Genomic DNA, 57,671 nt, shown 5'->3' on the forward strand with positions numbered 1-57,671 from the left:
TCTCATTGATCGCTTTCAGACTCAGTTCCCTTGAAACAAACCGTTTCTTCCTCTAACACTAAGTTGACGGCTATGGTGTATACACGAACCATGGAGGCTTCGGAATAAGGGGAAGAAATAGTGTTGCCGCCCCTTTTGACTGGTTCGTGAGGACACGAACCAAGCGTATCTGGCGGTAATAGTGAGTCTGTCAAATGTCACAGCAAACCCCATAAACAACCATGGTTCGTGTATACACGAACCATGGAAGGCATTCAAAAATACTTATTACCTAAAACTTAATACTTACTACTTACTCAGGTACATGCTTCTGTCTTTATAAAGCTGTCTGAAGTAAGGATCGCGCAGGTCTTTGATAAAGCGGATGGCTTCGCCGGTGCTTTTCATTTCAGGACCGAGCTCTTTGTTTACACCGGGGAATTTATTAAAGCTGAACACCGGCTCTTTGATCGCAAAACCTTTCAGTTTCTTTTCAAATTTAAAATCCTTCAGCGTGTGCGTGCCCATCATGATCTTGGTGGCCACATTCAGGTACGGGATCTGGTATGCTTTCGCAATAAACGGTGTAGTACGTGATGCACGCGGATTGGCTTCGATCACAAATACTTTTCCGTCTTTGATCGCAAACTGGATATTGATGAGTCCTTTGATATTGAGTTCGCGTGCGATCTTCTCTGCGTATTCTTCCATCGTATGCACGATCAGTGGCGTGAGGTTGAAGGCGGGCAATACCGCATTACTGTCACCACTGTGGATACCGGCGGGCTCGATGTGTTCCATCACACCCATCACGTGGAAGTTTTCGCCGTCGAACAACGCATCGATCTCGGCCTCCTGGCAACGGTCGAGGAAGTGGTCGATAAGAATTTTGTTGCCGGGGATATGTTTGAGCAGGCTTACTACTGCTTTTTCCACTTCTTCGTCGTTGATCACGATACGCATGCGCTGACCACCGAGTACATAGGAAGGACGCACCAGTACGGGATAGCCTACTTTGTTGGCTACGGAAATGGCCTCGTCTACATCGTACGCCGTTCCGTAATCGGGATAAGGGATCTCGAGGTTCTTCAGCAGATCGCTGAAGCGGCCGCGGTCTTCCGCAATATCCATGCTATCGTAAGAAGTACCGATAATGCGGATGCCTTTTTCATGCAGTTTCTCTGCCAGCTTCAAAGCGGTCTGACCACCGAGCTGCACAATCACACCTTCGGGTTTTTCGTGCTCGATGATTTCCCACAGATGTTCCCAATACACCGGCTCGAAGTAGAGTTTATCGGCCATGTCGAAATCGGTACTTACTGTTTCGGGGTTACAGTTCACCATGATGGCTTCGTAACCACTTTCTTTGATAGCGAGTAATCCGTGTACGCAACAGTAATCGAATTCGATACCCTGGCCGATGCGGTTGGGACCGCTGCCGAGTACGATGATCTTTTTACGGTCGGAGGCTTTTGATTCGTTGGAGTTGGCTCCTGCTGCCCCTTCGGGTACATTCTCGAAGGTGCTGTAGAAATAAGGAGTCTTGGCTTCAAACTCTGCACTGCAGGTATCCACCATTTTATATACACGTGTAATGCCGAGTTCTTTGCGTTTATTGTAAACGTCCTCTTCATTACCGTGTTGCAGAATACGGCTGATCTGTTCGTCGCTGAAACCATTTACTTTGGCTTCGCGCAAAAGACCGGCAGGGATGGTATCGAGATCGTATTCGGCGAGTTTCTTTTCAATGTTGCAGATCTTCTGGATCTCGTAAAGAAACCAGCGGTCGATGCCATTGGTTGCTTTGGAAATACTGCCTACGGAAATGCCCGCCATCAGCGCATCTTTGATGCGGAAGATGCGATCCCATTTCGGTGTCTTGATGTATTCGAGCAGCTCTTCGGCATGCATTAAACTTTTGCCGTAATAACCAAGACCAACGGCGTTGTTCTCGAGGCTCTGACAGGCTTTCTGAATGGCTTCGGTAAAGCTGCGGCCGATGGCCATTACTTCACCCACACTCTTCATCTGCAGACCGAGTGAATCATCTGCTCCTTTGAATTTATCGAAGTTCCAGCGCGGCACTTTCACGATTACATAGTCAAGCGCCGGTTCGAAATAAGCAGAAGTGGTTTTGGTGATCTGGTTTTCCAGTTCATCGAGTGTATAACCGATAGCGAGTTTCGCGGCGATCTTGGCAATGGGATAACCGGTTGCCTTGCTTGCGAGTGCCGAAGAACGGCTTACGCGCGGGTTGATCTCGATGGCGATGATCTCTTCCGTATCGGGATTCAGCGCAAACTGTACGTTACAGCCTCCGGAGAAGTTGCCGAGGTTGCGCATCATGTCGATAGCGGTGTTGCGCATCAATTGCATGGCGGTATCGCTGAGCGTCATGGCCGGCGCCACCGTGATCGAGTCACCGGTATGCACACCCATCGGGTCGAAGTTCTCAACGGTACAGATGATACAAACGTTGTCGGCTGAATCGCGGAGCAGTTCGAGTTCAAATTCTTTCCATCCGAGTACGGCTTTTTCCACCAGCACTTCGTGAATGGGAGAAGCCTGCAGACCGCGGTTGAGCGCTTCGTCGAGGTCTTCTTTGTCGTGTACAAATCCACCGCCGGTACCACCGAGGGTAAACGAAGGGCGGATCACGAGCGGAAAGCCGATCTCCTGTGCAAACTCTTTTCCTTCTAGAAAGGAGTTGGCTGTTTTGGCGGTGGCAACAGGAATGTTCATCTCAATCATCCACTGGCGGAATTTCTCACGGTCTTCCGCTTTGTCGATGGCTTTGATGTCAACGCCGATGAGGCGCACATTGTATTGACTCCACAGACCAACGTCTTCAGCTTCTTTACAAAGATTGAGTGCGGTTTGTCCGCCCATGGTTGGCAGTACGGCGTCGATCTGGTTTTCCTGGAGTATCTGTTCCAGGCTTTCCACGGTCAGCGGCAACAAATACACGCGATCGGCCATCATCGGGTCGGTCATGATCGTAGCAGGGTTGCTGTTGATCAGGATCACCTTGATACCTTCTTCGCGTAAGCTGCGTGCTGCTTGTGTACCGGAATAATCGAATTCACAGGCCTGGCCGATCACGATCGGTCCGCTGCCTATAATCAGAACGGATTGAATGGAGGAGTCTTTTGGCATTTTTTCTTTTGGAATGTTTCCCGGAACCGGGCTGAAAAAACAAATTGCGCAAAATTAAGGGAAACAGAAGTCTTTGAAGGACCATTATCACAATTAATTTTTGCGAAGCAAAGAAAAAAACAACGATGGCTGCATTTCAGCCCTTTGCACAGCGCGCAGCAAATCACTAACAGGTGATCGCTTTTTTTTCCGGGTGGAATTGTTGGTAAAATAATTGCGACGGCTGTAGGGAGATAATAAAATTCATAATGGCCGGTTTCACATTCCTTTAGGGCAATGATCTTTATTTTTGACGATATGAGGAAAGCTGTACAGGTAGTAATAGCAACGTTATTGATGGCAGGAGCACTGAACGCACAGACTTACCGCAATCCGGCATATCCGCAGGGCTACTTCCGCTGGCCGCTGGATCTGCGTCCCGAAATCGTGGCCAACATGGGGGAATTGCGCCCCAATCACTGGCACATGGGGCTCGATATGCGCACGGCGCAGAAAGTAGATCAACGCGTTTACGCCGCCGCCGATGGATATGTTGCATTTGCCGGCGTGCGTCCGCTCAGCTTCGGACGTTTTCTCATTATCAATCATCCCAATGGCCTTTCCACTTTGTATGCTCACCTGAATACCTTCAATCCCGAAATCGAAGCCTACGTCACGTCCGAACAATACCGCCAGGAGTCCTGGGCGGTCGAACTGACTATTCCCGCCGGAAAATTTCCGGTGAAAAAAGGTGATTTCATTTCTTACAGCGGCACAACGGGCGGTTCGCAGGGACCACATGTGCATTTTGAAATAATCGATACACGTTCTGGTAAACGTTTAAATCCGTTACTCTTCGGCATGCCGCTCGCAGACAATGTGCCGCCAATATTGACCAGGATGGCCATGTACGACCGGAGTAGGAGCGTTTATGAACAGGCACCTGTTTTTTTAACCGTAAAAAAAACAGACAGCGGTTACGTACTGCCCCGCGATCCCGTCATCCGCACACCACTGAGCAGGGTCAGCTTTGCCATCGATGCATTCGACCGAATCAGCGGTTCACCCAACCAGGACGGTATTTATAAAGCCGCCCTGTATGTCGATAACATCTTGCAAACAGCTTTCGTGATCGACAGTATCGGTTATGAAGACACACGTTACATGAATGCGCAGATCGATTACCGCTACAAAGCCAATGGCGGCGGTTATCTGCAACATGTATCGAAAATGCCCGGCGATCGTTCCAGGGTCTATCACACTTATGGAGGTGATGGAACGGTATTGCTTGCCGACACCCTGCCGCACCAGGTGCGCATCGAAATTGCCGATGCAAAAGCCAATACCATCAACCTTCTTTTTGCGTTGCAACGCAGCAGCGAGGGACCGGTGGCACCCGCTCCAACAGGCAGTTTCATGCCGGAGATGGTCAACATCCTGGAGAAACCCGATTTTGAAGTATACATGCCGGAAGGTTGTCTCTATGATGTGTTCACTCCCACATATTCACGCAGCAATTCTTCCGCATCGATGAGCATTACCGCCATTCATCAGTTGCACAACGAAACAGTACCCGTACAGGAAGAATATACCGTCAGATTAAAAACAGATAAGATCATCGAAGACGCGTGGAAAGACAGGCTGGTATTGAGAAGGACAGGAAAGGGCAGCAGTGTACAGAAAACAAGATTGCAGGGAAACTGGCTCACCGGTAAGTTCCGCGATTTTGGATCGTTCCAGGCTTTTGCGGATCTGCAACCGCCATCCGTCAATGAACTGGGCAAAGGCGATACGGTTAACCTGAGTGCTGCGCGCAGCATTGCTTTTACACCGTCGGATGATTTTGGTATAAAATCTTTCCGCGCGGAACTGAACGGCAAATGGCTGCGTTTTACCAATGACAAAGGCCGCACGTTCATTTATATTTTTGATGAACGTTGTCCGCTGGGCACACATCATCTCAAAGTAACCGTCGAAGACATCGCCGGAAACGTTACGACCAAAGAATGGTGGTTCAAACGTGAGGCGTATGTAGCGCCCGTGAAGAAGGCGCCGGCGAAGAAAGCACCGGTCAGGAAGACGCCTGCGAAGAAAGGGAAGAGGTAAAACAGCCGTTATAAGTATTAAGTTTTAAGTAGTAAGTAAAACAGCAAGGAAGCTCGATTGAAAAACTTATCACTTATTACTTAAAACTTAATACTCCCGCTCGTATTTTTGACTTTTTACTTTTGAATTACCATGGCTACATCTCTCACCGAAGGAACAAAAGCTCCGGCTTTCACCGGCATCGACCAGGACGGAAACAAACATTCCCTTTCCGATTACAAGGGTAAAAAACTCGTGCTCTATTTTTATCCGCAGGACAATACACCCGCCTGCACCACACAGGCCTGCAACCTGCGCGACAACTATGCAATATTGAAAAAAAATGGTTGGGAATTACTGGGAGTCAGCCCCGACACCGAAGAAGATCACACGCGTTTCCGGGAAAAATTCAATCTGCCTTTTCCATTGCTCGCAGATCCCAAACACAAGATCATTGAAAAATTCGGGGTATGGGGCGAAAAACAATTATACGGACGCAAATACATGGGACTGCACCGCACTACTTTTCTGATCGATGAAAAAGGCGTGATCCGGAAAATCTTTTTAAAGCCCCGCAACAAACAACATGCGGAAGAAATTTTGCGATGGGAAAATGAAAAGAAAGGTTAATCGATGATCCATTCCACCTCGCCGTGCGCAAAGGTCTCTTCGATACCATGAAACACGGTCAAACGTCCGTCTGCACCGACACCTCTGATCTCCGTTTCAAACACGCGGTTGTCTTTTTTCAACTTGACTTTTTCATGTAGTTTATAAAGCCGTTGATTATAGAGAGCAAGGATGGCGGCTGTGCCATTTTTTTGCAAAGCATCATATTGCTTTAAAACGCAATGCCGCAGTTCACGGGCAAGTGTGATGAGATCATAAGAACGCCCGGTGATTTGCCGGAGCGATACGGGACGACGGTTGAAGTCGCCGAAATTGGTCTGGTTGATATTGATGCCGATACCCGCAACCGCCCATTTCCAGGCACCGCCACCCTCTGTGCCGGCACTGATAATGTTTTCAACAAGAATACCGACTGCCTTTCTGTCCTGCCAATAAAGGTCATTCGGCCATTTGATGCTGGTACCATCGCCTGCGTAGCGACTGAAAAAATCGTAGGTGCCGAGTGCAACCGCCGCGTTGAGTGCGGGTTGATCCGCAATGGAAAGTCCTTCAGGCCTGAGCAACAGGCTCATGAGGATGTTTTCTCCCGCAGCGGCATGCCAGGTCTTCTGACGCTGGCCTTTTCCGGCGGTCTGTTCATAAGTAAAAACCGCCGTGCCATGTTGCGCCAAACCCGCATGAACCAGGTGCAGGGCATAATTATTGGTACTATCAACCGTTTCCAGTGAAACAAACGGAAAATCCTGGTAGATATCGTCGGGCTGGTCTGGCAATTAATTGCTATTTTTGAGCAAAATACGTTAAGTTTCCGATCAGTTCAGACCGGTTCGTTCCCAAGGGGCAAACCGCTACCGGAAAAACAAAAACTACAAACAAAATAATTTCTTCTATTGGAACAACTGGCATCTCTGTCCAAACGCAAAAGGACTACAGCGACCCGGCTGACAAAAAGTTCAAAGATCATCAAAACCATCATTGCGGCTATTCAGGAAAAAAAGGGAACGAATATCATCTCTCTCGACCTGCGCAAGATCGATGAGGCTGTGTCCGACTTTTTTATCGTGTGCGAAGCCGATAGTCAGCCGCAGGTAAGAGCGATCGCGGAAAACGTGGAAGAGCGCGTGCGCGAGAAGTGCGACGAAAAACCTTATCACCACGAAGGCTACCAGGCATTGCAGTGGGTATTGATCGACTATGTGAACGTAGTAGTACACGTTATGCAACCTGAAACCCGCAAATTCTATAAACTCGAAGAAATGTGGAGCGACGCGGCTGCCCAGGAGCATGAAGAATAATTGTTAAAATAGCGCTGCATCGAACTTTTCGCCCCATTTAACCATTTAAATAGCAATAACCCCGAATATGCCACAGGACCCTTTGTATAACAAGAACGACAGAAACGGACGCCCGCGAACGAATGAGGACGGAAGCCCGGCGCCTAAAAAAGGCCCGCGATTCAGCATATACTGGATTTATATCATTATCCTCGCCGTTATGCTCGGATTCCAGTTTCTCGATCCGTTCAAGGGAGGCACCAAAACCGTTTCACAGGAACGTTTCCTGGAAATTCTCAAGGTTGGCGATGTAAATGAATATACAGTTGTTTCCAATCGCAACGAAGTACGCGTAAGCCTGAAACCTTCAGCCGTAGAAAAATACCAGAAAGAACTCGGTGATGTAATCTCCCGCTCCCGCAGCGAAGGACCACATTTCACTTTTAAAATAGTTTCCGGTGATTCCTTCAAGGATGATATGCGTAAATTCTACGCCGATAATCCCGCCATTAAAGACATTGGTAAAGTAGATACCGAAAGCGACTGGCTCGGTAAGTCTGTTTCTTTCCTGCTCCCGATCCTGTTCTTCATCGCGCTCTGGATACTCATGATGCGTAAGATGGGCGGCGCCGGAGGTGGTGCCGGTGGTCCGGGTGGTATCTTCAACATCGGCAAATCAAAAGCAACATTGTTCGACAAAGGAACCCGCGTTAATATCACTTTCGCCGATGTGGCCGGCCTCGATGAAGCCAAAGTGGAAGTAATGGAAATCGTGGACTTCCTGCGCAACCCGAAAAAATATACCGCACTCGGCGGTAAGATCCCCAAAGGCGCTTTACTGGTTGGCCCTCCCGGTACCGGTAAGACCCTGCTCGCAAAAGCAATGGCAGGCGAAGCACAGGTGCCTTTCTTCAGCCTCAGCGGTTCCGATTTCGTGGAAATGTTCGTAGGTGTGGGCGCAAGCCGTGTGCGCGACCTCTTCAAACAGGCGCGTGAAAAAGCTCCCTGCATCATCTTCATCGATGAGATCGACGCTATCGGCCGTGCACGTGGCAAGAATCAAATGATGAGCAACGACGAACGGGAAAGCACGCTCAACCAGCTCCTCGTTGAAATGGACGGTTTCGGTACCGACACCGGCATCATCGTACTCGCCGCTACCAACCGCCCGGATGTACTCGACACAGCATTACTGCGCCCCGGTCGTTTCGACCGCCAGATCTCGATAGACAAACCCGATCTGAAAGGACGCGAAGCCATCTTTAAAGTTCACCTGAAGCCGATCAAGATTTCCGATACACTCGATATTCATAAACTCGCCGAACAAACACCCGGTTTCGCAGGCGCCGATATTGCCAACGTTTGTAACGAAGCCGCACTCATCGCCGCACGTAAAGACAAGGCATCGGTGGATATGCAGGACTTCCAGGATGCGGTTGACCGCGTGATCGGAGGCCTCGAGAAAAAGAACAAGATCATTTCTCCCGAAGAGAAAAAGATCATTGCGTATCACGAAGCAGGCCACGCCATCTGCGGCTGGTACCTCGAACATGCTTACCCGCTGCTCAAGGTTACCATCGTTCCGCGCGGTACCGCTGCTCTCGGCTATGCACAGTACACACCGAAAGAACAATATCTCTATAATACCGATCAGCTCACCGATCAAATCTGCATGACGCTCGGCGGCCGCGCAAGTGAAGAAATTTTCTTCAACAAAATCTCTACCGGCGCACAAAACGACCTTCAGCAGATCACCCGCACCGCTTATGCCATGGTAAGTGTATACGGTATGAACGAGCTCGTTGGTAATGTAAGCTTCTACGATCCGCAGCAGGAAAATGGTTTCACCAAACCTTATTCCGAAGAAACATCCAAGCTGATCGACCAGGAAGTAAGAAAAATGATCGAGGACGCTTACGTGCGCACCAAGCAATTGCTCAGTGAAAAACGTGAGCAGGTTGCCAAACTCGCAGAAGCATTGCTGGAAAAAGAAGTACTCTTCCAAAGTGATGTGGAAGCCCTGATCGGCAAACGTCCTTTCGAAGAAAAGAAAGCGCTGACGGAAGAAGATCCGATAAGCGGAGACCAGGGCGAAATATCGGCCGGTGTACCGCCTTATGACAGCGATGTAACGAATCAATCAATCTAAGCCCGGAAGGTCATGAATGTATCTCCTTCTAAAGAAAATATTTTAAAGAAAATCAGGAAGGCGTTGACCCAGTCAACGCCTGTTCCTTTTCCGCAAAGCGAAGGCAACAACTCCGTCTATCAGCCTGCCACACAGGATGCTGAAGTGGAATTTGCCGAACAGTTCACCAAATTGCAGGGACGCTTCGTTTTCTGTATGGACAAGGAAGAGCTGCAGGCTCAGTTGACAGGGTTGATCCTGACCCACGAATGGCAGAAAGTATACTGCCGCGAACCGCAATTGCTCGAGCTCGCGGGACCTGCCGTAGCCGCCAGAGCCAATACCAGCGATCTCGCTTCCTGCGATGTATCGATCACGGGTTGTGAATACCTGGTGGCCCGCACCGGCAGCATCGTGATGAGCGCAGGGCAACAAAGCGGACGCACCACAAGCGTATACGCACCGGTTCATATCTGCATTGCTTATACCAATCAGCTTGTATACGATGTGCGTGAAGCTTTGCAGGGAATGAAGGAACGCTACGACAAAAACCTGCCATCACAGATCACTTTTGCAACCGGCCCCAGCCGCACCGCCGATATCGAAAAAACATTGGTGGTAGGCGTGCACGGTGCCAAAGAAGTATATGTGTTCCTGGTAGAACAGGATTGAGTATATACACTTCATTGAGCAACGATTGAAACCTTAATTATGCCAGTCACCCAACTGTTTGTCTACGGCTCGCTGTTAAGCGGCTTCCGTAGTCCTGCGTACGAATACATCAGCCGTTATTTTTCTCTTGCCGGTCCCGGCCGGGTAAGGGGATTGCTTTATGATATGGGCACCTATCCTGCGGCCGTTCCATCTGAAGAAGACGTATACATCAAAGGCGAACTCTATACCATCCGTGAAGAAAACGAACTTTCCTGGGCCATGGCACAGCTCGACGACTACGAAGGAGTGAATCCCGAGCCTGGTGAGCCGGAGCTTTACCGCCGTGCGCAGGCAACGGTACTGCTCGACAACGGCACGCAGGCAGAAGCCTGGATCTACTGGTATGATGGCGATGTGCAGGGCCGTCCCGTCATCGCCTCCGGCAGCGTTCTCGATTTTATTAACCGCAAATGATCCTCTGCCATTGACCACGGATAAAAACATATACTTTCTCTCGGATTTTCATCTTGGTGCGCCCGATGCAGCCTCCAGCCTGCTACGTGAAAAAGAGATCATCCGGTTCCTCAACGAAATCGCGCCGCGTGCAGCAGAAATCTTTATTGTAGGCGATATGTTCGACTTCTGGTACGAATACCGGCAGGTAGTGCCAAAAGGATACGTGCGGTTGCTGGGCAAACTGGCCGAGCTCACGGATGCGGGTATCACCATCCGTTTTTTTGTGGGCAACCACGACATGTGGATGAAAGATTACTTTCAGAAAGAACTCAATATTCCCGTTTATTTTGAACCTGAGGTGTTTGAGTGGAATGGCAAACGTGTACTCGTGGGTCATGGAGATGGGTTAGGTCCGGGTGATCATGGATATAAGCGGTTAAAAAAAATATTCCGCAATCCCGTGTGCCAGTGGTTGTTCGGCATACTGCCGCCCTCCGTGGGCATGGGACTGGCCAATTACTTCAGCCGTAAAAGCCGCGCGCAAACGGGTAGTTCGGAAGAAACATTTTTGGGTGCAGACCGCGAATGGCTGATCAGCTATTGCCGCGACCGGCTCAAAACAGAACATTTTGACTACTTTGTATTCGGACATCGTCATCTGCCGATCGATTTCCGGCTCAACGATACCAGCCGTTACATCAACCTGGGCGACTGGATACGCTATTTCACTTACGCCGTACTCGAAGGCACAGAAATGAGTCTGCATGCCTACAACGGACAGGAACAAAAAATCGTCAGGTTATAACCATGTACAGAATTGCCCTTATATCTTCTTTATTCCTGTTGTCGATCGCTTCTGCGAGCGCGCAGAACGATACGCTTTTTAAACGTGTACGTTATATCAAAGGCGATATCAAGGCGTTTGGGGTGGACAATCTCGAAAACATCTACGTGCTCAGCAGTCTGGGCCAGCTCAAAAAACTCAATGAAAAAGGCGATTCCGTAGCTGTTTTCAACGATATCAAAAAATACGGTGAAGCTTCACAGATCGATGTATCCAATCCTTTAAAGGTATTGCTGTACTACCGTGACTTTTCTACCATTGTGATACTCGATCGCCTGCTCAATGTGCGCACGGCCATCGATCTGCGAAGACAGAATATGTTCCAGGTAAAGTCGGTTGCGCTTTCCTACGACAGCAAAATCTGGGTTTACGATGAAATGGACAGCAAGCTGAAAAAGATCGATGATGATGGTCGCGTGCTGCTGGAAACACCGGACTTCCGGCAACTATTCGGCGACGCACCCATGCCGGTGCGTTTATTCGACCAGGATAAATATGTTTACCTATACGATCCCGCACGCGCCGTATATGTGTTCGATTATTATGGTGCGTTGAAAAATAAAATACTGATCACCGGCTGGAACAATTTCCGCGTAGCGGGGAAATATTTTTTCGGTACTTCTGCCGATCAACTGTATCGCTACGACATCACCAGCTTCCGCTACGATGAATGGAAAATGCCGGAAAACCTGCGCAACGCCAGGCAACTCGATTTCAGTGCGGGCAAGGTTTACGCATTGCAAACCGACGGCATAGAAATATATAACCTGCAGTAACGGTGCATTTTCCTGCGGATCAATAATTTTGCAGCATGAATGAATTTCTGGGACAGGTATGGCTGGGCAACACGGTGCAATCTTATCTGGTGGTGATCGCCATCATTCTGTTCATTTTGCTGGTGAAACGCTACATCGCGCGTTATGTGGCAGGACTGATCTACATCCTTGTACACCGTATCTGGAAAGACATAGATAAACCAACGTTCAAAACGTTGGTCGTAAAGCCGCTCGGCTTTTTCCTGGCAGTCCTTGTATCGCTTACAACCCTTTACAGGCTTCACTTTCCCGAAGATCTCAACATCGATATCTATCGCGTAACGGTGAAGCAACTGGTGCATTCTTTCGGCTCGCTGATCCTGATCATTTCCTTTTTCCGGCTATTAGTGCGCATGATCGATTTCATTGCCATGATCCTGCACATCAAAGCCAGCCGGACACACGATACCACGGATGATCAGTTGGTGGTTTTCTTCAAGGATTTTTTCAAAGTATTACTGGGCATAATCGGGTTGCTGATGGTCCTGAAATTCGCCTTCGGCATCAATATCGGCAATGTGCTTACTGGACTGAGTATCGTGGGTGCGGCCGTGGCATTGTCGCTGCGCGAGAGCCTGGAGAACCTGATCGCTTCGTTCATCATTTTCTTCGACCGGCCTTTCAGTACCGGTGATGTGGTGAAAGTAAATTCCTTTACCGGTACGGTAGAAAAGATCGGGCTGCGCAGTACGCGTATCCGCACCGATCAGAAAACATATATTTCCGTTCCCAATAAACAAATGGTGGATACAATCATCGACAACCTGTCGATGCGCACGCAACGCCGCGCCGACCTGCGTCTTGAAGTGGGATTGAGCACCAGTTCGGCGGACCTCGATAAATTGCTCGAAGGGCTGCGTTCGATCGCCAGCCGCAAAGAGATTGAAAGCGCTACCGTATTGCTGAATGATATTACTTCTTCGTCTTTCCTGGTGACGCTCGAATATTATACGGGACCGGTAACTATGGCCGAGTTCAACAAGGTGAAGCAGGAGGTCAATTTCTCCTCATTGAGGCTCCTCGAATCATTGGGAATAGAAATAGCCGGGGCAAGCACCGATATCAAATTGATGGGCCCGGAAAAAGCTTAAGAGAATGCCGGCGGCTGAGGCCGATACTTCGGCCTCCCGAAGCCTAAGGCATGGCAGTGATCGCTGCGAGCTCTGCTTCGGCCACGCCTGTTTTTCCGTATTCAACCACCCGGCCTTTCTCCTTTCCGTTTTTCATTACGATGATCGTGGGCACATTGGTAATGCCAAATGCCTGGGTCAGGTGACTGATGGTTGTTTTGGCGCGGTCAGTACCGATCAGCGTAACATGGCTGGAAGGGAAACCCGCTGCATCAAGAAAGCTGAACAGTCGGGGAATGATATAGTGTGAATCGCTGCACCAGGTGCCCATGAACACCACAAGCTCCACGTCCTTGCTGTTGGCGACAAATTTCTGCACATGTTCATTGTCCTTTGCATAGGCAACAAAGTTTTCTTTCCACCAGGTAAAGGTGCTGTCCTGCGCAAGTACTTCGCGGGAAATAATGCCTTTGAGAAGATGACCACCCGATACGGTGTCTTTCTGAATGTAGTACTGACTTTGTGCTTGTACCTGGGAATAACCGAGGAAGCAAAGGGCTGCTAAGCAGATAAGTTTACGCATAATCTTTCTTTGACCTTACAACAACCGGGAAGGTTGCACGGTTTACAATCAGAGCCCGGCTTTCAATTCCAGGAAAAATTGCCGCATTCTTTCAAGCGAACGGATCATTTCAAACCGCTCGTCGGCTTTTTTATTTTTCCGGAGGAAATCCTTGGCTCCTTCAATCGTGAATTTTCGGCGGCGAAGCAAATCGTAGATAAGTGCGAGGTTCTTGACATCCACCGGGCGGAAGAAGCGGTCGCCCTTCTTGTTTTTTCTCGGCTGAAGGATGTCGAATTCTGTTTCCCAGTAACGGATAAGCGATTGTTTTTCGCTGAACATACCCGCTACTTCTCCAATGGAATAGTATTGTTTGCGGAACAGTTCTTCGTCTTCGGGAATACTTAGATGTTCGGGTGGCAGTCCGGTATCTTTCAATGACCGGCGCCCTCTGTTGGAGAGCGGCTTGCGTTCTTTCACCACAGTGGTTGACAACACAGACGGATCGGCCTTGCTCACAAAGCTGATCGCTTCCTCTTCTTCCACCTCAATGAGGTCGGACATAACCTCATCTGTTGCGGCTTCTTTTTCGGAAACTACTTCCTTCTCCGGCTCCGGAACAGGATCCGGCGGAGCAGAAAAGTCGAAGGTGATCTGTGTTAAATGCTTACCCATTACAGTTGTAACAAAATTACAGCGGTAATGATGCCGGGAAGCCCTAAAGAAATCCTAATTATCCACATTTAAACCCCTCAATTGCGCCAGCGCAGCGTATTGATGAGATGTTTGAGATCTTGTTTGAGAAAATCATTCACAATACTGAGTGAGTCTTCATTGGGTGCAGCATCAAAATATAAAGCGCCGCGGAGAAAGTTTTTGGTGGAATCCGTAACGAAGAATTGATTCGCAGTTGCCGTATTTCCTTTCAGGGAAAAATAAATGCCTTCGACTTTATTCGGCGTTACCATAAAACTGTCGTTGATGCCCGATGCAATGTCCGTATGTTTCAGGTAAGCCATCTTGTGCCCGTCATTTACCAGCGAATCAAAGTTGCGTGCATTGATGGGTTTATAACTGATATAAATGCGGCCGTTGAGGCTCGGAATGTCGATATTGATCCACCAGTCGCCGGCTTTGGTGTCGAAGAAGGTCGTGTCTTTCAGAATTTTTGCGTATACGGGATACTCGAACGTATAAGGATATCCCGGTTCGTCAAACTGTACATATTTTTTCTCCGGGAGATCGATATGGAAATAGCCTTTTTTCCTGGGTGTATAAGGGCTGTTGCATCCTGCCACAAGAAATGCGGTGATGAAAAAAAATGCGATAAGTGATAAAAGCGGGCGGGAAGAAGCGGGCATAATAATTAGTCTTTCTGTTTGATGGCGACCTTTACTTTGACGATGCGGTTCTTGTCGGTTTCCACTACGGTGAAGTCAAAATCATTGGCGGAAATAACGGTATCCGGCGTGGGAAATTCGCCGGCCAGTTCAAGGATCAGTCCGCCTACGGATTCGCTTTCTCCTTTTACTTTATCAAAGGTGTCCATGGGCAAATGCATGATCTTGCACATGTCGTGGATCATGGTGCGGCCGTCGAACAGATAGGTATTGTCGTCGATCTTATTGCCCTGGGTTTCTTCTTCGTCGAATTCATCACGTATTTCACCAATTACTTCTTCCATGATGTCTTCCATTGTCACGATGCCGCTTGTACCGCCAAATTCATCCACCACTACGGAGAAATGAAGGTGACGTTTCTGCAGATCGATCAGCAGGTCTTCGATCAATCTTGTTTCCGGAACAAAATAAGGTTGACGGATCACGGTGCGCCAATCGAAGTCCGGTCCTTCTTTCAGGTAAGGGATGAGGTCTTTTGTATTCAGCACACCTGCGATGTTGTCGAGGTTGTTGTGATAAACGGGCAGGCGTGAGTAATGCAGTTCTTCCACCCGCTGGATCAGGTCGTTGAAGCGGGTGTTGTATTCGATACCGCTTACATCCACGCGGTTGGTCATGATCTGTTTAACGGCAATATTGCCAAACTTGACAATGCCTTTCATGATATTCTTTTCTTCGGGAGAAGCTTCGTCGTCGGTCTGGATATCGATGGCTTCATCGAGCTCCTGTATGCTGATCGCTTCCGAGCGGTTGGCGCCGAGACGTTTGCCCATACCATCGGCCACGGATACAAACCAGCGACTGATCCTGCGCAGCACCAGGTGGACCGCCTCCACTACCGGCGAGCAGCCGTAGGCAAAGCGGAGATTATTCTGCGTAGCCCATACTTTGGGTAATATTTGTCCGAAGAAAACAAGTACGAAAGCAATCACCAGTACTTTGATCAGCACTTCGAGCCAGCCGGGCAGTTCATTGAGCGGGGCAAATTCGGTAATGAGAAAGTTGGCGAGAATGATGATGCAGATGTTGCTGAAGGTGCCGGCGATCAGCAGCGAGGCAAAGACCTCTTTTGGTTCTTCCAGTAAATTAACAATGCGGCGTGCAGAAGGATTCTGCCGTGTTTTGAGCACGTTGATATCCTTGTTGTTCAATGAGAACAAAGCCACCTGTGCTCCCGACATGATGAACACCAGCAGGAGTAAAACGATCAGCGTACAAACCAGGATGGTTGTGCCCTGGGTGTCGGCGGCCAGGAAAACATAGCACAGGCTGTCGAAAAGCGAAGACAAAACCACTGAAAAGTCCAAGTAAAGTTTTTTTGATTACTGAATCACACAGGGCAGGAGTAGCCTGCCCTGTAAATGCTATTGACAAAGTTAACTTCTTTCCTGTTCATCAGGGAATGTTGTGGATTTTTCCCTTGTTTTCAGGCGTTAAAACGGCAGACTTTCGGAGGGATCGCCCAATGGCATCTCGGGGCCGTGTTCTCCTTCGGGTGCTGCTCCGCTGTTGCCGTCCATCCGTTTGTCCAGCATAATGAGGTTATCGCCCACCACTTCCGTAGCAAACTTCCGGTGGCCGTCCTTGTCTTCCCAACTGCGCGTACGCAGGCGTCCTTCGATATAGACAAGGCTGGCTTTATGAAGATACTTCTGTGCCAGTTCAGCGAGGCCGCGCCATAACACTACTGTGTGCCATTCGGTCTGCGATACCAATTTGCCGGATCTGTCCTTAAATGTTTCCGTCGTGGCAAGCGGGAACTTCGCTACCGCAATATTTCCCTCCAGTACCTGTACATCCGGGTCTTTGCCCAGGTTGCCGATCAACATTACTCTGTTTACACCTCTCATACTGGTAACTTTTCTGAATAAATAATCCTTCGTCGGTTTTCAAGGCTTTTCTAAAATTAAAGTCTTTTTACCGTAAAAAGAAAATTTAAGACAGGCTTTGGGAAAGCCTTCACGCAAGGTACTGATCCAGGTATTGACGCACCAGCCGCGGGAAAGGATATTGTGCCAGTTCTTCCCCGGAAACCCAGTCTCCGGCGGCTTTCAGCGAGGTTTTGCTTTTAATACGCAGATGGATAAACCGCGCCGTTACCTGTTGATGCGAAAGCTGCTGGCTGTATTCTTCCGATACTTCCAGCAACTGTGTTCCGGCGGGAATGAATCCTTCCTGTTCTGCGTTGGCAATGATTTGTTCCGGCGGAATGTCTGTTTCTGTTTCTAAAAGAGGGAAATCATAGAGTTGCTGCCAGATATCTCGGGTAGTGCGTTCTCTTATCATCCATTGATCGCGGTAATGAAGCACGAGGTAGTTGAACCGCCGTTTGCGTATGCGGATTTTTTTCTCCTTAACGGGAAGTGCTGTCACGAGGTTTTCCCGGAAGGCTACACATTGTTCCCGGAAAACACAGGTGGCGCACAGCGGCTGAGCGGGTTTGCAGATCACGGCGCCGAAGTCCATGATCGCCTGGTTATACAGGGCGGGATGTTCTTTATCGAGAAGTTCCTGTGCGAGGGCGGCAAATTGTTTTTTACCGGTGCTGCTGTCGATGGGCGTATCGATACCGAATATGCGGGAGAGCACGCGGAATACGTTGCCATCGAGCACGGCATAGGGAAGATTAAACGCAAAGGAAGCGATGGCCGCTGCGGTATAGGGACCGATACCTTTAAGCGAGCGGATATCATCATAATTGCCGGGAAACTGTCCGTTGAAATCGTTGGCCACAATGCGTGCGGTGGCGATGAGGTTGCGGCAGCGTGAATAATAGCCGAGGCCCTCCCAGAGTTTGAGCACAGCGGTGTCGGGTGCTGCGGCCAGGTCGGTGATCCGGGGATAGGTAGCGGTGAAGCGTTCGTAATAGGCAAGCCCTTGTTCCACCCTGGTTTGCTGAAGAATAATCTCGCTGAGCCAGATGCGGTAAGGATCTTTTTCCCCCTTCCACGGCATGCTACGGGTGTTTTGTTCGCGGTGCCAGCGGAGCAGGGTGACAGAAAATGGAGTTCCGGGTGTGTTTTTTCCCTTTTTTTTCATGTAGAAAGGCCGATCGGGGCCGAATATCTGCTATTTTTTAAAAACGGCCTGGAAATTGTTACAAAAAAAGTCGCTATCCTGTTGACTATCATCTTTTTTTGCATTAAATTGGCATTCTGAAACAATCTAAAACCTTGCGTCAAATGAGAAAAGCCGATCTCGTTAACAAGATTTCTGACAAAACTGGGATACCCAAAGTTGATGTTTTGGTTACCCTCGAAACCATGTTCAAAGAGGTGAAGGACACGCTCTCGGGCGGGGAGAACATCTATATCCGTGGTTTCGGAAGTTTTATCACCAAGAAACGCGCCGCCAAGATAGGCCGCAACATCAAGAAGAATATAGCTGTTCATATTCCTGAGCACTATATCCCAGCCTTCAAGCCAGCCAAAGAGTTTGTAGCCGAAGTAAAAAAATTACAGGAGCCCAAGCCCGACAATGGTCCTGGCGAAGATGCTGACGATTAATCCTGCGCGGTGACTCCTGCTGTGATAAAATTCTCCCAAGGTTTTTTGCAGCGTGATCATGAGTGAACGATAGGGGTTAACTTTGCTGCCTGAAAAGAATGCGGCATGAATAAACCTCAATGGATCACTTTCTCGGCAGGAGCACTGTTAGTTGTTCTTCTTTTTGTGTTTGGAAAAACCACCGATCCCGGTCAGCTGACGAAATCGGCTGTCGATGCCCACGCTGGTCACGACCATGCGCCGGGTGAGATGCATACTATTCCCACCGATACTTTACTGACGATTGCAAAAAAACAGCTTACTCCTGCACAACAATTTCGTCTGGCAGGCATAGAAAATTCTATTGCCCGTAACGAAGGAAGTGAGCAGCAACTCCATGTGTATCACCAGTTAGCCAACTTCTGGCGCGACTCGGCCAACATGTTTATTCCCTATGCCTGGTATACTGCGGAAGCAGCAAGATTGGAAAATTCAGAAAAAAGCCTCACCTTTGCTGCCCATTTGCTGTTGGGACGCCTGCAGACCGACGGCGAACCGGCCATCACGGCCTGGGAAGCTACACAGGCAAAAGATCTTTTTGAACGGGCGTTGAAGCTGAACCCCGGAAATGATTCCTCAAAAGTGGGACTGGGCGCCTGCCTGATATTCGGTGGTATTTCCGACCGCCCGATGGAAGGCCTGGCACATATCCAGGAAGTGGTCAAACGAGACAGCACGAATGTGTATGCTTTGCTGACCATGGCGAGAGGTGGCGTACTTTCCGGACAGATGGACAAAGCCATCGGTCGCCTGGAAACCGTTCACCGCGTAGCACCGGACAATCTGGAAGCTGTCTTCCTGATGGCCGAGATTTACGAACGGACCAATAAAAAGGCTGAAGCAGTACAGTGGTATAACAAAGCACTGCCGCTGATCAGCAACCCACGGATGAAAGAAGAAGTGACCAAACGGATCAACAGTTTGAAATAAACCTGGCAACAGGTTTCGACCATATTAAACAGATTTTAAAAACAATTGAGTATGCCTTGCGGTAAAAAGAGAAAGCGTCATAAGATTGCGACGCACAAGCGTAAAAAAAGACTGAGAAAGAACCGTCACAAGAAGAGAAAGTAAGCCCTGCTTTCTTTTCCTGACAAGAATTTAGCTAACCGCTACCCGCCAATGGCGGGTGCGGGCGGCGGATTGGATGACAAGGTTTTGTGAAGTAACTGATACATTAGTTCTTCAAAAGATTGTTTCATTTCGGCAGTTTACTGCTGCGCAGATACTGAAATCGGGTGCTTGTGCCCGGTGGTTCCTGAGCATCCAATCCGCCGTCTAAATTTTCCAGGTCAACTGGTTGTATGCCATACAAGTTGCCAGGTAAGCTATCCGGACCTAAACGAATTTTCGCCAACGGCGAACTACACTTCCGGATGCCTTCCTTGCGCTGCAATAACTTTCCCCAGGCAACCACGTATGGAATTGCAGCCGCCAGTACTATTTACAGCACACTCTAAGGTGTTTCATTTATGTAAGCTGTAATGAACAAGGAACTTATTATCAATGCGGCCCCTCAAGGTGTAGAAATCGCCTTGCTGGAGGACAAGAAATTGGTAGAACTGCATAGCGAAAAAAGCGATGCCCGTTTTGCCGTGGGTGATCTTTACCTCGGTAAGGTAAAAAAACTCATCCCCGGACTGAACGCCGCCTTCGTAGATGTAGGCTTCGAAAAAGATGCCTTCCTGCACTATACCGACCTCAGCCCCTACGCCCGCTCCCTGCTGAAATTCACCCAGCAGACCATCAACGACAAATCAGAATCCGGCCTTGATTTCGCCAAATTTGAAATCGAACCCGAGATCATTAAAACCGGAAAGATCAACGAAGTGCTGGGCGGCAAGCCCAATATTCTCGTTCAGATCCTCAAAGAACCCATCGCAGCCAAAGGCCCGCGCCTCAGTTGCGAAATCTCCCTGCCCGGCCGATTTGTAGTGATCACCCCGTTCAACAATATCGTTGCGGTATCCCGCAAGATCCATTCAGCGGAAGAAAGAAAACGTCTTCAGAAAATAGTAGAAGCCATCAAGCCCAAAAACTTCGGTGTGATCGTACGCACGGCAGCAGAAGGCAAGAACACGGCCGAACTGCACGAAGATCTTTCTGCCCTCGTGGAGATGTGGAAGACCATTCAGCGTAACCTGCACGGCGCCGCACCTCCGGCAAAAATCCTCAGCGAACAAACGAAGACCAACAGCATCCTCCGCGATCTGCTGAATGCCGACTTTAACCGCATCGTGGTCAACGACCGCACGATCTTCGCCGATACAAAAAATTATATCCAGCGCATAGCGCCGGAAAAAGCGGATATCGTTTCTTATTACCAGAACGGTTCTCCCATTTTTGATTCATTCGGAATCACCAAACAGGTAAAAGCTTCGTTTGGCAAAACCGTCAACCTCAACAGCGGCGCTTATCTCATCATCGAACATACAGAAGCCCTGCACGTGATCGATGTAAACAGCGGTTACAAAAGCGTGAGCAATAACCAGGAACAAAACGCGCTCGAGACCAATCTCGAAGCAGCGGAAGAGATCGCACGTCAATTGCGCCTCCGCGACCTGGGTGGTATCATCGTGGTCGACTTCATCGACATGAAGCTTCCCGAGAACAAACGCAGGCTGGTGGAGAAAATGGAAGAGTTCATGGCACCGGACCGTGCGAAACATGCGGTACTGCCGATCTCGAAATTCGGCATTATGCAGATCACGCGTCAACGCATGAAGCCCGAGATGAACATCAACACGCAGGAAATCTGCCCGAGTTGCAACGGCACCGGTAAAATTTCTTCTACCTTATTACTCGAAGACGACATCGAGAAAAATCTCAGCTACCTGATCACGCACAAACACAAAGGACTGCAACTGTCCGTGAACCCGATCATGTACGCATACCTTGCCAAAGGACTTTTCTGGACTTCCAAGATCGCGAAGTGGAACAAGAAGTTTGGACAGAAAACCAGGCTCGCTGCAGATACCAACCTTCATCTGACAGAGTACAAATTTTTCGACGCCAACGGCGAGCAGATCAAACTCTGATCTTTCGCACAAAACATAAAAAAGCCCCGCAGATACTGTGGGGCTTTTCTTTTATCCGTAATGGAGCTTAGTCTCTTCTTGCCATGTAAATCATAATATACTGCACCAGTGTTACCACCGCGGCGAGTGCTGCTACAACATAAGTAGTGGCGGCCCATTTCAGGGCATCTTTCGCTTTGGGATATTCCTGCTGGTTGGTAATATTGGTCTGATTCAACCAGGCCAGCGCACGTTTGCTGGCGTCGAATTCTACCGGTAATGTCACCAACGTAAACACGACCGTAACGGCCATCAGGATGATACCGATCAGGAGCAGGGTGGTGTTACCGGAAGCGGCCATGATCACGCCGATGATCAATACCCAGTTTACGATCATGGAACTGAATTGTACGGCAGGCACCAGTTTGCTGCGCAGGGTCAGCGGTCCGTAGGCGGTGGCATGCTGTACGGCGTGGCCGCATTCGTGTGCAGCTACGGCAGCAGCCGATACGCTATTGCCCTGGTATACTTCGGGGCTCAGGTTCACCGTTTTGTTAGCCGGGTTATAGTGGTCTGACAGAAAACCGTCAACAGATACAACTTTTACATCATATATTCCGTTCTCACGCAGCATTTTTTCGGCCACTTCGCGTCCGGTCATGCCGTTGGAAAGCGGTACTTTACTGTACTTGTTGAATTTGCTTTTCAGCACCATCGACACTACCATGCTGATTCCTACGAAAATCAGCGAAACGATCATAATTTCAAATGTCATAAAACCAAGATTTTAAGTCAAAATTTAAAAGTCAAAAGTCAAAATCCAATCCAGGAAACTCAAAATTTAAAGATCAAAATTCAAAAAACTGTTTTCTGGTAGCAGGCATCTGCCACGATAACTATTTTGCCTTTTGAATTTTTACTGTTGACTTTCTACATCAAATCTACTACCATTTCCTGCTTTGCGGATTAATCCCGTCTTTTTGTCAGGCAACGGTTTTTGAATTTAACAAATGCCTTAAAAAAAGGGTGAATAAACGGGGTTGTAAGGGACTGGTTATCAATATTTTTAATCGCAGAATAGATTGATTTTCAGTGTGTTTTAACTGTGTCAGGAGGGACTTAAAGTTATTCACAGCAAGAAAAAATTATTTTGAAATGTGATGCAGATTTGTAACTTAGTGCAAGAATTTAATGGGTTAGTAAGTAAGGGGGGTCAATCGTCAGATTGGCCCTTTTTACATTTTATGCCTGCCCGTTTTTTCCCATTAAAAACCTGTGGTTTCCTCCTCCTCCGACCCTCCCAATTCATTTATCTTTAGCGCATGAGTAAAGTTAAGAAGGCCTACTTCTGTCAGCAGTGTGGTTATGAAAGTGTCAAGTGGCTCGGCCAGTGCCCATCCTGCGGTCAGTGGAATAGTTTTGTAGAAGAACTGGTTCAGAAAGATAATCCAAAGAATGCAGGCAAGGAAGCCTGGGATGATTATGATGCGTTGGCGCGCCGCAACACACGCACCATCACACTCACCGATGTCAAAAGCAGTGAAGAGAAGAGGATGGTAACGGCCGATCCCGAACTCAACCGCGTGTTGGGTGGCGGCATTGTTCCGGGCAGTCTTGTATTGGTCGCCGGCGAACCCGGCATCGGCAAGTCTACTTTGTTTCTGCAGAATGGTTTGTGGATGAAAGATGCCACCGTACTATATATAAGTGGTGAAGAAAGCGAACAACAGATCAAAATGCGGGCTGATCGTCTTGGTTTGCAGAACGATCAGTTTTACCTGCTGACGGAAACATCCACGCAGGTCATCTTCAACGAGATCAAAAAACTCAAACCCGGTTTTGTGATCGTTGATTCCATCCAAACGCTTCAGTCGCCTTTCATCGAATCATCCGCCGGCAGTGTATCGCAGATCAAAGAATGCGCCGCTGAGTTTCAGCGCTTCGCCAAAGAAACCAATACGCCCGTATTCCTGATCGGTCATATCACCAAAGACGGAAACATTGCAGGACCGAAAGTATTGGAACACATGGTAGACACCGTATTGCAGTTTGAAGGCGACCGTCATTATGCCTATCGCATCCTGCGCACGCTGAAAAACCGTTTCGGCAGCACAGCCGAGCTGGGTATTTATGAAATGAGTGAACAAGGCATGCGCGGTGTTACCAATCCAAGTGAAATACTGATCACACAAAAAGAAGAAGCGCTAAGTGGCATTGCCATTGCGGCTACGCTGGAAGGAGTGCGTCCTCTGCTGATAGAAGTGCAGGCACTCGTGACACAATCCGTGTATGGCACACCACAGCGGACCGTTACAGGATTTGATCTGCGTCGTTTACAACTATTACTGGCGGTGCTCGAAAAACGGGGCGGTTTTCATTTCGGTGTAAAAGATGTATTCCTGAATATAGCCGGTGGATTGAAAGTGGAAGATCCGTCGATCGACCTGGCGGTTTTGTGTGCCTTGCTCTCTTCTTACGAAGATGTACCGCTGTCGCAACACATATGTTTTGCGGGTGAAGTCGGACTGAGTGGAGAGATCCGCGCCGTCAATCGCGTAGAACAGCGCATAGCCGAAGCGGAAAAACTGGGCTTCGAAAAAATCATCGTATCGCGTTACAGCCAGAAAGGCATCAGCCAGAGCAAATACAAGATTGAGGTGGTAACGATGGCGAGGGTGGAAGAAGTTTATCAATATCTTTTTCAGTAGGTGAATAAGTCAATAAGTGAATGGTGAATGGTGAATAAGGCAATTAGTGAACCATGAATGCCTTGGTTTCGCTGAAAAGTGAATAGCTCAATAGCAATAAGCAACCGTTTCCCCTTGGTTCGTGTATACACGAACCAACAATCGGGACTGCAAAAGACTTGAGGAGAGCTCAGGCAGCAAGCCCCTTTTTGAATTTTAACTTTTGAATTTTGACTTAAGATGTTACGTCAGCTCCACAATTGGCGGGAAAACATGTTGCATGTTTTCTTTCCGCATACCTGCAGCGGATGCGGGTCGGATAATATCAATGCGGACGGTCAGTTATGCCTTTCTTGTTTGTCGGATCTGCCGCGGACGGATTTTGAAAAATGGCCGGATAATCCCGTCTTCAGAAAATTTACCGGTCGGTTGCCTTTAACAGCCGCGGCTTCGCTGTTATATTTCGGCAGGCATTCATTGACCCGGCAACTCATGCATCGCCTTAAATACCGCAACGATCAGCCACTCGGACGGCAGCTTGGTTTATTGATGGGACAACAATTGGCACAGGCACCGCATTTTCAACACATCGACATATTGGTGCCGCTGCCTTTGCATAAATCCCGGGAACGAAAACGGGGATATAATCAATCCTTGCTTTTATGCCAGGGCATGAGCGAGGCCTGGAACAAAAAAATAAATGATAAATGTGTGATCCGCCCGGAGGCGACGAATACACAAACCCGCATGGACCGCCTGGAACGATGGGAAAATATGGACGGCAGGTTTCGCGCATCGGCGGCACAATGCAACGGCAAAAACATCCTGCTGGTCGATGATGTGGTGACCACCGGCGCCACCGTGGAAGCTTGTGGTACTGCCTTGTTGAAGGCCGGAGCAAACTCCGTAAGCCTGGCCACACTTTGTTATGCTGCCGAACGCTTATAGATGCGGTGCTTTGCCAAAACTCCGCTAATTTTGAAAACCATGTTTTTCATGAAAAAAATCCTTCCGCTTTTTTTATTGCTGTTTGCGTTCGCTGCCTGTCGCAAAGACTCATTCATTACCTCGGGCGATGCACGCGTTACCATTACAACCGACTCGCTTAAATACGACACCGTATTCACGCGGGTAGGATCAGTGACAAAATCCTTCAAAATCATCAACGACAACGATCGCAAACTGCGACTTAATTCGGTGAAACTGATGGGCGGCACCACATCGGCATTTAAAATGAATGTAGATGGTACGTCAGCACCGGAGGTGAATAATATTGAGATCAATGCCAACGACAGTATATATGTATTCGTGCAGGTAAATGTGGATCCCGCCGCGGGCAGTCTTCCCTTTATCATCAGTGACAGCATCCAGATCGATTACAACGGCAATACACGCAAAGTGCAATTGCAGGCCTGGGGACAGAATGCACATTTCCTGCGCGGGCACGAAGTAACCTCCGATGAAACGTGGAACAACGACCTGCCTTATGTGATCCTTGATTATTTATATGTAGCAGAAAACGTAAAGCTAAAAATGAACAAGGGCTGCCGCGTGTACATGCATGCGAATGCACCCATCATCATTGACGGAACATTGGAAGCCATAGGTGATAAGGACACTGTCGATCGTATTAAATTCCAGGGAGACAGACTGGACCCGCCTTACCGCGATTATCCCGCTTCCTGGCCCGGCATTTATTTCAGGGAAACAAGCCGCGATAATATCGTGCAATACGCATTTATCCGGCATGCCTACCAGGCAATAGTGGTGCAGGGCGTGTCACTTTCAGCGCAACCCAAACTCCGCCTGTATGAAAGTGTGATCGACAATGCATACGATATCGGATTGGCAGGAAGCGGCTCTTCCATTGAAGCGCGCAACTGCCTGTTGAGTAATTGCGGACGCAATGTGGTATTGACAGCAGGAGGCACCTACCGTTTTACACACTGCACGGTTGTCTCCATTTCCAATAACTATGTGCCGCACAAAGAGCCGGTGCTGTCGATCACGAATAACACGCAAACCGGCGCCGCTGCGCTCGATGCCAGTTTTACCAACTGCATTTTCTGGGGTGAAGGCGGACTGGTGGAAAATGAAGTGCTGATCAACAGAAACGCTGCGGCAGCTTTTACCGTAAATTTTGACCATGGACTGTGGAAACTAGCCGCACCACTTCAGGGTGTAACGGCCACGTCGATGCTGACAACGCAGGATCCGGGATTTGAAACAATTAACTCACAGGAACGTTATTATGATTTCCGGTTAAAGGCAGGCGCACCCGGACTGGAAGCCGGGCGTGCAACATCCGCCAACATCGATCTCGACGGAAAAACCCGTCCGGTCGGATTGCCGGACCTCGGTTGTTTTGAACGCCGCTGATTTTTTGACAACAATAAAAACACACATAACATGAAAACACTGATTGCCGCACTGATCCTGTCTATCACCATGACAGGTTCCTCTATTTACGACTTCAAAGTGCCAGGTCTGGAAGGTGGTACCATTGACTTTTCAAAATACAAAGGCCAGAAAATCCTGATCGTCAATACCGCTTCAAAATGCGGACTGACTCCGCAATATGACGACCTGGAAAAACTTTACAAGCAATACAAGGGCAAACTGGTGATCGTGGGATTTCCAGCCAACAACTTTGCCGGCCAGGAACCGGGCACTAAAACAGAAATCGCCGAATTCTGTAAAAAAAATTACGGTGTTACCTTCCCGATGGCCGATAAGGTTTCGGTGAAAGGCGATGATATTGCTCCCATCTTCAAATACCTGGTGGATGAAGCGGCCAAAAAAGGCATTAAAGATCCGATCAGCTGGAACTTCACCAAATTCCTCGTGGATGAAAAAGGGCAACTGATCACGGTGTTCAGCCCACGTACCAAGCCGATGAGCGAAGAAGTGCTGAAGTATCTGAATTAAGAATGTGTAAATAGGTAAACGTAAAATAGGAGCCGGCTTGCCGGCTCTTTTCATGCCTGCGTCGGACAGGTAACTTATATTTGCAAGGATGCAATTCAAAGACATTATCGGGCAGGAAACGTTAAAGAAGGAACTCGCCGACCTCATGCAGGAAAACCGGCTGGCTCATGCTTTATTGTTTTTGGGAAAAGAAGGAAGTGGCGCATTATCGCTGGCGATGGCGCTCGCGCAATACGTGGTTTGTGAAAAGGTGAACAATAACAATGCAGCCCCTGCAGGACCTTCGTTATTTGGTGAAGAACCCGAGCCTGTAGCCAAACCATCCATCTACGACAGTTGCGGCGAATGTGCTGCCTGCGTAAAAGCGGCACAATATGCGCATCCCGATATCCACTATTCCTATCCGGTGGTTACGAAAAAGCCGGGCAGTCCGCCGGTCAGCACCGATTATATCACAGAGTGGCGCGAGTTCATGAAGGCTTATCCTTATGGAAATGTTTATGACTGGCTGCAATTCATTGGTGCAGAAAATAAGCAGGGCAATATCACCGCGCATGAATGCAATGAAATCATCCGCAAACTGAATCTTAAAAGTTTCGAAAGCGTTTACAAGGTGTTGGTGATGTGGTTGCCGGAATACCTGGGCAATGAAGGAAACAAACTGCTTAAACTAATTGAAGAGCCGCCGGCAAATACTTTATTCATTCTCGTTGCTGAGAACGAATCGATGATCCTGCAAACGATTCTCAGTCGTTGCCAACTGGTAAAAGTGCCCATGCTCGAAACGCGCGACATAGAAGCGGCGCTCATCAGCCGCAACAAAACCGATGCATTAGTGGCGCGGCAGGTAGCGCAGGTGAGCGAAGGCAATTATCGTGAAGCGCTGCAGCAGGTGCAACATGCCGATGAAGACTGGCAGGGTTTGTTAAGAGAATGGCTGAATGCGGTATTGAAAAACGGTCCTGTTGCCCAGACCAAATGGGTGGATGAGATCAACAAGTTGGGACGTGAAAAGCAGAAGCAATTCCTGCGTTATTTCAATCACTTGCTGGAACAGGCGGTTCGCCTGCGTGTGTTGGAGGAAACGGCGGGGCAGTTGATGCCCGAGCGCGAAAAAGATTTTGCTAATCGTTTAAATAAGATTGCCGGCATAGAGCAACAACAGGCAATCATTGAAGAGTTAGACAAAGCTGCTTACTATATAGAACGCAATGCCAATGGCAAGATGTTGTTTCATGCGCTCACCATTAAGCTGTATCACATTATCAGGGATAAGGTGGTGATGTTGTGAAAGGCTTAAGGTATAGGGCGTAAGGCGTAAGGCAAAAGGTATAAGGCGTAAGGTCCCTCAGGCCGATACTTCGGCCTCCCGAAGGGTGGTCCCTGAGGTCCTCGAAGAGTGGTCCCTGAGGTCCTCGAAGGGTGGTCCCTGAGGTCCTCGAAGGGTGCGAGTCGGGCACTTTCTTTCCTAATTCAACAAAAAATTCAGGCTGTCAATTACTATACGAAAAAACGAGCACATTAAAATGCTAAAAATAGTAGTATTTATAATTCATTGAATTATAATAAATAAACATACATAAAAGATATTTGTTACTTTTTTTTAGTTTTTACAAATAAACGGATAACTTTGGAAGAGCAACCTTTCCATGAAAGTTATCAATCCCCGTATGATCGTTTTGGCCCGTGAATCACGCGGCATGACGCAGCAGGAACTGGCGGGCAAAATCGATTCTTACAAGGTAAATATCTCGCGTTTGGAAAGAGGACAAGCCGATGTCAACGACGAATTATTAGAGCGTTTGTCGGAGGCCACCGGCTACCCCGTACAGTTTTTTTATCAGCCCGGCGAACCATTGCCTTTATATATGGCCTACCGGAAACGACAGCATGTGCCAGCCGCCGTATTGAACCCGATCGAGGCCCAGGTGAATATTGTCCGGTTGAATGTTGAATTGCTGACAACCTTGCGCAACATGGCTCCGCCACAATTACCCTTGTATGATCCCGGGAATCCGGCTAAAGCAGCGGCCCTGCTTCGCAAAGAATGGTTGTTGCCCGCGGGGCCGGTAGGAGAACTGATGTCTTTACTCGAGCGGAAAGGCATCATGATCCACGAACTCGACTTCAATACCACGCGTGTCGACAGCCGCAGCCTTACCACGGAGAATGGTTTTCCGCTGATCATACTCAATACAGTATTGACCGGCGACCGTCAACGTTTTTCGCTGGCTTATGAATTAGGGCACCTGGTACTGCACCGGGGATTGACGCCGGATCCTGAGAGCAACATATCTCACAATGCCAATGTATTTGCTGCGGCCTTCCTCATGCCAGAAGAAGATATCCGTCCTGATTTTGTGCAGGGAATAACGTTGCCGCTGCTGGCGACGTTGAAAAAGAAATGGCAGGTGTCGATGATATCCTTATTATATCGTGCGGATGATCTCGGTTTCATCACTGCCAATCAGAAACGTTATCTGCTGCAGCAATTCAATCAGCAGGACATCAGAAGGCATGAACCCGAAGAGCTGGAGGTGCAACCGGAAACACCCGGTTCACTTCATCTGCTGACGGAAGAATACAGGAACCGGCAGGGATTGGGCGTAATGGAAATGGCCGCTTTGTTATCACTCGATGTAAGTGAATATATCGGATGGTACACACGCGCATGATTATGTAAAAAACTAAAACGATGATAGTGATGAGCAAAGAGAGAAAGGTGGTGGAAACAAAGGTGTACAGCATTGGTGAACTGGCGCAACTGTATGAAATCAGTGTGCGTACCATGAACCGCTGGCTGAAGCCGCATGACGAAGTGATCGGTAAAAGAGTAGGAAGGTTTTACACTGTAAGACAGGTGTCCATTATTTTCGACAAGCTCGGATTGCCCAAAGACTATGAGGCCGGCTATTGAAGGAGAATGATTGTTAATTGGATGAAGCCACTGCGAAGTGGTTTTTTTTATGTGCGGAATCGGTATCTTGACGGCATGTCGGATAAGCTGATCGCATTGGCAGATAAACTAAATGAAATGGGCTACTGGGCTATTTATCGTCCGGGAGTCGACATCTTATTTTGTACTGTTCACACCCAGGATGAACAGGAAGCGACTGAAATGATGACACACTTAACACTGGATGAAGGAAAATACCAGTTCACTTATTTTAGCGATCAGCTACCTGTTATCATAGAGTTTGATACAGAAGATGAATTATTATCTTTTATAGAAGAACATTATTGGAAGGAAAATTAACCGCCGCCCGGCGGTTTTTTTATGCCCGAAACTTCCTGTTTCTACGCATTTATTCCTTTGCCTTCCTTTTGCTGCGCATACGTGCGCAAACCTGCCCAAACCGGACAACGACCCCTCTCTGCGGTAGTATGTTTGTTTGAAACTACGAGCCATGGGTCAATCTTTTACTTCCCCGTTCAGGGATAGTGACTTCGGGGAATACTGGGATCTTGCAGAACGGTATGAACGGAATACGCAGGCGCACATAGATGGTGGCGCCCGCAATGAGCGCCGGAATAATTCTCCGATTGATGAAGCGAGAACGGCATTGGTGATGCGGTCGTCAGAAGCCAATCTCCATGAAACACATAAAAATCTGATAGCAGAGCCTGCGGAGATCATAGCCTTCATCAGTCTCAACGAAACGGAAGCTAAAAAAGTGATCAGCCGGTACGCCGGTACTATGCGTAGCACAGATACGCTGGAAGAATTCTCGGGTTTTAATCACCTCCTGGTAGAAAAATTTGTAAGCGTTGGTCTTGGTTACAAGTTAACGTCGCTGGAATACAACCAGGAAGATTTTTCGAAACTGACAGAAATCCTACTACAATGGCTGTTTCCCTATTCTGAACTGGTACAGCAACATTACTTCAATGATGTTTATACACTCGTAAAAAAAGAATACGACTCGCAGCATGGCGAAGAGTTAAATACCGTACAACAGATCATTCTATTTGTTGCCAGGTTGTTACAATTACCCAAAGACCTGCTGGTTTTTTTACTGAAGAAACTTGCGGTCCTTCTAAATGAACTTAAGCTGGAAAACAAGCGGTATTGGTTGCCCGGAAACAGGAATGAAAAAGGACGGCTTGATTATACACCTTTGCTGCCGGTCAATATTCAGGGACCTTATGAGCTGGTGGAAAAGGCATTCTCGAAGATTGATTCGGTGATTACTTTATTCCTGGGTGAACCGCATGATGAGGTGGATGATCCGGATAAGAAAGGAGTGCTTGCTTTTCTGCGTCACTACTATGGTGAGATAAGAAAAACACTCCGGGAGTTCAACGGGGTAGTAAAAGAACTGGTCACTACTTTACAGGAAGCCGTCTATATCCTCAATGCATTTATCGTTGGCATTTACAATGGCGTAATCAATGTGGTGACAGGTTTTATACGGCTGGTTGCCGTTGTATTGGATTTGATGGATGCGGAGCGACTCCGGCTGTTCCTGGAGGGATTGAAAAAACTGCGGGCACAGATCCGCGAGAAAGGTTTTCTCACGTTCATGAAAACAGTGCTGAGTCAGCTCATCAGTGAGTTGAAGAAACGGTATTCGTCCGACAAGGGCATTTACGAACTGGCCAAAAACCTGGGTGAAGATCTGGCGGAGCTGATTGTGGATACAATTATAGCGCTGGCTACGGGAGGCGCGACGATTATAGATAAGATTAAAGTATTTTTGAAAGGATTATTGGAGCTCATCCGGAATCCGAAGAAGAAGTTGTCGGACGTTGCAGATTATTTGAAGAGGAAGGGCTTCGCCATCAAAAAGAGGATCAAGGAATTCAAGGTCGAGGACCTGCTGAAGTGGGACAAGGAAGACTGGATGGCGGCGAGGATTCTTCAGTTTAGCGACGACGGAGAAGCGTTTCGAAACGCAATTAAATTGCGTCAGCGACCCGAAGAAAATTTGCTTAATATTGTCACGCATGGATCACCCAGAAGCATTATGTATGAAGGTCGATGGGTGAAGGCTGAAGAATATGCACGAATACTTAGACAGGAAGGTTGGATCGATGGAATGCCGATCCGACTGGTAGCCTGTCCTCAGGAGTTTCATCAAAAGGCTTTGCCGCAAAGCTTGCCAAACTCTTGAATGTTGAAGTGGAAGCTCCAACTAAGCGCGTTGCTGTCGATGATTTTGGTGATTTTATTCATGACGATAAAGGAAAATTTGTAACATTTAAACCATAGTACTAATGAAATTCGTTGGATTTATAGCAGAACATGCAAAAGACCCGTTTGCTCAGAAAAGATCTTATTATTTCAAAGAGAAAGATATTAATCCGAATAAAGACGATGTATTAGCCTATCTAAAAAGAGGAGAATTGTGCGTACCCTTAATGGGCGGAGCGGAAGATGTCGATGAAGAAATGATTGGCCTGATATCCATTTATACTGATGGCGAATGGCTATGGCCGAAATATTTTATCAATTATCTGGAGAAGTATCCCAACTTCAAAATCGAGGAAGAATTCGTGCAACACGTGCTTAAAAATAGGGCCAAAGAAGTCACGGTAACAGAAGAAGAGGTTTCCAAACTAGAGAAGGAATTTTACCGGATTGCCGGCTTTAAATAATCTCCCATAACGTCAGTCATAACCGCCACCCGGCGGTTTTTTTGTGTCCGAAACCTCCTGTTTCTACGCATTTATTCTTTTAACTACACATAGTTACCCAAACCTGCTCAAACCGGACAACGACCCCTCTGTGCGATAGTATGTTTGTGTTGTAATCAACGACGAATACAACTAAACAAAACAGCATGAAAAGAGATATCAGATACATCGTGGTGCATTGCACGGCCACGCCTCCTCACACGCAGATTTCCAGCATTCAAAATTACTGGCAGACCAAACTCGGATGGAAGAATCCCGGCTACCACTACATCATCAAACGCAATGGAGAGGTGGTGATGCTGCAACCCGAAAGCCGCGTGGCCAATGGCGCCAAAGGCTACAACGAGCATGCTGTTCACGTTTCCTATATCGGTGGGGTGGATGCGACCAACAAACCGGCTGACAACCGCACCGATGAACAAAAACAGACCTTGTTCAATATGCTGATCAGCCTTTCGGAACGCTATCCTTCGGCCGTTATTCTCGGGCACCGCGATCTGCCCGGTGTGATCAAGGCCTGCCCTTCGTTCGACGTAATGAAATGGCTGGCAACTTATGAACCTGTACTTAATCCCGATTAATCAATCTTTAACTACCTACCGCTATGAAAGCTTTTTTACAACAATTATTCAAAGACAAGAACGGCAACTTCAGCCTCCGCGAATTTGCCACTGCTTTGTTCCTGCTCGTGGTTACCGTGAGCTGGGCGGCAGAACAGTTTTTCCACCTCCACATGCCGGAGTACATGTTCTACACATTCGCCACCATGATCGGAACAGGCTGCTTCGGTTATTCGATAGAACGTAAAACCATAAAAAACGAAAAAGATGAAAATCAATAAATACACACTCTTGCTGGCCGGAGGATTGATGGCGGGCGCGGCAACAGGCTATCTCTTTACCTGCAACCAGTCACCTGTTTACCCAAAGGTGAACGATATCCGTAAAGCTGTTGAGAAAAACGAAGCTGCATTCAATAAAAGGATAGCCGCTGTGCATACAGAAGAAAACAAGGCAGCGCTGAACCTGGCTGCCACAAAAAGCAAGCTGGAACAAACCACCTCGCAAAAACAGGAACTGTATAAAACACTCAAAGAAGTAGTGGTCAGTAATGTGGCTGATACTTTCATCGCTGTTGTCAATGAGTCGGATAGTTTGTTCCGCCAGGTCATTCACCAGCAGGACACATTGCTGAACATAAAAGATACGCTCATCGCCGTTCATCAGTCTGCTTATGCATCCTTGCGCGCATCTTTTGATCAGAGTTGGCAGCAACAGGAAGCTTTGCTTCACATAGACAAACAACTGACGAAGGACTTGAAGAAACAGCGACGCAAAACAAAACTGGTGGCCGTGTCTTCCCTGATTGTAACCGGACTGATGGCCGGATACCTGATCAGCCGCTAAGCAACCCATTTCCTTAAAAGAATAAAAAAATAACCTGCCGAGCGGGACCAGGAATCCTATGCCCGCACGAGCCGGTGCCAACCATCTTTTTTCATTTATAAAAACAAAAACAAACATGTCAACAAACACAAACACACTTTTCCGGTTTGTCACAATGCGGGGACCGGAGAAGTTCAAGGATCTCAATCAATTTATCCAGCATCCGGCACCAGACACCGAAGGCCATTTCAAAACTTTGATGTCGGCTCCCTCTGACCAACGAAGAACTCAACGGCAATCGCAGTTAACGCTGGCCGGAACATTTACACCCATAATCGATGATGAAGGACTCATGTCACTGGTCGGGAATGATATGTTTGTTCTCAACCGATGGTTTATGGCTAACCAGCAGAAATTAGCAACAGTACCCGGGTATATCAGCAATTGTCCGGAATATTATCTCGTTGCTCACGATTATCTTTTTTCGTACGCAAAGGCGATTATTGTTTGGGATAATATTTTCTACCAGATAATTACTGGTCAGAATCCGTCAATCCGTGATTCACTAATCAGCCTGCTAGTAGTTGACAGGTTTGTGTCAAATGATGGCGATACACAGCAGCATAAATCGGCTGGCGCGCAGGTAGTCATCCCCAAAAACTTCTTTGGTCTTGCTACCGGCCCGGTTCCCGCAGAAGAAGAGGAAGAAGACGAGGAAGGAAGAACAGGATTTCCCGGCATTGCTACCGGAACCGTGTACGAAAGATTAAATGAAAAGATCGGAGTGGTAAAAGCGAAAGCTAAGGTCAGCGATATCGCGAATGCCGTAAAGGAGATTGAACAGGCGAAGAAAACCTGGGAACGTGCTAACCGTAAAAGCTACGAAGCACAACGCCAGATTCATGATGCCGAACTGGAAGGGGCCATGAAGACCGCTGTACCCGTCATTGACGAGGAAACAGGAAAACCTTATTATGATGGATTGGATTTGCCTGCTTTTTCATTTACGCCCTCTGACCAGTTGACCTCCGGCGTTGCAGCAACATTATCTGATCGTTCACGCCAGATAATTGACGAACTCAATCTGACCTATCCCGCGTCATTCGATGCAGTACTGGAAGATCTCGCCGGATCGCTCCGCCAGGAAACCGATACGGTATTCACAGGTAGTAATCCCGTTCGCCCGGTGATGACGATCGGGGACATACTGATTCCGGTAGATGACGAATTGCCACCGACTGCGCCGGTTCACAGTTACAGCATCCAGCTCGAACAGATAAGCGGAACAAAATACAAAGTGTATCTCGCCATTCACACCGGGTATAACAATCCTGCCGCCCTGGATGCGCGTTATTCTTCCTCTTTTGAGGGTGTGTCGGAACCGGTGCAGTTGTCAGCCTTTAACAGCGAGGCACTCGGCAGTACACTTGTACTTGAACTGTATCCCGATGGTCTCACCGTTCCGGATGGTGTGCTTGCCTTTTCAATCGATGGGGAAGTGACGTTAAGCAATGGTTTGCGTATCATCTTCTCCACTGTATTGCAACTGGAAGGTGGGGCCACCGGTGTGATGAATGTGGATGAAGGCAACGCAGCCGGTCCGGGGAATGTGAACGTGTATGTTCCCACAGGATTCGGCATCAAACAACTCGGTATTGCCGATTACCGGAAAGTAGAGCAAACGGTATGCTGCTATGTACCCGGTGAAGTATCGCATATCGAGAACATCATGGCCCGTGAATACAAAGAAAAAAGTACGCGCCGCTTCCGCAGTTCCGAAGAAACAACCACAACGGAAACGGAAAAAGAAAAGGAGCAACTTACCGATACCACCAGTACCAGCAGGTACGATATGCAGCAGGAAGTGGCGAGCATCATCAACAAAGACTCGAATACCCAGACCAATACCAACTTTTCTGCTAACTATCCGAGCGCTTCCATCAGCATGGCCGCAGGTTACGCACAAAACAACTCGCAGCAGCAATCCAATTCACAGGCGATCAGCTATGCGAAGGATGTGACGGAGCGTGCGCTGGAACGTGTAGTTCAGCGGGTTCGGGAAGAGCGTATAACGAAAGTGGTAGAAGAATACGAAGAGCAGAACAAACATGGATTCGACAACCGCGAAGGCGACAACCACGTTTCCGGTGTATACCGCTGGGTGGATAAGATCTTCAAGAACAGTATCCGCAACTACGGCAAGCGACTGATGTACGAGTTCATGATTCCGCAACCGGCGGTCTTTCACCTCGAAGCATTGAGGAATATTCCCGGAGCAAATCCTGGCGTGATGTTGACAAGGCCTGTCGATCCGCGATCTGAAGAAGCCGGCGTTAACCGCATCGCGACGTTCAACGAAATCACCGAGTTTAACTACAAATACTGGGCTGCAGCTTACAATGCGGAAGTGGAGCCATGCGTAGAAAAACTGAAGACGATCGGCAAATCGTTCTCCGGTGCCAAGTTTGGTGATCACGAGCTGACCGATGGATCTGCTGATCTGCAAATACCTGAGGGATATGTAGCCAAAAGAGCCAACGTGAAATTGTATGCAAAATATGATGGTGATACCAAACAGATGCACTCGTTCGGCGTGAACGTTGGTAACATCAGTCACTGGTACGATGAGCAGCGCTACTCGATCCGCAAAGACGACAACGTATACCTGGAGCTTGACAATTACAAAGGCCAATTGCCATTGAGTTATTTCTGTGAAAACTATCACACGTTCAACATTGCGGTAACGGTGCGTCTTGAAGCCACGGAAGAATTGATCAACAAATGGAAACAGGAAACCTTCGACGCCATTCTGAAAGCTTATAACCAGAAGCGGTTGGAATATGAAGACGCATTGGCAGCGAATAGCCAGTCTGCAAAAGTGAATCCCGGCTTCTTCCGCCAGATCGAAAACACGGTGTTGCGTAAAAACTGCATCACTTACCTGGTAGGTCACAATAACCTGGGTAAGGAGTTGTACAGTGGCGAAGGTGTGATCAATAAAAAGCCACTGGACAACGCCGATCTGGATCAATACAGCAGCCTGGTAAAATTCATCGAACAGGCTTTTGAATGGAATGAGATCAGCTATACGCTTTACCCGTTCTATTGGGCTGGTAAGAATAACTGGCAGAGTCTCTACCAACAAGAAGTAGATGATGCATTGTTCCGCTCGTTTCTGCAGAGTGGCATGGCGAGGGTGATTGCCACGGTTCGTCCCGGATTTGAGGAAGCGGTGATGCACTACATGGCTACCGGCCAGGTATGGAATGGCAGCCAGCCGCCGGTGATTGGTGATGAACTATATCTTTCTGTGATCGAAGAGTTGCGTAATCCTGAATATGAAATAGAAGAAAGCTGGGAAAGCCGTGTGCCAACTTCACTGACAGTGATCCAGGCAGGAGGTATCGCGCTTGATGTGGATGGATTGCCTTGTGCATGTGGTGATGATGAAGAAACGGGGATTTCGCAATCAACTGCGCGCCTGGGCGTGGCGGAAGATCTTCCTACGGAGTAAGCTATCAACAGCAGATTATGGGAGCCGCTGTAAGGCGGCTCCTTTTTTTTCAAGAAAATAATAAAGAGACATGGCAAATAAATTTCCGCAGATGCCGGAAATGTTTTTAGGAGAACGAATGTTAACAAAAGTAGACTCCCCGTTGTCAGAAAGCATTTTTGATGTATCTGACAAATTGACTTTTCAAAAGCAGATGTGGCAAGGCTTTTTTCAAAACGATCCAACTCCTAAATGGATATACCATTTCGAATCTGGCGAAGGTGTACAATTGGCTGTCAGCTACTCGAAGGATAAATTAATTTCTTATCAGAAAGGTAGTGCCTATGATGAGAAAGTAGATATCAGTATTTATTATGAGACAGAAGATGTTCCGGATCCTGTTTGTTTCGTCAAAATGACTGATGAATTATATACAACATTTAATACTCCAGACAAAGGAAAGGAATGGAAAGAGGTGTTTTTGACTACAATAATAGAGAAGGAGGGTCGTCGGGGGGTAAAAATAGATAAAGAGAGACTGAGTAAGGCAATCGATATAACCATTTCCTCCGAAGAAAGAATTGGCTTACTATATCAGATAGCTGTGCTTATCCTGCAAGAGGCTGCTGAACTGATCAGGGGATTTAAAATTTCTGAAAATCATTGGAACCCTGATCATCCAGCTTACGAACCGGGCGCAGATGTGAAACTTCTTGAGTTTGTAACTAAAAATTGGGATTCATTCAAAGAAAATTCAGACTCGTTTCTGGAAAAGGTCGATTCAGCAAGTAAATGGTGTCGTGAACATTTGGGTTTATTAGGTAAAATAGCCGCTTCTATACTTGAACCAATTAATAAGTTTTGTCGTGAAATATTTAATGTACTGGATTCTTTAGTCGATGGATTAAAAAAGGCGATACACTATATAAAGCTTGCCTATGCTTACATATCCGGTGTTATTAACGAAATAGTAGAGATGATTGCATCCATTGTGGATATAGTGGCTTTATTATTCGCGCTTACGAACGAAACGGAAAGGTTCATAATCAAGAGAACCATTGGAAAACTTATCAAGGAATATCTAAATGATCCAGGCAAGATTGTAGATCAGATTAAAAAAGGGTATAGGGATTTTGTAAGTCGCTATAATCAGAATAAGACGGAGTACGAGGTTGCATATAATGCAGGGGAAGATACAGTTCGTTTAATTCTGTTTATTGAGTCGGTAGTGACGATTATAAAAACCATCCGTAATCTTCCAAAAAAATTCGAGAGCCTGCGGAACTATTTGGATAAGCTTTCGAAGAAGCCTAGTGTCAGGAAAAGGATCGATAATAAAATACTTGATGCAATTTGGCGGGCAAGGATATCGCATTATAAGCTGGGCAATAAAAGATTGTTAGAATTGGCGGGAATGCGGAGAAGAAGGGCGAAGAATATTGCCGCAATGCGCGTCAGGGTTGTTTTCGAAGACGGCACCATCGACAACCTGAACTTTATAGCCAATAATAGCGAAAAAAACTACATTACAAATGGCATTCAACTTTCGCCCGGGAAGATAGAAGAACTAAAGTCAATGAAACCGGACTTTTGGGATAATAACCTTAATCGCGTTTTTGATTCCGAGCATAAAATGTTGATTATGTTAGATGAATATATGGCGACGAAAAATATGTCTATTGCCAAAATGCAAATTGAGATCGAAAGTATCTTTAAACCCTGTCGAAAATGCCAAGAGCAGATTTTGCTTAGACAAGAGATGTATAAAGCAGAGGTCAAAGTTTTTAGCCCACGAACTCAAAATATTTTGGGTATGTGGTATGACGTTCCGGGGACGGAAGCATTAAATAAATATTTGAAACGCCTAAAATAACAAAAATGAATATAAAGTATCTTCAAAAAATGCAGACCACAAATACGATATCCAATATTTATAATGAGGGCATGACAGAAGCAGAGATTAGAGATTTGGAAATGCAGGTAGGGCTAACATTTCCGCAAGCCTATAAAGAATTTCTCTATATCGGTGGTAGGGTAGCCAATATGCTGGCAGCGTCTGATAATGCTGTTGTCGATGGCGAATGGAAAGAAATGATGGAGATCGCGCAGGAGGAGCTCTCCGAAAAAGAGATAAAATTGAACAATGCATTCTGGGTGTTTTCGAGTTATGAGCCGGAACAATTTCTGTTTTATTATTTTGATGAAGGAGAAAACCCCCCGGTTTATCGTTATGATGATGGAAATATTCAGCAGGTGAATAACTCTTTTAGCGATTTTATTAACGATACAATCGACTATCGTAAGACCAATGGCTATTAATAGGTCGTTGTTCGAAGTCATAAGAGCCCTTAAGAATTATGAGGCTTAAATTAATTATAACTCTACTCCCTTACACAGGCTGCTGTGCGACTTATTGACGGGGTGTTAATGCTTGCTTTCCGTGAGGTTGATGGCCACTGGTGCCAGCAAACAATTAACATCTTTTGTGCGAAAGCAAATCAATCTCATAGCTTTATTTGACCGGGAAAAAGGCGATGAGTTAGGAATAATAAGAATGGCTTCTGTAAATGCTCGCGCTGCGCTTTGGAAGAGGAAAAATACTAGTATGAACTTCGAGCAAAAAATAAATTATATAGAAAGAGAAAACTTTGTTCGTTTCACGAATTGTCATGCATTTGCAGATATAAGTAGTGAGCTTAAAATGTTCTTGCAAGAAACAGGTTTTTACAGTGATAAGATGGCTTATCCGTATTTTACAGCTACCGGTACGTTACAATCTGTATCCCCAAAAATTATTGAGCTGGCATCGAATCGGATTGGACGTAAATTATGCATTGATTTAAACAATAATGAACGGCTTGTCGTATTCAATCCTCAAGACGGTGAAGTAACAGTTGTAAATAGTAATCTCAAAAATTATATTGAATGCCTTTATGCAATGCGATACTTTTCTGAAGAGATCGAAGGTGAAGATGTGTTTGGTGATTATGATACGAATGCTAAAAAATACGCAAGAAAGTTACTGGAATTATTTAATGTGATAGAGGGAGATATCAGGAGTTTCCCTTTATGGTATATCCAAGTTCATGAACGTGAGATTGGAACGTTGTAATATTTTGCCCCAACCCCGCTCACCGCGGGGTTTGTTTTTGCCCGACATTAGCGTCTTTCAGGCTGTGTGAACTAGAATCACTGATCCGTATACTCGCCTTTGCTCGTGGTGTCTTTCAGGTTAATTATACTTTTATAATCCGCCTCAGGAGTGGGCAGACATAATGGACGTTGTGAGACCGGGGCATCATTCAGCGTTTGAAAGAAGAACTGGCGAAAACAGAGGGTGGCCGGGAATTTCTGGCGATATGGGAGAAAGTATACATAATCGGCGGTATTGTAACGGCGGGGCCGCTGGTTATAACTGGTCTTATTGACGGGCGTGTTAGTGAAGGAATCTCGGAATCTGAGATTGAGCAATTCGAAAAGGAAGGCGGTAAAAAAATTCCGTTGGAGCATGCTGTGGCTGGTGAAGACTGGAAACAGTTGCAACAAGGTGCGAAAGCACATCTAGCCAAAACAGAACTCGAGGTGTCTGCAGACTATTGGGCCTTCTGCAGTTTGTATGGTGGAGAGCAATTTTTCTTTTTTTATTTTGGCGGTGGTGATGACCCCGTGACCTACATCTTCGAAGGCGATAGATACTCTACACCAGAGATAAAGAGTGAAAAACAAACGTTCAGTCAGTTCGTAGAATGGTATATCGATTATCGTCAGACAAATGGGTATTGATCAACATGGTCTCTCCGAAAGAGTACGAGTAGTATCTCCTTATCGCTGTTACTCAGCAGTTTCACAGTTCGATATTATCCAATAGCAGAGCACGGCCAGGGGAGCAAAAGAAAGAGTTTAAGACGGTGCTCCTCGTCGAACTTTTTATACGGGAAAATAAACTTTACTGGCTAATCCCGCACTGTGCGGGGTAGTTTTTCTCCTCCATTCCTTATTTTTACGTGAACCATTCACCACCCCATGAACCAGCAGCTTTTGAAAGGAGTGACAACCAGGCCGGGAGGGCTGGAGAATTTGCTAAGCTTTTGAATAGTAACATGAATAACATAACATTGGAAAGTAAAATAGATTTTTTAGGCCGGGAGAAGTTCGTGAAGTTCACTAACACAGCTGAATTTTTAATGTTAAGCCAACCACTGCGCGAGCTTTTGGCAACCAAGGGCGTTTATAGCAACTCGAGGGAGCTGCCATATGTTGCTACATCAGGTCAGCTGAGAGATATTGGCAAAGGGTTAATTGAGTTTGGTAAAAATGATATCAGAGATCAATTTTGTATTGATACAGAAAATAGTAATAGGATTGTTTCCATCTGTCCGGATCATACTGATCTTATTAATAGCTCTTTTGAAAATTATATCAACTGCATTTACGCCTTGCAATATTTTAGCCAGGAAATCGTAGGAAAGCGTGTACTCGGCGATTATCGTAAAAATAATACACGGTATGCCCGGAAATTATTAGATATGTTTAACGAAATCGAAGGAGACATCAATTTATACCCGATTTGGGCAGTGCAGGTTGATGAACGCGAAGCCGGGGTATTATAATTTTTCCCAAACAAATCCCAAACCCCGCCGACCGCGGGGTTTGTTTTTGCGCCGCCATCCATTTATTTTTACGCAGCATGAACCAAAATCGCTGGAACGATATACTCGCTTTCGACCTCGATGATCCTCCGGGAGAATATAGTTTTTCTATCCGCCTCGCCGCCGAAAATTACTGGACAAGATCATTCACCGAACAGGCCATTCTCGAGTATAAAAAGTTCATGTACCTGGCCGCTACCTCCGATACGTTGGTATCGCCCTCCGGTATCGTTGATGAAGTATGGCATCAGCACCTCGTCTTCACAAAATCCTATCATGATTTTTGCGAAGTACTCGGTAAACAAATCCAACACGTGCCTTCCACACGCAACAGGGAAGAGTTTCAAAAATTTCAACAGGCTAAAGAACGCACCGCCCAACTTTACGAGGAAACATTTGGTCCCCAACCAGTAAATATCTGGGCTTACAACGGTATGTTCGAAAGCCTCCATCTTCCCAAAGCTAAATTGAAGATCAGAGCGTTTCTGGTAATCGGCATATTGGCATTGATCGGACTTACCATACCCGCTTATTTTTTATTACAACCATTCTATATAAAAATACCTAACCCGGATTTTGTGTATGGTTTGCTGTTCTTCTCCCTAACTGTTTTATTGCTGCTTGAATTTTATAACAGAGCAATACTTAAGAAAATGGTATCCGGCTTCGATCGGTCGTCCTTCGTTTTTGACCTCTATCCATTCGAACTGATTTATCTGAAGACACGGGATTTGTCCAATGTTGTACATGGAGCCGTCAGTGAACTGGTAGACAAAGGAAAGGTGCTCGTCAAAAATCATTACTCCGTACAGCTATCCGACAATGAGCAAACCCTTAGCCAGGAACAACGGCAGATAACCTCCCTGCTATCCCCTGATGAAAGCACACACTATCCCAATCTGATGCGGGCCCTGCTTTTTAAGCCCGTTTTTTCAAATATCGCCGGGTCAATGGAGGCCTTTCGTAAATACTTTATCAAATCAAGGAGATTTGGCCGGCTTTTTTATTTCAATTTCGCAGCCTTATCAACCCTTATTCTGTTATCATTTACCAGGGTAGTTACCGGCACCCTGCGCGAAAAACCTGTTGTTGTAATAACCATGCTCACCTTCGGTCTGATTGTTATCAGCATTGTATTTCTGCTCCGCCTGACCAATCAGGTGGCCACGCTCACAGTTCCCTCAATATATAAAAGCCAGGAAATTCGAACCAGACCAGTAGATAGTAGCTGGCAATGGCAATATTTTCTATTTGGGGCGGCAGTTTTGGCTACAAGTTTCACCTCGCTAATAGAGCGGATGAAACAATCCAGTGTTGGAACTGCAGGATCAGATAACTCCGGATCTTCCTGTGGCTCTTCTTGCGGAAGCAGTTGCGGAAGTTCCTGCGGCGGATGCGGCGGGGATTAAGTCAAAAGCCAAAAAGAGCTATAAGTGAATAAGTCAGTCTCTGAACAGGTTAATGCGGAAAGCATTTATTGACTTATTCACCTATTCACTGATTGCCCCCGGCCGTTTACCCGCTAAACCCTCCACCTGTCCGGTTTCCCCCAAAAAACCTTATTTTTGATAGAATAGGAAGCTGAAGAACCGGCTACGCCGGTCGTGATAAATGACACTTGTGCCGACCGGTCTGTGAGGATAATATTGTTGCACTAACCTGATCTATATATAATACCATGCTTGCCGACCCACGGCATGCACAGGTGTTGTGCAACATTTACATCCCCACTTTTCTTCTTCAACTTCCTGCAAACAATATTTTTACGCATTTTTATTTTTAAGATATGGGATGTAGTAGTTGTGGAACCGCTACCGGGGGCAAACCCGGAGGTTGCAAAAGCAACGGCGGTTGCAGCACAGGCGGTTGTAACCGGATGAACACTTACGACTGGTTGCGCAATATGCCCATGGTAGACCAGGAGAGCTATTGCAAAGTCGTCGAAGTAAGCTTCAATAAAGGAACACGCAAGGATTTTTTCCGTAATACCACCCTTCAGCAGTTCGAAAAAGGCGACCTCATCACCGTGGAAGGAGTCAGCGGTTTCGACGTCGGCGAAATTTCCCTGACCGGCGAAATCGTTCGCCTCCAGATGAAAAAACGCAACGTCCGCGAGGAAAATCCTGAAATGAAAAAGGTCCTTCGTTACGCCTCCGACCGCGATCTGGATCTCATGAAACAGAACAAGGCCCGTGAACCGGAAGCCGTGATCCGCAGCCGCGCCATCGCCAAACAACTCAAACTGGACATGAAGATCAGCCAGGTAGAGATGCAGGCCGACGGACGCAAGGCAACTTTCTTTTACATCGCCGACGGCCGTGTCGATTTCCGCGAACTCATCAAAGTTTACGCCTCCGAGTTTAAAGTAAAAGTGGAAATGCGCCAGATCGGTGCACGCCAGGAAGCCGGAAAAGTAGGCGGTATCGGCAGTTGCGGCCGCGAACTTTGCTGCAGCACATGGCTCACCGATTTCAAATCGGTGAACACGACCATGGCCCGCTACCAAAACCTGTCCATCAACCAGACCAAACTCAGCGGTCAGTGCGGCCGCCTGAAATGTTGTCTGAATTATGAACTCGATACCTACCTCGATGCTTTGCAGCATTTCCCCAACAACTGCGATACCATCCAGGTAGCCAAAGGCACGGCCTATCTCGTTAAAAAAGATATTTTCAAAAACCTTATGTGGTATTCCATCCAGGGAAGCACCACGCAATATCCGCTTGCTATCGACAGCGTAAAACGGATCAAATCGCAAAACCAGCAGGGCATCATCCCCGAAGAACTCGAAACAGTAGAGGTTACTTCCAATAAACCGAAAGAAGTAGAACCGGAGTTCGTAGATGTAGTGGGACAAATCAGCCTGCGCAGCCTCGAGAAAGCCGATCGTAAACGCCGCCATTAGCAAAAAGCCAAACAACAGGGCGGCGGACAAAGACTTTCTTCAGAAGGTAGCCGTCCACCGCAAAGACAAGGCGGCGAGGGCAAGCAGCAACAGGGAAACAACCCACAGCAAAACCGGCAGCAGCGCCCCAATCCCAACCAGCAGCAACAACAACGTCGCTCCGGCGGACAGGGCGGACAACAACAGAAACCGGCAAACGAAGGTCAGCAGAAATCAGGAGGGCGCAATCAGCAACAGCCGCAACAAAGAGGTCAACGCCCGCCGCGCGCCCAGGGAGGTGGCAATCAATCGCGACCCAATAATAATAACAATAAACAGACGCCGCCGAAGGAAGGCTAAACAGCCGTTATAAGTTTTAAGCGTCGCTCTGAGCTTGCCCGAAGTTTCGGGCGAAGAGTAATAGGTTATAAGTAAACAGCCATGGAGCCTCAGGCACCATGACTGTTTTATTGACGATTGACGATTCACTGATTGCCTACTTCACCTGTGGCTCAAATCCCGGACCCGTTGCCGGGGAATCAAGCAGCACCCGATACAACTCATCCTGAACTTTCCCTCTTACACCCAGGTTCGACAACTTTGAATTATTACGCGTTGGATAAACACGGTTAGATAAAAAGATATAGAGAATATTATACTGCGGATCCACCCACACACAAGTGCCTGTATAACCGGTATGGCCAAAGGTCATCGGCGATACGCGCACCGATGGATAAGGATCTTTGCGGGTGGCATTGTCTTTTTCCGGTTTGTCGAATCCCAGACCGCGACGGCTGATATCACTTTTATAGGCGGTGAATTCGCGGATCGTTTCCAGCTTCAGCAATCGCTGGCCATTTAACTCGCCTCCATTCAACATCATCTGATACATTTTTCCCAAATCGTATGCGCTGGAGAAAAGCCCCGCATGACCGGCCACGCCGCCAAACATCGACGCTCCTTCATCATGTACATCGCCACGCAATAGTTGCATCCGGAAAAAATCATCACGTTCTGTCGGAATAATGCGTGCGGGAGGGAAACGGTCCAGCGGATGATAACCCGTGGTCACCATGTTCATTTTATCATAGAAGCTTTCCTTTACATATTGATCCAGCGGCTTGCCGCTGATCGCCTCCACAATTTTTCCCAGGAAAATAAAATCGTTGTCGCTGTAAACGTATTTGTTCTTGTCGCCAAGCGGACTGTCCAATATACGTTTGCGGATGGTGTCCTGCCAGTCGGCACGAATATACATGTGTTCGGCTACGCGCAGAGGAAAGCGATCGGATGGCAACGCGGCATAGATCGAGGTATCGGGACGGCCGGTTGCCTTGTCCATCGTTTCCTTATAAAATTGTATAAAGGAAACCAACCCTGCCTGGTGCAGCAGGATGTCCTCAATTTTCAACTTGGCCTTATTCGTTTTTTTTACCCAGGACAGGTAATCACTCAGTTTTTTTTTTAATTCGAGATCGCCGTCTTCGTAAAGTTTCATCACTGAAAGCGTGGTCGCCGATATTTTGGTCACCGAAGCAAGATCGAAGATGTCATCGAGCTGTACCGCAGGCGATGGTTCATATTCCTGCGTGCCAAATGCTTTGTGGTATACGATCTCACCGTCTTTTGCGGCTAATACCACGCATCCGGGAAATGCTTTTTTGGCAATGCCGTCATTCACGATCGAGTCGATTGCTTTGAAGCGTTCGCCACCAACAGGGAAAAGATGTGTTTCTCCTAATTGCAGTTGAATGCCGTCGCCATATTTCCAGTTGCACACACGTACAGGAAGTTTTCCTTCGGCTACAAATTGTCCCTGCAGCCAGTCGGCGGCATTGTTTTGAAAAATATCATCATTCTCCTGGCAGGCAACCAGTGTATGGGCCTGGCAGAAATTGGCAACGGATAGTACGTTTCCAAACACCATCGTAATAGAACGGTCGGTGTTGAGTTGCTGCCAGAACTTGATCGCATTGGCGCTGATGCCAAAATTGTTGGAGCGGCCGAGATTGATATTGTGTATGCCGATTACTACCGCATCATATTTACCTTCCTGGATGGTTTTCACGATGGTGCCGCCTTTGGGCAGGTCATCTTTATTGCTAAAGAAATAAGTGTCCGCACCCAGGTCATCTTTCAAACGCTGGCCGAAGGCGTTGATTTCCGACGTGCCGATTCCTACGTATGCGATCTTCTGTGTTTTTTTCAGTGGCAGCTGCATATAATCGTTGCGGAAAGTTGTTGGATTTACCATCTTCAGCAACGTAAGTGTTTTGCGTGCCGCTTCTTTGCGGATGGCATCCGTTTTCGCATTGAGTTCTTCTGTAAGATTCTCCAGGCTCACACGTTGCTCCTGGTTGAGCCCCAGGCGATATTTTTCACGCAGTACTTTTTTACATTTTTCATCGATCTGGTCCCAGGTGAGTTTTTTGTCCTTGATGGCCTTCCTGATCGCATCGATGGATTCGGGCACACTGGCAGGAAGACACAGCATATCATTGCCAGCGATCAACGCTTCAACAGCGATGGTGCCGCCGGGAAAATATTTTGCCACGCCTTTCATTTCCAATGCATCGGTAAATGTCAGTCCCTGGAATCCGAGGTCGTTACGCAGAATACCGGTCACACTGTTTTTGGAAATGGAGGTTGCGCGGTTCGGTGTGTTATCAATCGAAGGAATAGACAAATGCGCCACCATCACACTGGCCACACCGGCTTTGATGAGCGCGCGGAAAGGTACCAGCTCCAGCGAATCCAACTGACTGCGTACTTTTTTTATAACGGGCAGATCGAAGTGTGAGTCCACATCTACATCACCATGACCGGGAAAGTGTTTGGCGCAAGCCATGATACCCGCGTCCTGCATACCGCGCATGTACGCGATACCGAGTGCGGTTACCTTGTCTTTGTCTTCACCGAAAGAACGGTAACCGATCACGGGGTTATTGGGATTGTTGTTGATGTCTACAACCGGTGCATAGTTCACATGCACACCAAGACGTTTATGTTGCTCTCCTACTGCAAGCCCCATGCGGTAGACCAATCCGGTATCGGATGTGGCGCCGAGTGTGAGTTGGTAAGGAAAACGGGTTACGCTGTCGAGGCGCATACCCAGGCCATATTCACCATCGATGGTCACCATCAGCGGCGTTTTGGCGATCTGCTGGTAGTAATTGGTCAGGTTGGCCTGCCGGACCGGACCACCCTGGAAAAAACAGAGGGCACCGACATTATATTTCTGAATATCATTCGCCACTTTGGCCACATGATCCGGACCGAGATTGGAATGAGCGCGGATCACCATCAATTGGGCAATCCTTTCATCCTTGCTGAGTTTTTTAAAAACACTGTCTACCCACTTTTCTTCGGAAAGACGGCTGTGGTACTGTGCCTGTGCAAACAAGGGTGCGAGAAAAAAAATTGCGAGTAATTTGCTGATCCTCATGTCAAAAAAGTGTTGTTTAGCCAATGCGGGGAAAAAATAAAAATAGGTCATTTAACTCATTGATCGGGATTGCAATTCATTAAAAAATGCCAAAAATCTATGCCGGAAATTGCGGGCGCTCTTGCGCTGCAACCCTTGTCTGACTTAAGTTTTCACCTGTTTGCCCATCATTTGCCGCGTGGGTGGTTGTGTTTATTGCGTTAGCAGGGATGCGGATTGATGCGGGAAGTGGTAAAAAACAAAGCGCCCGCTTCAGCTTGCGGGCGTTTATCCTACATTTGTAGCTTAAATTTTTGTCATCGGTGGCGGATAAGATTGTTTTATTACCGGATAATATTGCGAACCAGATTGCGGCGGGAGAAGTGATTCAGCGTCCGGCAAGTGCTGTGAAGGAGTTATTGGAAAATGCGGTGGACGCGGGTGCCACCGAAATCAAACTGATTATCCAGGATGCAGGCAAAGCCCTTCTGCAGGTGATCGACAACGGCTCCGGCATGAGCGAAACGGACGCGCGCATGTGTTTCGAACGGCACGCTACTTCCAAGATCCGTAACATCGACGACCTTTTTCATATCCGCACGATGGGCTTCCGCGGTGAAGCGCTCGCCTCCATCGCCGCCGTGGCACAGGTGGAACTCAAAACAAAAAGAGAACAGGACGAATCCGGTACCTACATCGAAGTAGACAATAGCACTGTGCGCCGCCAGGAACCGGTTGCCGCGGCCACCGGCACCAGCATCGCCATGAAGAACCTGTTCTTCAACGTACCTGCCAGGAGAAATTTTTTGAAAAGCAATGCCGCCGAAATGCGTCACATCGTGGATGAGTTCACGCGTGTGGCGATGTCGTTTCCCCATATTCTTTTTACCCTTACCAGCAACGGGCAGCAACTGTTTCACCTCGAAGCAGGCAGTCTGAAACAACGCATCGTACAATTGCTCGGCAATAACTATCAAACCAAAATGGTAACGGTAAAAGAAGATACCGATTACATGAACATCTATGGTTTTGCGGGCAAACCGGAAACAGCTAAAAAAACCAGGGGAGATCAATACTTTTTCGTCAACAACCGGTTTATCAAAAGCGGTTACCTGCATCATGCGTTGATGAGTGCTTACCAGGAGATGATCCCGGCAGACAGCTTTCCCATGTATGTATTGTTCATCGATCTCGATCCCACGCAGGTGGACGTGAACGTGCATCCGACCAAACAGGAGATCAAGTTTGAAGACGAAAAAATTGTATATGCTTTTGTGCAGGCGGCCGTTAAACATGCGCTCGCACAATACAGTGTAACTCCCGCACTCGACTTTGATCTCGATGCTTCCATTCAGCAATTGTCATCTATTCAACAGCCGTTTACCGATGAAAGAAAAAGTTCGGCCTCTTCCACATCGTTGTTCCAGGGCTTTACGCAAAAGAACCAGGCCCACCTGATCGAAAAGAATTCGGAAGGACTGCGTCACTGGAAAGATCTTTATGAAGCGCCGAAAGTACCGCAGCCGATAGAAAAAGAATTTCCGGAGGAAATACCGGCAGCATTACACGCTGCGCCGGCGGGCATTGCGGACGATGCGGAACTCTTTCAAATCCAGAATACCTATATCGTGTTCCCGTCTGCGCGCGGGTTTCTGCTGATCCATCAGCAAGCGGCGCACGAGCGGATCTTATACGAACAACTTACGAAGGCCAGCGCCGCATCACCGATCGCCATGCAGCAAAGTCTGTTCCCGGCAACACTGGAGCTGACGCCCTCCGATGCGGTGATATTGGAAGAACTGATTCCCGATTTGCGGGAATTAGGTTATCTCGTGGAGCCGTTTGGCAAACATACATTCCTGATACAGGGATCGCCTGCCGACCTTGGGCATGGCAATGAAAAGCATATAGTAGATATGCTGATAGAGCAATACAAACACTTCAGTTCGGAGCTTAAATTTTCCCGCAGGGAAAAATTGATCCGCTCCCTGGCGCGGCAGCAGGCGGTGAAGGGAGGCACGCGGTTAACCGAGCGCGAAATGCGTCAACTCATCAATGATCTGTTTACCTGTGAGATCGCCAATACATCGCCGGAAGGCAACCCGGTATTCCTGGAGTTCCGGCAGGAGCAACTGGAAAAAATGTTTGGCCGCTGATCAGTAACGCCGTCTTACTTCCTGTAAAAATTTCTCTACCGCCCTGCGTACTTCCGTAGCAGAAGCCTGGTGATTATTCACAATTACTGAGAAGATCAGTTGTTTACCTTTTTGTGTGTACATAAAACCACTCAACGCCACAACGCCGGAGAGGGTTCCTGTTTTTGCATAAAAATAACCACTGTCCTGTTTGTAATAGCTGCTGATGGTTCCCTGTCCGCCGGTCGCAAAAATGCCTTTGATGCGTTCCATTCCGAAATCATTGCGCATGCGGTCGAGTATCGTCACAAAATCGCGCGGGCTGAAAAGATTGTAACGGCTAAGTCCCGATCCATCGACCCAGCGTGGAGGTTGCGGAAGATCTTTGAGTGCCGATTTTAATAAGGTATCGATCACCCTGTAATCACTCATTACACCGAGCAACCGGTCGCTGACCATCAGGAGGCTTTGCTCTGCAAAAAAATTATCACTGCGGTGCATCATCGGGCGCAGCATGCTATCGGCGGGCTGCGAATGAATCACGTTATATACCGGCATTTTTTCATTGGTAACGGCGCGCATCGCAACTTTTCGTTTCAGCATATTATTCAATATGTCGAGCGACGTGTGATAACCTCTCGTTACGTAAGGAATTTCAGCAGCGCGTAGTTTTTCGCGGCCACTGACAACGGTGAACTTATTCTCGGCCAATTCTCTTTTAACAGAAGAACGTGTTCCGTTTGATAAAGTAAAAGAGTCTTTCAGGAATGCGGGTGCAACGGATAAACTTTCTCCCGGCATCGAAACACGCACGGTGTTTCCGTAGGCAGGCAAAGGGCTTCTTTCCGCCATATAAGGTTCATCATAATCGTTCCACGACCATCCGGAACCCAACGCATTTTCCGACCAATTGCTGGTAAGCCAACGCACGCTGTCGGCGGTCATGATAGATTCGAGGAAACTATATACCGGTTGATTTTTATAATCGCTGTGCAGGAGCGTGGGATCGCCGGTTGCCTGTAAAAGATACCCTTCACCTGTGCGGGAATATTTCAGGCCATCGAGGCTATCGCCCAGGTATTTCATCGCCACATAACAGGTGGGGATCTTAGTGTTGCTGGCCGGTACAAAATATTTATCTCCCTGGTGGTCGTAGATATATTGACCGGTGCCGGCGTCATATATCGAAATGCCCACATGCGCTGTTTTCAACGCGTTTGTATTCAACACTTCTTTTTCCGCCGTGCGGGAAATGTAACGGTTGTTGGAGCACGCGGATAGAAAGATGATAAACAGATAGAAAAATCTTTTCATGCTAATTCAAAATTCAAAAGTCAAAAAAAGAAAAAGAATGAATGGTGAATAGTCAACCGTCAATAAGTGTATAGGCCAATAGCGCTCCCTGTACCATGCTTCATGTATACACGAACGGTACTTAAGACTTATTACTTAAAACTTACAACTTTCCCCTCCATCGCCGCCCGCTCCGCCGCGGCCAGTAATTCCATTGTCTGAACGGCTTCAGCAGCTGGCACTGCATTGGGCGCATTTTCACGCAATGTTTTATAGAGATCCTGGTAGTAGCCCATATAATTACCGGGAGAGGAGGTTGTTTCTTTTCTCACTACCTCATTGCCGATGCGCGTGTGGAGCAATCCATCGGGTTGGGAAGGAGCTGGCACCCAATCTTCCAGTGAAGGTTTTTGCCCGGCGGCCAGCAACTCTTCCTGTACGTCGGAACGTTGCTGGAAGAAACTGCCTTCGGTACCATGAATAATATAAGCGGGATAGGTTTCTCTTGCGAGCATGGTCGATTTCAGGCGCACGCGGAGTTCGGGATAATACAGCAATATTTCAAAATAATCATTCGCCTTTACGCCACTGCGTAAAGTGCGGAGGTCGGCAAATACTTTTTCCGGACGGCCAAAAAGCTGCAATGCCTGATCCGCCAGGTGCGCACCCAAATCATGCAAAGTACCTGATCCGGGAAGATCGCCTTCCTTGTGTTGTTTGCCCGATGCTTCGGGGCGGTAACGATCGTAACGGATCTCGGCTTCCACCACTTTCCCCAATAATTTTTCCCCGATTACTTTTTTTACGGCGCGGTAATCGCAGTCGTAGCGGCGGTTCTGGTACACACTCAGCACCAGGCCTTTTTCTTTAGCGAGATTATCAAGGTCGCGTGCTTCTCCGGGCGTAACGGTAAATGGTTTTTCGGTGACCACGTGTTTGCCTGCGAGCAAAGCGGCGCGGGTGTGTTCAACGTGTAATTGCACGGGCGTGTTGACGATGATCAGTTCCAGCGATTCATCGGCGAGCATCTCTTCCACCGAACGATAGAGAATAGTGTCGGGGTAGAGTTCTCTTGAATCGTTTTTATGTCGTTCCACGATAGCGGCCAGTTCATATCCCGGGTGTGCCTGGAGGAAAGGGGCATGGAATATCTTACCACTCATGCCGAAGGAGGCGATGCCGGTGCGTATTTTTTTCATGATGATACCAGACGTTGTTTAAGTTCAACGTACTGTCCGGTGTCAGCCTCTTTCCTGTGCGCGGATCCATCTTTCAGGGATCTCATTGTTACTGGCGAGGTGATAATCGCGGTAGCTGCAGGCGATAAACCGTTGATCGGGTAATTGCATCCACCAGCGGCCGGTTCTTTTGCTTTGGAGAAAAATGGTTTCTACTTCTGCAAAAGCAGTATGGAATTCGTTGAACGCGTCTCTGTCGTCGAGGGAGGCTTCGCGGCGGCCACGGCTGCGGCCGTCGATGGTATACCACAACATGTGAGCGATCTGCTTGGCAGTCAGTTGCTCATTATCCAGTTGCGGATCATAACCATAAATACCGATGGTATTGACATTGGGACTCATGCCTGCGTGTTGCATCAGTACGCAGGCCTCCTCACCATTGAAGCCATTGGGTGAAAGTTTGGACGCCGGTGCATAGGCACTGGCAATCGCCGATATGTCAAAGGAAAACAACTGGCAGTTGCGGATCACGGGTTCCATTTCTTCTATACGTTCCTTCACATGACCCACGCGGAAACAATCAAACCGGAGTTTGTCCATTGTCTCCAGCATCCGCGGATGTACATAATAGCTTTGAAATCCGATATGGTTGTAGTGCCGCATGAAGTTGGGCTCACCGGTCAGCATTTCCATTAAAAAATGCTGGTGACGGAAAGGAGCTTCCATGTCCAGGTCGATGAGGGCGTCCACGCAGGCCGCTTCGATCACCTGGCGCTTGTCGGCATAAGCATAGTATTGTGCAAGCGTGAGATCGTGCGATCCGCCGAGAATGATAACGGTTTTGCCTTCATTGATCAATTCGGTGATCACCATTTTCAATGCCGCATGCGAATCGTTGTAAGAAGCACCGGTTTTTACATTGCCGATGTCGGCGATGCGCGTGTCGGTATGCCAGAAAAACAATTGATAAAACTGGCGGCGGATCACATCCGGCGCGTCGTTTTCACGGCGCGGCACACCACTTCCCCTGATCTCGCCGCAACCCACGATCACAAAATGTGCTTCGTCCAGGTCGGGGAAACTTTCTTCATATACATCGATAAACTTGCCGAGCTGTCCGTCTTTATAACCCTCGTCGTCGGTAATGGCGGATAAGTTAACCGGAGAAAGGAAATCCGCAATGTTGAGATAGTCTGACATACGGGCTGCAAGATACAGGATTAGCCAATAATTTGAAGACGTGTACTGCCAACGGGTGTTAGCCGCCGGAACGTTACGGGTGTGTTGGCCATTCCTTATCTTTGCTGCCTTATGCAACAGTTGATATCGCAGATCGAGGAATACAAGAAGGAAATGGCCGCCGCTCAGGCCGCAGATGCCAAAGAAGCCGAAGCATTCCGCATTAAATACCTTGGAACAAAAGGGGTGGTAAAAGCCATCATGGGCGAAATGCGCAATGTGGCTGCCGACCAACGTAAAGAGGCCGGACAATTGCTGAATGAATTTAAACAATACGCCGAAGCGCGTTTTGAAGAATTAAAAGCCGGTGTAAGTGGTGATGCAGAACAAACTGCAGCCATCGATCTTTCTCTTCCCGGCGATCCCATTCCTTTGGGCGGCCGTCATCCGATCACGCTGATGCGCAACCGCATTGTGTCTATTTTCCAACGCCTCGGCTTTGCCGTTGCAGAAGGTCCCGAGATCGAAGATGACTGGCACAACTTCGGTGCACTCAATCTGCCCGAACATCACCCTGCACGCGATATGCAGGATACCTTTTATATCCAGCAGAACCCCGACTGGGTTTTGCGCACACATACCAGCAGCGTACAGATCCGCGAAATGGAAAAAGGCAAACTGCCTATCCGTATGCTGATGCCCGGCCGTGTTTACAGAAATGAAACGGTGAGCGCACGCAGTCACTGCTTCTTCCACCAGGTGGAAGGATTGTACATCGACGAGAATGTATCATTCGCCGATCTGAAGCAGACCTTGTATTTCTTCGTAAAAGAAATGTATGGTAAAGATGTGAAAGTGCGTTTCCGCCCGTCTTACTTCCCGTTCACCGAGCCCAGCGCCGAAATGGATGTGACCTGTTTTATCTGCGGCGGCAGCGGTTGTAATATCTGCAAGAAAACCGGATGGGTAGAAATTCTTGGTTGCGGCATGGTACATCCCAACGTATTACAAAACTGCAACATCGACCCCAACAAATACACCGGCTTTGCATTCGGTATGGGCATCGAACGTCCGGCTTTGCTGAAGTATGGCATCAACGATATCCGCCTTTTCAGTGAAAACGATCTTCGCTTCCTGAAACAATTTACTCACGCGGTCTGATCGTCTTGTATCGTCCCATCGGTCCCTGAGGCTCCCGAATGGGCGGTCCCTGAGCCTGTCGAAGGGAGATCCAGTTCCCGCAGCAACAATACCTTGTTTACGGCAAGCATGTATCTGCGTGCAAAATAGGCACTCACGGCAAAGGCGATCACACATAAATAATACCATTCCGTAAACTCGGCCGTCAGTTGCAGGTTCATTTCATTGCTTTTTCCCAGGTCGCCCAGGTCTATTTTTTTTACCGATGATTTTATGTCGATGAACAGAATGATCAGTGCTGTTACACCAGCCAATGCGGCTGCAAAACACCACTGGCCTGCTTTGCGTGATGAACTGAACGATACTCCGAAGCCGGCAATGCCGGCCACCAAAGCGAGGATCGCAAATACATTTGGTTGCGTACGCTTGCCCACGTTTGACTGGTTGCGTTCCAATGAACGATTACCGATGCCCATAAAATCATTGCTGTTTTCAAAACCTGTTACCAGCTGCACACCGGTAACACGTTGCTGAGAGTACATGCAACGGATATTGACAAACGGAAGCACGAAAAGTGCCATGGCAACCAGGAAACTCATATTCAATGGTACTCTCGAGATTGGCCGGCTGGTAGTAGAAGTGGAATGGGTCATAATGGTAGAATGATTGATTCAAGATAGGAGTTTTTTCAATAAATAACAGGTCCGGCCGGTTCGGCTTATATTTGTGCAAACCCTTCTCGTGACAATCAACCGTATTTGTGTTTGCGGCGCAGGCACCATGGGCAGCGGTATCGCCCAGGTAGCTGCAACAGCCGGATTCTCCACATTGTTGTATGAACTGAATGAAAATGTACTGACGCAGGCACGTGATCAGTTGCAGCGCCAACTCGAACGTCTCGAGAGCAAAGGGAAATTACAAACCGGGGAAGCCGCCGTCATTTTCAACCGCATTCATTTTACCGGCGGGCTTTCGGAGTGTATCGCAGATGTGTTTATCGAGGCGATCATTGAAAAACCGGAACCCAAAGCTGCTTTGTTCAATACATTAATAAAACAAAACAGCGAAACAGCCATTTTCGCGACCAATACTTCTTCTCTTTCCGTTTCTGCGATTGCTGAAGCAACCCTTGCTCCTTCAAAAGTGGCAGGCATGCACTTCTTTAATCCAGCACCACTGATGAAACTGGTGGAGATTGTGCAGGGAACACAGACTGCTCCTGAAGTGGCAGCAACACTCACCGATCTTACACGCCGCATGGGCAAAACGCCGGTGCGCTGTAAAGACCGTCCGGGTTTTATCGTGAACCGTGTAGCGAGACCTTATTATACGGAAGCGTTGCGGCTGGTGGAAGAAGGACATGCGGATCCGGCAACATTGGATCAACTGCTGGAAGGATTGGGTTTCCGGCTCGGTCCGTTCCGCCTGATGGACCTGATCGGCCATGATGTTAACTATGCCGTGAGTTCGTCGGTATACGAACAACTCGGCAGGCCCGAACGCCTGCGGCCGTCCTACATACAGGAGGCGCTGGTAAAAAAGGGTGAACTCGGGCAGAAAACAGGAAAAGGTTTTTATCATTATCAATCTGAGAAATAATTGAAGGAGACAACAGTCCTGGTTACAGGAGGCACAGGCTTTTTAGGCGCTTACATTATCGATGAGCTGGTGCGGCAGGGCTATGCTGTGCGGGCATTACGCCGCAACAGCAGCAAGTTGCCATTTTTTATTCCGCAACCAACCTGGGACAACGTAGAATGGGTGGAAGGTGATATTCTTGATGTGGTCTCTTTACAAGATGCATTGGTGGGTGTTGATGCCGTTATTCATTCTGCGGCAGTTGTATCATTTGCCAAAGAAGACCGCCGCCAGATGTACCAGGTAAATGTAGACGGTACCGCCAATGTGATGAATATGGCATTGGAGGCCGGGATAAAACGCGTGGTGCATATCAGTTCCGTTGCCGCGTTGGGACGCACGGCCGATGGTGGTATGGTAGATGAAGAAAAAAAATGGGAAGACACAAAAATAAATACCCACTACGCCAAAAGTAAATACCGCGGCG

51 protein-coding genes (1 of these 51 running past the window's edge) are annotated in these 57,671 nt (G+C 47.7%); 37 read left to right on the forward strand and 14 right to left on the reverse strand.

Features of this window, described 5'->3' with window-relative positions:
• Positions 1-288: 288 nt before the first annotated feature.
• The gene (gene carB / locus H608_RS0107720) at positions 289-3,135 is read right to left on the reverse strand and encodes a carbamoyl-phosphate synthase large subunit (protein WP_028787172.1); all 2,847 of its coding nucleotides are present in this window, start codon (positions 3,133-3,135) and stop codon (positions 289-291) included.
• 297 nt (positions 3,136-3,432) lie between these two features.
• Here carB and H608_RS24825 point away from each other — a divergent pair, with 297 nt between their 5' ends.
• Together H608_RS24825 and bcp are read left to right on the forward strand one after the other, a co-directional pair.
• Positions 3,433-5,220 (forward strand): M23 family metallopeptidase, encoded by a 1,788-nt coding sequence (locus H608_RS24825; RefSeq protein WP_051268123.1) that lies wholly within the window; start codon positions 3,433-3,435, stop codon positions 5,218-5,220.
• 132 nt (positions 5,221-5,352) lie between these two features.
• Complete coding sequence (gene bcp, locus H608_RS0107730) at positions 5,353-5,829, forward strand: thioredoxin-dependent thiol peroxidase (RefSeq protein WP_028787173.1); 477 nt, start codon at positions 5,353-5,355, stop codon at positions 5,827-5,829.
• Here bcp and H608_RS0107735 read toward each other — a convergent pair.
• Positions 5,826-6,602, reverse strand: coding sequence for a biotin--[acetyl-CoA-carboxylase] ligase (locus tag H608_RS0107735; protein WP_051268124.1), 777 nt, complete (start codon positions 6,600-6,602; stop codon positions 5,826-5,828). The two genes, bcp and H608_RS0107735, sit on opposite strands and share 4 nt — an antisense overlap.
• A gap of 117 nt (positions 6,603-6,719) precedes the next feature.
• Here H608_RS0107735 and rsfS point away from each other — a divergent pair, with 117 nt between their 5' ends.
• The 7 genes from rsfS to H608_RS0107770 all read left to right on the forward strand — a co-directional run bounded on the left by rsfS (position 6,720) and on the right by H608_RS0107770 (position 13,091).
• Positions 6,720-7,124 (forward strand): ribosome silencing factor, encoded by a 405-nt coding sequence (gene rsfS, locus H608_RS0107740; RefSeq protein WP_028787175.1) that lies wholly within the window; start codon positions 6,720-6,722, stop codon positions 7,122-7,124.
• 67 nt (positions 7,125-7,191) lie between these two features.
• A complete protein-coding gene (ftsH, locus tag H608_RS0107745) occupies positions 7,192-9,252 on the forward strand; it encodes an ATP-dependent zinc metalloprotease FtsH (protein WP_028787176.1) in 2,061 nt (686 codons plus the stop codon).
• A gap of 12 nt (positions 9,253-9,264) precedes the next feature.
• Positions 9,265-9,903: a LutC/YkgG family protein gene (locus H608_RS0107750; protein ID WP_028787177.1), complete on the forward strand. Its 639-nt coding sequence runs from the start codon at positions 9,265-9,267 to the stop codon at positions 9,901-9,903.
• 39 nt (positions 9,904-9,942) lie between these two features.
• Complete coding sequence (locus tag H608_RS0107755) at positions 9,943-10,359, forward strand: gamma-glutamylcyclotransferase family protein (protein WP_028787178.1); 417 nt, start codon at positions 9,943-9,945, stop codon at positions 10,357-10,359.
• A gap of 10 nt (positions 10,360-10,369) precedes the next feature.
• A complete protein-coding gene (locus H608_RS0107760) occupies positions 10,370-11,146 on the forward strand; it encodes a UDP-2,3-diacylglucosamine diphosphatase (protein ID WP_245565734.1) in 777 nt (258 codons plus the stop codon).
• Between the two features lie 2 nt (positions 11,147-11,148).
• A complete protein-coding gene (locus H608_RS0107765) occupies positions 11,149-11,961 on the forward strand; it encodes a hypothetical protein (RefSeq protein WP_155990087.1) in 813 nt (270 codons plus the stop codon).
• Between the two features lie 35 nt (positions 11,962-11,996).
• Positions 11,997-13,091, forward strand: coding sequence for a mechanosensitive ion channel family protein (locus tag H608_RS0107770; protein WP_028787181.1), 1,095 nt, complete (start codon positions 11,997-11,999; stop codon positions 13,089-13,091).
• 43 nt (positions 13,092-13,134) lie between these two features.
• On the opposite strand, the gene H608_RS0107775 is transcribed toward H608_RS0107770, so the two are convergent.
• The 6 genes from H608_RS0107775 to mutY all read right to left on the reverse strand — a co-directional run bounded on the left by H608_RS0107775 (position 13,135) and on the right by mutY (position 18,071).
• Complete coding sequence (locus tag H608_RS0107775; protein WP_028787182.1) at positions 13,135-13,653, reverse strand: thioredoxin family protein; 519 nt, start codon at positions 13,651-13,653, stop codon at positions 13,135-13,137.
• 48 nt (positions 13,654-13,701) lie between these two features.
• Positions 13,702-14,307: a MerR family transcriptional regulator gene (locus tag H608_RS0107780; protein ID WP_245565735.1), complete on the reverse strand. Its 606-nt coding sequence runs from the start codon at positions 14,305-14,307 to the stop codon at positions 13,702-13,704.
• 77 nt (positions 14,308-14,384) lie between these two features.
• Positions 14,385-14,993, reverse strand: a complete 609-nt coding sequence (gene gldD, locus H608_RS0107785; RefSeq protein ID WP_038007724.1) for a gliding motility lipoprotein GldD — start codon at positions 14,991-14,993, stop codon at positions 14,385-14,387.
• Between the two features lie 5 nt (positions 14,994-14,998).
• Positions 14,999-16,339, reverse strand: coding sequence for a gliding motility-associated protein GldE (gene gldE / locus H608_RS0107790; protein ID WP_051268125.1), 1,341 nt, complete (start codon positions 16,337-16,339; stop codon positions 14,999-15,001).
• A 126-nt stretch (positions 16,340-16,465) separates the two neighbouring features.
• On the reverse strand, positions 16,466-16,882 hold the full coding sequence (locus H608_RS0107795) for a single-stranded DNA-binding protein (RefSeq protein ID WP_028787186.1): 417 nt from the start codon (positions 16,880-16,882) through the stop codon (positions 16,466-16,468).
• A 109-nt stretch (positions 16,883-16,991) separates the two neighbouring features.
• The gene (gene mutY, locus H608_RS0107800; RefSeq protein ID WP_051268126.1) at positions 16,992-18,071 is read right to left on the reverse strand and encodes an A/G-specific adenine glycosylase; all 1,080 of its coding nucleotides are present in this window, start codon (positions 18,069-18,071) and stop codon (positions 16,992-16,994) included.
• Positions 18,072-18,214: 143 nt separating this feature from the next.
• Between mutY and H608_RS0107805 the strand changes: the two genes are divergently transcribed.
• From H608_RS0107805 to H608_RS0107815, 3 genes are all read left to right on the forward strand, one after another.
• The gene (locus H608_RS0107805) at positions 18,215-18,538 is read left to right on the forward strand and encodes an HU family DNA-binding protein (RefSeq protein WP_028787188.1); all 324 of its coding nucleotides are present in this window, start codon (positions 18,215-18,217) and stop codon (positions 18,536-18,538) included.
• 105 nt (positions 18,539-18,643) lie between these two features.
• A complete protein-coding gene (locus H608_RS0107810) occupies positions 18,644-19,507 on the forward strand; it encodes a tetratricopeptide repeat protein (RefSeq protein WP_038007731.1) in 864 nt (287 codons plus the stop codon).
• A 554-nt stretch (positions 19,508-20,061) separates the two neighbouring features.
• On the forward strand, positions 20,062-21,615 hold the full coding sequence (locus H608_RS0107815; RefSeq protein ID WP_028787190.1) for an Rne/Rng family ribonuclease: 1,554 nt from the start codon (positions 20,062-20,064) through the stop codon (positions 21,613-21,615).
• Positions 21,616-21,682: 67 nt separating this feature from the next.
• On the opposite strand, the gene H608_RS0107820 is transcribed toward H608_RS0107815, so the two are convergent.
• Positions 21,683-22,369, reverse strand: coding sequence for a zinc metallopeptidase (locus H608_RS0107820; protein WP_155990088.1), 687 nt, complete (start codon positions 22,367-22,369; stop codon positions 21,683-21,685).
• Between the two features lie 547 nt (positions 22,370-22,916).
• Here H608_RS0107820 and radA point away from each other — a divergent pair.
• The 21 genes from radA to H608_RS21665 all read left to right on the forward strand — a co-directional run bounded on the left by radA (position 22,917) and on the right by H608_RS21665 (position 45,278).
• Positions 22,917-24,302 carry a DNA repair protein RadA gene (radA, locus tag H608_RS0107825; protein WP_028787192.1) on the forward strand — a complete coding sequence of 462 codons (1,386 nt, stop codon included), beginning with the start codon at positions 22,917-22,919 and terminating at the stop codon, positions 24,300-24,302.
• Between the two features lie 219 nt (positions 24,303-24,521).
• Complete coding sequence (locus H608_RS0107830) at positions 24,522-25,229, forward strand: ComF family protein (RefSeq protein ID WP_028787193.1); 708 nt, start codon at positions 24,522-24,524, stop codon at positions 25,227-25,229.
• A gap of 48 nt (positions 25,230-25,277) precedes the next feature.
• Positions 25,278-26,660 carry a hypothetical protein gene (locus tag H608_RS0107835; protein WP_028787194.1) on the forward strand — a complete coding sequence of 461 codons (1,383 nt, stop codon included), beginning with the start codon at positions 25,278-25,280 and terminating at the stop codon, positions 26,658-26,660.
• Between the two features lie 30 nt (positions 26,661-26,690).
• The gene (locus H608_RS0107840; RefSeq protein WP_028787195.1) at positions 26,691-27,209 is read left to right on the forward strand and encodes a glutathione peroxidase; all 519 of its coding nucleotides are present in this window, start codon (positions 26,691-26,693) and stop codon (positions 27,207-27,209) included.
• A gap of 88 nt (positions 27,210-27,297) precedes the next feature.
• The gene (locus tag H608_RS0107845) at positions 27,298-28,500 is read left to right on the forward strand and encodes a DNA polymerase III subunit (protein ID WP_028787196.1); all 1,203 of its coding nucleotides are present in this window, start codon (positions 27,298-27,300) and stop codon (positions 28,498-28,500) included.
• Between the two features lie 379 nt (positions 28,501-28,879).
• Complete coding sequence (locus H608_RS0107850) at positions 28,880-29,884, forward strand: helix-turn-helix domain-containing protein (protein ID WP_162142853.1); 1,005 nt, start codon at positions 28,880-28,882, stop codon at positions 29,882-29,884.
• A 29-nt stretch (positions 29,885-29,913) separates the two neighbouring features.
• On the forward strand, positions 29,914-30,126 hold the full coding sequence (locus H608_RS0107855) for a hypothetical protein (RefSeq protein ID WP_028787198.1): 213 nt from the start codon (positions 29,914-29,916) through the stop codon (positions 30,124-30,126).
• Between the two features lie 75 nt (positions 30,127-30,201).
• Complete coding sequence (locus H608_RS0107860; protein WP_155990089.1) at positions 30,202-30,465, forward strand: hypothetical protein; 264 nt, start codon at positions 30,202-30,204, stop codon at positions 30,463-30,465.
• Between the two features lie 151 nt (positions 30,466-30,616).
• Positions 30,617-32,323: a phage tail family protein gene (locus H608_RS0107865; protein WP_028787200.1), complete on the forward strand. Its 1,707-nt coding sequence runs from the start codon at positions 30,617-30,619 to the stop codon at positions 32,321-32,323.
• 103 nt (positions 32,324-32,426) lie between these two features.
• The gene (locus tag H608_RS21650) at positions 32,427-32,807 is read left to right on the forward strand and encodes a hypothetical protein (protein ID WP_038007735.1); all 381 of its coding nucleotides are present in this window, start codon (positions 32,427-32,429) and stop codon (positions 32,805-32,807) included.
• A 185-nt stretch (positions 32,808-32,992) separates the two neighbouring features.
• A complete protein-coding gene (locus H608_RS0107880; RefSeq protein WP_028787201.1) occupies positions 32,993-33,427 on the forward strand; it encodes an N-acetylmuramoyl-L-alanine amidase in 435 nt (144 codons plus the stop codon).
• Between the two features lie 23 nt (positions 33,428-33,450).
• Complete coding sequence (locus H608_RS0107885) at positions 33,451-33,687, forward strand: hypothetical protein (protein ID WP_028787202.1); 237 nt, start codon at positions 33,451-33,453, stop codon at positions 33,685-33,687.
• Positions 33,674-34,252, forward strand: coding sequence for a hypothetical protein (locus H608_RS0107890; protein WP_028787203.1), 579 nt, complete (start codon positions 33,674-33,676; stop codon positions 34,250-34,252). Before H608_RS0107885 ends, H608_RS0107890 begins: the two co-directional genes overlap by 14 nt.
• 115 nt (positions 34,253-34,367) lie before the next feature.
• Positions 34,368-37,745: a hypothetical protein gene (locus H608_RS23515; protein ID WP_155990090.1), complete on the forward strand. Its 3,378-nt coding sequence runs from the start codon at positions 34,368-34,370 to the stop codon at positions 37,743-37,745.
• Positions 37,746-37,815: 70 nt separating this feature from the next.
• Positions 37,816-39,597 (forward strand): hypothetical protein, encoded by a 1,782-nt coding sequence (locus tag H608_RS0107900; protein WP_028787204.1) that lies wholly within the window; start codon positions 37,816-37,818, stop codon positions 39,595-39,597.
• Positions 39,598-39,626: 29 nt separating this feature from the next.
• Positions 39,627-40,043 (forward strand): SMI1/KNR4 family protein, encoded by a 417-nt coding sequence (locus H608_RS0107905; RefSeq protein WP_281169174.1) that lies wholly within the window; start codon positions 39,627-39,629, stop codon positions 40,041-40,043.
• Positions 40,044-40,209: 166 nt separating this feature from the next.
• Positions 40,210-40,836: a hypothetical protein gene (locus H608_RS0107910; protein ID WP_155990091.1), complete on the forward strand. Its 627-nt coding sequence runs from the start codon at positions 40,210-40,212 to the stop codon at positions 40,834-40,836.
• 197 nt (positions 40,837-41,033) lie between these two features.
• Positions 41,034-41,507 (forward strand): hypothetical protein, encoded by a 474-nt coding sequence (locus H608_RS0107915; RefSeq protein ID WP_028787207.1) that lies wholly within the window; start codon positions 41,034-41,036, stop codon positions 41,505-41,507.
• Between the two features lie 221 nt (positions 41,508-41,728).
• Positions 41,729-42,334, forward strand: coding sequence for a hypothetical protein (locus H608_RS0107920; protein ID WP_038007738.1), 606 nt, complete (start codon positions 41,729-41,731; stop codon positions 42,332-42,334).
• A 77-nt stretch (positions 42,335-42,411) separates the two neighbouring features.
• Positions 42,412-43,782, forward strand: coding sequence for a glycine-rich domain-containing protein (locus H608_RS23520; protein WP_051268128.1), 1,371 nt, complete (start codon positions 42,412-42,414; stop codon positions 43,780-43,782).
• Between the two features lie 377 nt (positions 43,783-44,159).
• The gene (locus H608_RS21665) at positions 44,160-45,278 is read left to right on the forward strand and encodes a PSP1 domain-containing protein (RefSeq protein ID WP_245565736.1); all 1,119 of its coding nucleotides are present in this window, start codon (positions 44,160-44,162) and stop codon (positions 45,276-45,278) included.
• A 475-nt stretch (positions 45,279-45,753) separates the two neighbouring features.
• Here the strand turns inward: H608_RS21665 and H608_RS21670 are convergent, their stop codons facing one another.
• A complete protein-coding gene (locus H608_RS21670; RefSeq protein WP_051268135.1) occupies positions 45,754-48,702 on the reverse strand; it encodes a serine hydrolase domain-containing protein in 2,949 nt (982 codons plus the stop codon).
• Between the two features lie 302 nt (positions 48,703-49,004).
• On the opposite strand from H608_RS21670, the gene mutL reads away from it, so the two are divergent.
• The gene (mutL, locus tag H608_RS0107940) at positions 49,005-50,837 is read left to right on the forward strand and encodes a DNA mismatch repair endonuclease MutL (protein WP_028787209.1); all 1,833 of its coding nucleotides are present in this window, start codon (positions 49,005-49,007) and stop codon (positions 50,835-50,837) included.
• On the opposite strand, the gene H608_RS0107945 is transcribed toward mutL, so the two are convergent.
• The 3 genes from H608_RS0107945 to H608_RS0107955 all read right to left on the reverse strand — a co-directional run bounded on the left by H608_RS0107945 (position 50,838) and on the right by H608_RS0107955 (position 54,487).
• Positions 50,838-52,130: a D-alanyl-D-alanine carboxypeptidase/D-alanyl-D-alanine-endopeptidase gene (locus H608_RS0107945; RefSeq protein WP_028787210.1), complete on the reverse strand. Its 1,293-nt coding sequence runs from the start codon at positions 52,128-52,130 to the stop codon at positions 50,838-50,840.
• 131 nt (positions 52,131-52,261) lie between these two features.
• Positions 52,262-53,308 (reverse strand): Gfo/Idh/MocA family oxidoreductase, encoded by a 1,047-nt coding sequence (locus tag H608_RS0107950; protein ID WP_028787211.1) that lies wholly within the window; start codon positions 53,306-53,308, stop codon positions 52,262-52,264.
• Positions 53,309-53,350: 42 nt separating this feature from the next.
• Entirely contained in the window at positions 53,351-54,487 is a 1,137-nt protein-coding gene (locus H608_RS0107955; RefSeq protein WP_028787212.1) for a formimidoylglutamase, read from the reverse strand.
• Between the two features lie 111 nt (positions 54,488-54,598).
• Here H608_RS0107955 and pheS point away from each other — a divergent pair, with 111 nt between their 5' ends.
• Complete coding sequence (gene pheS, locus H608_RS0107960) at positions 54,599-55,627, forward strand: phenylalanine--tRNA ligase subunit alpha (protein WP_028787213.1); 1,029 nt, start codon at positions 54,599-54,601, stop codon at positions 55,625-55,627.
• Here pheS and H608_RS0107965 read toward each other — a convergent pair.
• Positions 55,615-56,259, reverse strand: a complete 645-nt coding sequence (locus tag H608_RS0107965; RefSeq protein WP_155990092.1) for a hypothetical protein — start codon at positions 56,257-56,259, stop codon at positions 55,615-55,617. The genes pheS and H608_RS0107965 overlap by 13 nt on opposite strands.
• Before the next feature lie 88 nt (positions 56,260-56,347).
• Between H608_RS0107965 and H608_RS0107970 the strand changes: the two genes are divergently transcribed.
• The gene (locus tag H608_RS0107970; protein WP_245565737.1) at positions 56,348-57,205 is read left to right on the forward strand and encodes a 3-hydroxyacyl-CoA dehydrogenase NAD-binding domain-containing protein; all 858 of its coding nucleotides are present in this window, start codon (positions 56,348-56,350) and stop codon (positions 57,203-57,205) included.
• On the forward strand, positions 57,206-57,671 hold the 5' portion of the coding sequence (locus tag H608_RS0107975) for an SDR family NAD(P)-dependent oxidoreductase (RefSeq protein WP_028787216.1). 536 nt of this gene lie beyond the right edge of the window; the window shows 466 of its 1,002 coding nt (coding positions 1-466); its start codon is at positions 57,206-57,208; its stop codon lies off the right edge, out of view.

The organism is Terrimonas ferruginea DSM 30193 (assembly GCF_000425585.1).
Classification (GTDB): Bacteria; Bacteroidota; Bacteroidia; order Chitinophagales; family Chitinophagaceae; genus Terrimonas; species Terrimonas ferruginea.

Bases quoted from the DNA above. Each gene is read 5' to 3' on its own strand.
- carB (WP_028787172.1), bottom strand. From the start codon at position 3,135: ATGCCAAAAGACTCCTCCATTCAATCCGTTCTGATTATAGGCAGCGGA.
- H608_RS24825 (WP_051268123.1), top strand. From the start codon at position 3,433: ATGAGGAAAGCTGTACAGGTAGTAATAGCAACGTTATTGATGGCAGGA.
- bcp (WP_028787173.1), top strand. From the start codon at position 5,353: ATGGCTACATCTCTCACCGAAGGAACAAAAGCTCCGGCTTTCACCGGC.
- ftsH (WP_028787176.1), top strand. From the start codon at position 7,192: ATGCCACAGGACCCTTTGTATAACAAGAACGACAGAAACGGACGCCCG.
- H608_RS0107750 (WP_028787177.1), top strand. From the start codon at position 9,265: ATGAATGTATCTCCTTCTAAAGAAAATATTTTAAAGAAAATCAGGAAG.
- H608_RS0107755 (WP_028787178.1), top strand. From the start codon at position 9,943: ATGCCAGTCACCCAACTGTTTGTCTACGGCTCGCTGTTAAGCGGCTTC.
- H608_RS0107765 (WP_155990087.1), top strand. From the start codon at position 11,149: ATGTACAGAATTGCCCTTATATCTTCTTTATTCCTGTTGTCGATCGCT.
- H608_RS0107770 (WP_028787181.1), top strand. From the start codon at position 11,997: ATGAATGAATTTCTGGGACAGGTATGGCTGGGCAACACGGTGCAATCT.
- H608_RS0107775 (WP_028787182.1), bottom strand. From the start codon at position 13,653: ATGCGTAAACTTATCTGCTTAGCAGCCCTTTGCTTCCTCGGTTATTCC.
- H608_RS0107780 (WP_245565735.1), bottom strand. From the start codon at position 14,307: ATGGGTAAGCATTTAACACAGATCACCTTCGACTTTTCTGCTCCGCCG.
- gldD (WP_038007724.1), bottom strand. From the start codon at position 14,993: ATGCCCGCTTCTTCCCGCCCGCTTTTATCACTTATCGCATTTTTTTTC.
- H608_RS0107795 (WP_028787186.1), bottom strand. From the start codon at position 16,882: ATGAGAGGTGTAAACAGAGTAATGTTGATCGGCAACCTGGGCAAAGAC.
- mutY (WP_051268126.1), bottom strand. From the start codon at position 18,071: ATGAAAAAAAAGGGAAAAAACACACCCGGAACTCCATTTTCTGTCACC.
- H608_RS0107805 (WP_028787188.1), top strand. From the start codon at position 18,215: ATGAGAAAAGCCGATCTCGTTAACAAGATTTCTGACAAAACTGGGATA.
- H608_RS0107810 (WP_038007731.1), top strand. From the start codon at position 18,644: ATGAATAAACCTCAATGGATCACTTTCTCGGCAGGAGCACTGTTAGTT.
- H608_RS0107815 (WP_028787190.1), top strand. From the start codon at position 20,062: ATGAACAAGGAACTTATTATCAATGCGGCCCCTCAAGGTGTAGAAATC.
- H608_RS0107820 (WP_155990088.1), bottom strand. From the start codon at position 22,369: ATGACATTTGAAATTATGATCGTTTCGCTGATTTTCGTAGGAATCAGC.
- radA (WP_028787192.1), top strand. From the start codon at position 22,917: ATGAGTAAAGTTAAGAAGGCCTACTTCTGTCAGCAGTGTGGTTATGAA.
- H608_RS0107830 (WP_028787193.1), top strand. From the start codon at position 24,522: ATGTTACGTCAGCTCCACAATTGGCGGGAAAACATGTTGCATGTTTTC.
- H608_RS0107835 (WP_028787194.1), top strand. From the start codon at position 25,278: ATGAAAAAAATCCTTCCGCTTTTTTTATTGCTGTTTGCGTTCGCTGCC.
- H608_RS0107840 (WP_028787195.1), top strand. From the start codon at position 26,691: ATGAAAACACTGATTGCCGCACTGATCCTGTCTATCACCATGACAGGT.
- H608_RS0107845 (WP_028787196.1), top strand. From the start codon at position 27,298: ATGCAATTCAAAGACATTATCGGGCAGGAAACGTTAAAGAAGGAACTC.
- H608_RS0107850 (WP_162142853.1), top strand. From the start codon at position 28,880: ATGATCGTTTTGGCCCGTGAATCACGCGGCATGACGCAGCAGGAACTG.
- H608_RS0107855 (WP_028787198.1), top strand. From the start codon at position 29,914: ATGAGCAAAGAGAGAAAGGTGGTGGAAACAAAGGTGTACAGCATTGGT.
- H608_RS0107860 (WP_155990089.1), top strand. From the start codon at position 30,202: ATGTCGGATAAGCTGATCGCATTGGCAGATAAACTAAATGAAATGGGC.
- H608_RS0107865 (WP_028787200.1), top strand. From the start codon at position 30,617: ATGGGTCAATCTTTTACTTCCCCGTTCAGGGATAGTGACTTCGGGGAA.
- H608_RS21650 (WP_038007735.1), top strand. From the start codon at position 32,427: ATGAAATTCGTTGGATTTATAGCAGAACATGCAAAAGACCCGTTTGCT.
- H608_RS0107880 (WP_028787201.1), top strand. From the start codon at position 32,993: ATGAAAAGAGATATCAGATACATCGTGGTGCATTGCACGGCCACGCCT.
- H608_RS0107885 (WP_028787202.1), top strand. From the start codon at position 33,451: ATGAAAGCTTTTTTACAACAATTATTCAAAGACAAGAACGGCAACTTC.
- H608_RS0107890 (WP_028787203.1), top strand. From the start codon at position 33,674: ATGAAAATCAATAAATACACACTCTTGCTGGCCGGAGGATTGATGGCG.
- H608_RS23515 (WP_155990090.1), top strand. From the start codon at position 34,368: ATGTCAACAAACACAAACACACTTTTCCGGTTTGTCACAATGCGGGGA.
- H608_RS0107900 (WP_028787204.1), top strand. From the start codon at position 37,816: ATGGCAAATAAATTTCCGCAGATGCCGGAAATGTTTTTAGGAGAACGA.
- H608_RS0107905 (WP_281169174.1), top strand. From the start codon at position 39,627: ATGCAGACCACAAATACGATATCCAATATTTATAATGAGGGCATGACA.
- H608_RS23520 (WP_051268128.1), top strand. From the start codon at position 42,412: ATGAACCAAAATCGCTGGAACGATATACTCGCTTTCGACCTCGATGAT.
- H608_RS21665 (WP_245565736.1), top strand. From the start codon at position 44,160: ATGGGATGTAGTAGTTGTGGAACCGCTACCGGGGGCAAACCCGGAGGT.
- H608_RS21670 (WP_051268135.1), bottom strand. From the start codon at position 48,702: ATGAGGATCAGCAAATTACTCGCAATTTTTTTTCTCGCACCCTTGTTT.
- H608_RS0107945 (WP_028787210.1), bottom strand. From the start codon at position 52,130: ATGAAAAGATTTTTCTATCTGTTTATCATCTTTCTATCCGCGTGCTCC.
- H608_RS0107950 (WP_028787211.1), bottom strand. From the start codon at position 53,308: ATGAAAAAAATACGCACCGGCATCGCCTCCTTCGGCATGAGTGGTAAG.
- H608_RS0107955 (WP_028787212.1), bottom strand. From the start codon at position 54,487: ATGTCAGACTATCTCAACATTGCGGATTTCCTTTCTCCGGTTAACTTA.
- pheS (WP_028787213.1), top strand. From the start codon at position 54,599: ATGCAACAGTTGATATCGCAGATCGAGGAATACAAGAAGGAAATGGCC.
- H608_RS0107965 (WP_155990092.1), bottom strand. From the start codon at position 56,259: ATGACCCATTCCACTTCTACTACCAGCCGGCCAATCTCGAGAGTACCA.